Source organism: Gordonia sp. IEGM753 (assembly GCF_050321825.1).
Classification (GTDB): Bacteria; Pseudomonadota; Gammaproteobacteria; order Pseudomonadales; family Pseudomonadaceae; genus Aquipseudomonas.
Genome location: NZ_JBNQGB010000004.1, coordinates 307,207 through 364,877 on the forward strand (window position 1 = coordinate 307,207; position 57,671 = coordinate 364,877).

The following is a 57,671-nucleotide window of genomic DNA, read 5'->3' on the forward strand; positions in this document are numbered from 1 at the left end:
GCGTCACGCATGAAATCAAACGGCGGCGGCTGCAGGTGTTGCGCGTGGTTGACCTGCCACCGCGCATGCGCCGTATCACGCTCGGTGGCCCCGATCTGGCGGGTTTTATCAGCCTGGGGACCGATGATCACGTCAAGCTGCTGTTCCCGCAGAACGCGGCGCAACAGGCAGCGCTGGAGACCCTGGTACTCGGCGCCGGCAAGGACAACGGCCCGATGCCGGCGATGCGCGATTACACGCCACGTCGCTATGACCTGAATGCGCTGGAACTGGACATCGACTTCGTGCTGCACGGCGATGGTCCTGCCTCAACCTGGGCCGAACACGCTGAACCTGGCCAGTACCTGCACATTGGCGGGCCACGTGGTTCGATGATCGTGCCGGACATCTTCGACAGCTACCTGCTGATCGGTGACGAGACCGCCATCCCCGCCATTGCCCGACGCCTGGAAGGCCTGGCCGCCACTCGCCGCGCGCTGGTGATCATCGAAGTGGAGAACGGCGCCGAACAGCAGAAGCTCGAGAGTGATGCGCAGGTCAACGTGATTTGGGTATTGCGCGACGGTGGCAAAGACAACTTGCTGCAGGCCGTGAAACAGCTAGAAGTGCCCAGCGGCAATCTGTATGCCTGGGTGGCTACCGAGAGCAAAGTGTCACGGCAGATTCGTCGGGTTTTGCTCGATGAACACGGGCTGAATGATCAGTTTGTCAAAGCGGCCGGCTACTGGCGGCTGGATGACAGCGACGAAGAGTGACTGCCTTAAAGTCCTCATCGCGAGCACGCTCGCTCCCACAGTTCGATCGGCGAAGTCCACCCTTTCAGTGTTCACAGCCAATCCCCGTGGGAGCGAGCTGCTCGCGATGGCGATGCTAAAAACACTGAAAATTCAAACCGTGCCTGTTCGCCCTCGCCACCGATCCAGGGCGATCACCACCCACCCAATCACGATAAAACCTGCCAGCAATCCGCACGCGTTCACAAACACCTGTGGATAACCCAGCGTGTCGACATCAATGAACGGGTAGGGATAAACCGCCAGCAAATGGCCTCGCAGCAGTAAATAGGCGAAGTACAGCAGCGGATAGATGACCCACAGCGCCAGGTGTTTCAGGCGCAATGTGCCCTTCGGTACGCAAAGCCACCACCACGCCAAAAACAGCAACGGCACGATGTCGTGCAACAACTCGTCAGCGACAAACTGCCAACCTTCGGGATGCCACAGGTGGCGCAACAAAACGTTGTACGCCAGGCTGACCACGGCAATGCTCACCGCGACGCCACTGCTGACCCCAGGCTGCAAAAACCAGCGTCGAGCCACCGACTCGCGATGGCTCAGCTCACAGGTCAGCACCGTTGCCACCAGCGTATTGCCGAGCACCGTGAAGTAGCTGAAGAAACTCACCAGACCGCCGATCAGGCTGGCGCCGAGTGTCCAGCGCGAATAAAAAATCAGGTACAGCTGAATGCTCAGTCCGGCCCAGCCCAAAAACGCCGCCAAGGCTACCAAACGGGTTCGCACGCCAGACGTTGGAGCGGCCTGGGTGTTCATGTTCAGAGCGGTCGCTTGGTGCGCATCAACTTGACGTACAAGTGCTCGACCTTCTCCCGCGCCCAAGGTGTTTTACGCAAAAACGTCAGGCTCGACTTGATGCTCGGATCGCTCTTGAAACAACGGATATCGATGCGCTCGGCGAGCCCCGACCATTGGTAATGCTCAACCAGAGCATTAAGGATTTGCTCGAGCGTTACGCCGTGCAGCGGGTTGTTGTTGTGTTCGGTCATGCCGGGCCTTCGAGCGGTGAAAAGTTGGGAAGGCGCGCACCTTAGCCGAGCGCTTCGCTGGGGGAAAGCAATCTGTGTGCTGTGCGGTAAATGTAGGCCAACCGGACACGTTTGCCGCCCGGCACTGTTACCGAATCAACAAAAATTCATGTCAGTAAAAGCACTTTTTCTATTTGTAACAGAACATTATCCTTACGCAACCCAAGCTGAAACGTTTCCGCCAACAGCTTCGATGCCGCTTCAGCCCGCGCCACCCGATTACACCCTCGTTTCAGGTCTTCATGAAAAACCCGTGGCGGCGAGCCTGTTCGCGATGGCGATCTATCAGTCAATTCCGAGCCTGAATGTTGAGCAGCCATCGCAAGCGGGTTCGCGCCCACAACACCGCTCTGACAACTTTCACTTTTCTTACTGAACCATGCCTGTGCCAGATCGTCATCTACAGTGAACTTGCGCGGGACTACTTAAAACGTCACGGAGAACCACACTATGAGCACTGATGGTGCTTTGAGTCGAAGCCGTCTACTGCCGAACCTGCTCGGCATTCTGCTTCTGCTAATGGGCCTGGCCATGCTGGCCGGCGGGATCAAGCTGAGTATGCTTGGCGGCTCGCTGTATTACTTGCTGGCCGGTATCGGCTTGGCGCTGACGGGCGTGCTGTTGATCGCCGCTCGCCGAGCAGCGCTCGGCCTATATGCATTGGTGCTGTTTGCCAGTACGGTCTGGGCCCTGTGGGAAGTAGGCCTGGATTGGTGGCAACTGGTGCCGCGTCTGGCGCTATTGTTCGCGCTGGGCATCGTGATGTTGCTGCCGTGGTTCCGCCGTCCGCTGTTGCTCACCGGCGCTGCGCCGATGGGCACCGGCGCGTTGAGCGTGGCGGTGGTGTTGGCTGGTGCCGCGGCATTGGCCAGCCAGTTCACCAACCCCGGTGAGATCAAGGGTCAACTGGACCGCGACAGCGTTCCGGGCATGACCAACACCGCGCCAGCGATGGCTGACGGTGACTGGAACTCCTACGGGCGCAGCGCGCATGGCGACCGTTACTCGCCACTGGCGCAGATCACCCCAGAAAACGCGCACAAACTGGTTCCGGCCTGGACCTATCGCACTGGCGACATTCCTGGGCCTAACGACCCGGGTGAAACCACTGCCGAGAACACCCCGTTGAAGGTCAACGGCATGCTTTATGTGTGCACGCCGCACAGCCAGGTGATTGCGCTCGACCCAGACACCGGCAAGGAAATCTGGCGCTTCGACCCGAAAATCAGCACCCAGAACGCCGCCAACTTCAAAGGTTGGGCGCACATGACGTGCCGTGGCGTGTCGTATCACGATGACGCTGTTTACGCCTCCGAGCAGAGCCCTACCGGTAGCGCCAGCGCTGCCGTTGAAAGCAACGCCTGCCCGCGTCGCCTGTTCCTGCCGACTGCCGACACGCGTCTGATTGCGCTGAACGCCGACACCGGCAAGATGTGCGAAGACTTCGGTGACAAAGGTCAAGTCGACCTGCGCGCCAATATCGGCACGTTCGCACCGGGCGGTTACTACTCCACTTCGCCGCCAGCGGTGACTAAAAACCTGGTAGTGATTGGTGGCCACGTCACCGATAACGTCTCCACCGATGAGCCTAGCGGCGTGATCCGCGCGTTCGACGTGCACACCGGCAAACTGGTGTGGAACTGGGACAGTGGCAACCCGGACGACACCACGCCGATTGCCGAAGGCAAGACCTACACCCGCAACTCGCCGAACATGTGGTCGATGTTTGCGGTCGACGAAAAACTCGGCATGTTGTACCTGCCGATGGGTAACCAGATGCCCGACCAGTACGGCGGCGACCGTACTGCGGACTCTGAAAAATACAGCGCAGGCCTGACGGCGCTGGACATCGACAGCGGTCACGTGAAGTGGACTTTCCAGTTTACTCACCATGACTTGTGGGACATGGACGTGGGTGGTCAGCCAACCCTCATGGACATGAAAACCAGCGAAGGCGTGAAACCTGCCGTGCTGGCGTCGACCAAGCAAGGCAGCATCTACGTGCTGGATCGCAGCACTGGCAAGCCGATTGTGCCGATCAACGAAGTGCCGGTTCCGCAAGGTGCTGTCGCGGGTGATCACACGTCGCCGACCCAACCCAAGTCCGACCTGAACTTCATGCCGCCGCCGCTCAAAGAGCGCGACATGTGGGGCGTGACGCCGTTCGATCAACTGATCTGCCGCATCGATTTCAAATCCTTGCGCTACGACGGTCCGTTCACGCCGCCATCGCTGCAAGGTTCGATTGTTTATCCGGGTAACTTCGGTGTATTCGACTGGGGCGGTATCTCGGTTGATCCGGTACGCCAGATTGCTTTCGTCAACCCAAGCTACATGGCGTTCAGATCGAAACTGATCCCGGCCGCCGAAATCGCCAAGCAAGGGCCGCGCGTCAGTGAAACCGAAGGTGTGCAGCCAAACAAAGGCGCGCCTTATGGCGTGATCCTCGAAGCACTGCTGTCGCCAATGGGCCTGCCGTGCCAAGCGCCAGCGTGGGGTTATGTGGCCGCGGTTGACCTGACCACTCACAAAACCATCTGGATGCACAAAAACGGTACCGTGCGCGATAGCTCGCCGGTTCCGATTCCGCTGACCATGGGCGTTCCGAGCCTGGGCGGTACGTTCACCACGGCCAGTGGCGTTGCGTTCCTGAGCGCCACCCTGGACCAGTATCTGCGCGCCTATGACGTCAAGAACGGCAAGCAGCTGTGGGAAGGTCGCCTGCCAGCAGGCGCACAAACCACACCGATGACCTACACCGGCAAGGACGGCAAGCAATACGTGCTCGTCATGGCCGGCGGTCACGGCTCGCTGGGCACCAAGCAAGGTGACTATGTGCTGGCGTACAAACTGTCCGAGTAAGCATTAGCGGCGGTTGAACGAAAGGCGACTCCTGTGAGGGAGTCGCCTTTTTTTGTGCCTGCTGACGCCAAGTGTGGGAGCGCGATCGCGGTGCGTCAGACGACGTTAATACTGAAAGCCGAGCAGCCCTTGCAAGCAGGCTCGCTGCCACCGATGAGTGTGTTCAGCGCACAATTTACTGCTCGATGACCTCGGGGCGCATTGGCGCCAGCCGGGCGATCAAGCGGTTCTGCACCTGCACACTGATGCCTTGCTCATCCATCGCCGCAATCAGGTCCTCAACCAACGCATTGAAGTCGCTGCGGCTGACGTTTTGGCCTTTGTGACTTTCGGCCATGGTGTCGCCGGTATACACACAAGGACCACCCGCCTCGACGCAGAACTGTTCGATCAGTTTGTCGCGCAAGCGCTGAATATCAATGTTGCGAAAGCGCTCGACAATCCGTTCGTCCCGGGCAATTTTCAGCAGCATGCCTTCGACAATCCGGGTGATTCCCGCACGTTCGCCGAGGTCTCGATACAGGCTGTCGTTCTTCGGCGGCTGCTGCGCACAAGCGCTCAACAACAGCAGCAGAATCAGCGGCAAAAATCGCATCAGAAACTCCCCTGCACAGAAAGATAAGTGCCGTTTTGATTGGCCAGCGTGGCGATCTCACCCAGCCGCGCGTAGGCCAATACCACCGACACATGCTTGTTCGGGAAATAGCCGACAAACACGTCTGCCCAATCACTTTCCCCGGCGAACGACAGGTTGTCCGGCTTCTCGCGGTACTCCACACCCACCGCCCAACGCGGATTGAACAACACCGCCACCGAGCCTTCTTTCAACACACTGCGTGTGTCACGACGATCGCCACCAAACCCCAACAACCCCAACTCATTTGCTCTGCTGTAACGCAGGCTGCCGTTAACCAGCAGGTTGTAACCCAACGCCGCGCCCATGAACAAACGGCTGGCTGCCAGGTAGCCTTCGGTGTCGCTGTCACGCTTGGCGCCCACCAGACTCGGGATCAGAAAATCACGCTGATGCTTGTACTCCAGCCCCAGGGAAACCTGCGGCAGATCGTCGTAGATCACATCGCCAAACAGCCGCACCTTTACCCCGAGCACGTCCTGGCCGAGGCTGTCTTCGGGCAGGTTCAACTTATGCACCAGCGAGCCGAGGTCGAAACGCTGGCGGGCAAAAGACAACTCGATGCGGTTGTCATAAGCGACCGCTAATCCGGCCACATCCAGCCGATAATCCGGCAGGTTGACGGTGGTCGCGAAGGCGCTGGCGCCCCACTCGTTTTTCTCACCGTAACCGGCGAGCATTGCCCACGGCGTGATGCCACCGCCCGCCGCACCCTCAAGGCTGCTGGCACCGCCGGTGGCGATCAGGCGACCGTTGTCGGCCAAGGCAGTTTGCAGGGGCAAGCTTAAGAGGCAACCGAGCAACACCGTAAAACGTGACGTCATGAATCAATGAACCCTGCAAGTTTGAGCGCTCAGGGGCAATGCCACCCAAGCTTCGAAGGCCGCCGCACTCAGCGGACGACTGATGAGGTAGCCCTGCGCCGTGTCGCACTGCCAGCGCTCCAGCAGACGCAGGCTGTGGGCGTATTCGACGCCTTCTGCCACAACCTTGAGCCCCAGGTTGTGGCTCATCTCGATGGTCGAGCGAACGATCACCGCGTCTTCGCTGGTCTCGTCCAGATCGCGCACGAAGGATTGATCGATTTTCAGCTCCTGCACCGGCAATCGCTTGAGGTGCGCCAGCGATGAGTAACCCGTGCCGAAGTCATCCACCGATAAACTGATGCCGCAGTCACGCAACTGATGCAGCACCTTCAATGCCTGCGCAGGCTCGCGCATGACCGCGCTTTCGGTGATTTCGAAAATCAGTTGTTCAGCCGGCAAGCGGTAAGCCCGCAAGAGCGCCGAGACCCGTTTTGCCAACTCATCACTGAGCAGGTCATCGGCAGAAATGTTCAGTGACAGCTGTAACCACAGGCCTCTTCGATTCCATTCCGAGAGCTGACGCATGCCCTCCTCGATCACCCAATGAGTGAGGGTTTGAATGCTGCCGGTACGCTCGGCCAAGGGAATGAATTCTGCTGGCGAGACCATGCCGAATTGCGGGTGTTGCCAACGCAACAAGGCTTCTGCCTGACGCACGTGACCGTGGCGAATGTCGAGTTTGGGTTGGTAATGCAGAAGGAATTCACCATTGCCCGCCGCGTGACGCAAATCGCGAATCAGGGTGATCTGGCGGCGGTGGGCGAGGTCACGACCCTGCTCATACATTTGCAGCCGGCCGGGCATTTGCGCCGCGTCTTTCATCGCAATGGCGGCACGTTCCAGCAAGGTCTGTGCGCCAAGGCCATCCGCTGGATAGGCGGCAATGCCCATGCGACAGTCCAGTGCCACGTCATGACCGTTGATGCGTTGGGGCTTGAGCAACAGTTGCTGCAGCTGATCGGCCACCGCCACGGCCGCGTCGCCGTCCATACCATCAAGCAACAACAGGAATTCGTCAGCAATCAGATGCGCCACGGTATCGCCGGGTCGCAACGCACCTTGCAGACGCTGGCCGATCTGGCGCAGCAATTGATCGACCGCCTCCGGCCCGGTCGTTTCGTTGACCGCCCGCAAGTTATCGATGCCCATGTACACCAGGGCCATGGGCCGCTGCGCGGAAATCGTGCTGCCCAGTCGTTCCATGGCCAGCGAGCGATTCGGCAAACCGGTGAGCGGGTCGTGCAAGGCGTTGTGCGCCAATTGCAGTTCGCGCTCGGCGATTCCACTTTGCATATCGTTAACGGCATTCGCCAGCCGCCCGAGTTCGTCACTGCGCTTGAGACTGACCGGGGTGTGATAGTCGCCCTGACCGATACGCTCGGCGGCCTCGGCCAACACCCGTACCGGTTGCGAAACGCTGCGGGCCAGCAACAGTGCGCCGGCCAGCGAACCCAACAGCGCAACCAAAGCAATACCGAGAATTTTTTCATCCAGCGGGGCGAACGCCTGCAGCGCGGCGTCCAATGGACTTTGCAACAGTGCAATAACCTGGTTGTCACTGCCCTCAGTCACACTGGCCAACAGCAACGACTGGCTCAGAAAACGCTGGTCCTCAAACTCACTCAACTGCACCTGACTGCCTTGACGACTGTCGAGCATCAGGCTCACCAGGCTATCGTGCAGGGCGCCGGGCTGAGTGCTGACCAGTTCGCCAACCTGCTGGCGATCGACGGTCAGGAACGACACTTGAAGATTGGTCAGCGATTGCAATTCACTGGCCCAACTCCCGTCCATGCTGAACCCCATCACCACGCGGGCAATCGGCAGAGGCGCCAGCACCGTGGCTTCGACCAACAAATGCGGTTTACCCTGTAATGGCACGATGACCATGGTTTGCTGCAGCCGCTTGGCGTCACGCAGGGCCTGGTCGAAGCGAAATGGCGTGCCTTCAACGACATCGTCCAAGGTACTGGCCAACACTTTGCCATCCATGCCCAGCAGGATCATGTCGCTGGCATTGATACGTTTGCCGTGGTTAAGCAGCACGGAGGCCATGGTCGCCGAGTCGCCGCTGGCCACGGCGTCGCGAAAGCCGAAATCTGCCGCGAGCAATTGCGCACCATCGGCCAGCCGCCGGCCGCGCACTTCCAGCAACCGCTCGAACACCCGCGCACCCACTTCCAGTTGCGCGCTGGCCTGGCCGCGCACGGCGGAATTGGTTGCCATCTTGACGCTGAAATACAGCGCACCGACCACCACCAGCAACAGCAGGATCAGGACGAACGCAACCCGGGCCTGAAAGCTATTGCGCAGTTTCATGGGCGGCTCGCTTGAAGGCGTCACCAAAGGCACTGGGTGCCGGCGCGGTGGGGGTTTGCGCGGTTTGAGGCTCAACCGTCAGTACAAAAGATTGCGTAAGACCGGCGGCGGCAATCTTGACGTCACCACCGTCGACCGGTTGCATGCCCGGCGCCTGCGGATGCCAGAGGGTGGCGTGATAACCCCCGGGCGGTGCGTCGAGCGTCAATTGACCGCTGGCATCGGTTACACCGAAGCGCGGGTCATCGGTGACGTAGACATAACCCAGCATCCAGTCGTGAATATTGCAGCCAAGCACCACTACGCCGGGTTTATCGAACAACACCGGATCCGACGGCGTGCCTTCATACAGCCGTAATTCGAAGCGCTTGGCCGGCGAAAAGGAATAAACCTGATGGCGAATATTGTCGCTGTTGGGAAATTTGATTGGCGTACCGGTATGCACCGCCAACACATGCGGCGCGAACTGCTGCGCACGCTGGTCCATGTCGGCCTTGAGGGTACCTACGGGCAAGCCGGCCGGGCCTTGTAACGTGACCACCGCGTCGGCCAGCGGCTTGCCATGCTGATCGTTCACCTGAATGTTCAGTGGCGCAGCGTTGGCGAAATAACTGATGCACAGGGTTGTGGCAGCAAGAAGCAAGGAGTGAAATCGGGCCATACAGGCTTCCAAAAATTCAGGGAGTCAAAATGGCCAACCTTGGCGCCAGTGGTGCTGATGTGTCGTATCAGAGAAACAATGCCAGAAACAAGGCAAAATGCCATCACTCAATATGACGCGACACGCGGCCGCTCGTCCAGCAAAAACCTATGCAACAGATCAGCTTCTGTACAGGCTATCGACCATGAATAAAAAAGCTGAAGACAAAATGTCAGTCCGCCCGGCAAGGATTCACGGTGGTCGCGGCAAAACTGTCAAAACCTTGAACGCAGCGCTTCAAATAGTCGCTGCCATTGAAACCACCCCGCACCTGCCCCATCTAAGAGCCATACTCCATTGCGCAGGTGCCCCATGAGCGACCAGCAAGAATTCCCCGACGATCCGAACGACTACGCTGACCCCGAGAACGCCGAACACCACTCCGCTAGCAAAGGCCTCGCCCTGCCAGGCCAGAACCTGCCGGACAAGGTCTACATCATCCCGATCCACAACCGCCCGTTCTTCCCGGCCCAAGTGTTGCCGGTCATCGTCAATGAAGAGCCGTGGGCAGAAACACTGGACCTGGTCAGCAAATCCGATCACCACTCCCTCGCCCTGTTCTATATGGACACGCCGCAGGAAGACCCACGTCATTTCGACACCTCGGCCCTGCCGCTCTACGGCACCCTGGTCAAGGTGCACCACGCCAGCCGCGAAAACGGCAAATTGCAATTCGTTGCCCAGGGCCTGACCCGCGTACGAATCAAAACCTGGCTCAAGCACCACCGTCCGCCGTACCTGGTAGAAGTGGAATACCCGCATCAGCCCACCGAGCCGACCGACGAGGTCAAGGCCTACGGCATGGCGCTGATCAACGCGATCAAGGAATTGCTGCCGCTGAACCCGCTGTACAGCGAAGAACTGAAAAATTACCTCAACCGCTTCAGCCCCAACGATCCTTCGCCACTGACCGACTTCGCTGCGGCGCTGACGTCGGCGACCGGCAATGAACTGCAAGAAGTGCTCGACTGCGTGCCGATGCTCAAGCGCATGGAAAAAGTCCTGCCGATGTTGCGCAAAGAAGTCGAAGTGGCGCGCCTGCAGAAAGAAATTTCCGCCGAAGTTAACCGCAAGATCGGTGAGCATCAGCGTGAATTCTTCCTCAAGGAACAACTGAAGGTCATCCAGCAGGAACTGGGGCTGACCAAGGACGACCGCAGCGCGGACATCGAGCAGTTCGAGCAACGCCTCACCGATAAGGTTTTGCCGCCACAAGCGCAGAAACGCATCGAAGAGGAAATGAACAAGCTGTCGATCCTCGAAACCGGCTCGCCGGAATATGCGGTGACCCGTAATTACCTCGACTGGGCAACGTCGGTGCCGTGGGGCGTGTATGGCGAGGACAAACTCGACCTCAAGCACGCGCGCAAAGTGCTCGACAAACACCATGCCGGCCTCGACGACATCAAGGACCGCATCCTCGAATTTCTCGCGGTCGGTGCTTATAAAGGCGAAATCAGCGGCTCTATCGTGTTGCTGGTCGGCCCGCCGGGCGTGGGTAAAACCAGCGTCGGCAAGTCCATCGCCGAATCACTGGGTCGCCCGTTCTATCGCTTCAGCGTCGGCGGCATGCGCGACGAAGCCGAGATCAAGGGCCACCGTCGCACCTACATCGGTGCGCAGCCGGGCAAACTGGTGCAGGCGTTGAAAGACGTTGAAGTGATGAACCCGGTGATCATGCTCGACGAGATCGACAAAATGGGCCAAAGCTACCAGGGCGATCCGGCCTCGGCACTGCTGGAAACCCTAGACCCGGAGCAGAACGTCGAATTCCTCGACCACTATCTGGACCTGCGTCTGGACCTGTCGAAAGTGCTGTTTGTATGCACCGCCAACACACTCGATTCGATTCCCGGCCCGTTGCTGGACCGTATGGAAGTCATTCGCCTGTCGGGTTACATCACCGAAGAAAAAATCGCCATCGCCAAACGTCACTTGTGGCCCAAGCAACTGGAAAAGGCTGGCGTGTCGAAAGGCAGCCTGTCCATCAGCGACACGGCGCTTAAAGCCCTGATCGACGGCTATGCGCGTGAGGCCGGCGTGCGGCAGTTGGAAAAACAACTGGGCAAACTGGTGCGCAAAGCGGTGGTGAAGTTGATCGACGAGCCGAAAGCCGTGATCAAAATCGGCCCGAAAGATCTGGAAGCGTCGCTCGGTCATCCGGTGTTCCGCAATGAACAAGTGCTGTCGGGCACGGGGGTGATTACCGGTTTGGCCTGGACCAGCATGGGCGGTGCCACATTGCCGATCGAGGCAACGCGTATTCACACCTTGAACCGTGGTTTCAAACTCACCGGACAGTTGGGTGATGTGATGAAAGAGTCGGCAGAAATTGCCTACAGCTACGTCAGTTCGAACCTCAAGTCATTCGGCGGTGATCCGAAGTTTTTTGACGAGGCCTTCGTCCACCTGCACGTGCCGGAAGGTGCCACGCCGAAGGACGGCCCGAGCGCTGGCGTGACCATGGCCAGCGCCCTGCTTTCGCTTGCACGTAACCAGCCGCCTAAAAAGGGAGTGGCCATGACCGGCGAACTGACGCTGACCGGGCACGTACTGCCGATTGGCGGAGTGCGTGAGAAAGTAATCGCGGCGCGCCGGCAGAAGATTTTCGAGCTGATATTGCCGGAGCCCAACCGCGGGAGTTTTGAAGAATTGCCGGATTATCTGAAGGAAGGGATTACCGTGCATTTCGCCAAACGCTTTGCGGACGTGGCGAAAATCTTGTTCTGATAGTCATGTAGTGCCTGCACCACCGCTTTCGCGAGCAAGCCCGCTCCCGCAGTTGGAATGCGTTCCGCTGCGGGAGCAGGCTTGCTCGCGAAGGCGCCTGCACTCACAACATCAAACTCCCTCCAGCCCTTGCCGCGACTGTCACACTTTGTCTTAACTCGGTTATGCTCGCCGTTCGTCGTGAATGCCGGAGCTGCTGATCTTATGTCCCCCACCCGCCTGTTTATCCCCCTCGCCCTCTCTTTACTGGCCGCCTGCGCCACGCAGCCGAAACAGAACGTGACCGTGGAAAAACAAAGCGAATGCCCGGTGAAACTGAGCAACGGGCAAAACCTGATCCTGACGCTGCCCAGCAATCCGACCACAGGTTATCGCTGGGCTATCCAGGATTCGGCCGGTGGCGTGCTGCGCGCCCTAAGCCCAGAGGTTTACAGCAACCCGGAAGATGCCGGAATTGTCGGCAGCGCCGGTATATCGACCTGGCGTTTTCAGGCCTTTGGGTCAGGGCAAGGCCGTTTACGCCTGACGTCACAGCAGCCGTGGGCGCCGGAGGTGTTGCCGGTTGAAACCTTCGACTGCGCGATTTCGGTCAACTGATCATGGGCTGGATGATTCTGGCGCTGATGGGTGCGGCGACTTACCTGTATGGCCTGAGCATGCACGCTGCACTGCTGTGTTTGCTGGTCAAACCACTGCCCGTGCTGGCGTTGCTCGGTTGGTTGCACGATGCGCCGCCCACCGACTACCGGCGCTGGATCAGCCTGGGGTTGATTTTCTCGTTGATCGGCGACGTGTTGCTGGCATGGCCTGGGGACTTGTTCGTGTTTGGCCTCGGGGCATTTCTGGTCGCCCACCTGGCTTACCTGAAAGCCTATTTGAGTGATTGCCGGCGACTGGCAGTGTTGCCACTGGTGATCGCGCTGGGTGTCGGTGCGGTGCTGTTGGGGGTTCTGATCGCTCACGGCCTGGGGCCTTTGCTGGTGCCGGTGATTGTCTATGGCCTGGCGATCAGCGCAATGCTCTGGCGCGCATTGGCCCGACTCGGCAGCGATGTGCCCAAGCGTTCGGCGCTACTGGCAGCGGGGGGTGCCGTGGCGTTTGTATTTTCCGACAGCGTGATTGGCATTGATCGTTTTGTGACTTCATTCCACGCCGCTGCTTACGTGATCATCCTCAGCTACTGGCTGGGGCAATGGGCTATCACCGCGTCGGCATTCACCCAAAAACAACACTAACTGCGGTTACAACACCAAGCCCTGTGACCCCACTAACCCTGTGGTGAGGGGATTTATCCCCGTTGCGCTGCAAAGCAAACGTCAAACCTGTGAATGCGGCCTATTGAAAGCCGACGTTCAAAAGTTCAAGGACCGCTTCGCGCTCCAACGGGGATAAATCCCCTCACCACATCAGACAACCCGCGCATCTGCGTAACAACTTGGCTAAAATACCGGCCTTTCCCTCTACGCCGCCGGAACCGCCGTGAGCAAAGAACCCGATCGCCTTTTCGCCCAGCCTTTGGCCCAGGTGCCTGACTTCGCCTTTAACGAGGACGTGGTGCGGGTATTCCCGGACATGATCAAACGCTCGGTGCCCGGCTATCCGACCATCGTTGAAAACCTCGGCGTACTCGCCGCGCAATTTGCTCAGCCCAACAGCGTGCTCTACGACCTTGGCTCGTCCTTGGGCGCCGTGACACAAGCATTGCGCCGTCACGTACGCACCGACGGGTGCCGGGTGATTGCTGTGGATAACTCCGCCGCGATGGTGGAACGCTGCCGCGAGTACCTGAACGGCCAGGATTCGATGTTCCAGGAGTTGCTGCCGGTCGAAGTTATAGAAGGTGACATTCTCGCCCTGCGCTTCGAACCAGCCTCGGTCGTGGCGCTTAACTTCACCCTGCAATTCATCGCCCCGGACCAGCGCACACCCTTGCTCTCGCGCATTCGCCAATCATTGCTGCCCGGTGGCGCGTTAATCCTGTCGGAGAAGCTGCGCTTCAACGACCTGCAAGAGCACGCGTTGCTCACCGACCTGCACGTCGCGTTCAAACGCGCCAATGGCTACAGCGAACTGGAAATTGCCCAGAAGCGCAGCGCCATCGAAAATGTCATGAAGCCCGACAGTCTCGAAGAACATCGCGAACGCCTGCTGGCCGCCGGGTTCTCCAAAGTCGTGCCGTGGTTCCAGTGTCTTAACTTTGCCTCGTTGATTGCCTTGCCATGATTGATTTGTCGCCTCTCGCCCGCCGTCTGGCTGGCACCCCGCTGGCCGAATGGGCCAACACCCTGCAAGCGCAACTCGACAAGAAAATGGAAAAGGGCCACGGCGACCTCGAGCGCTGGCAGAGTGCGCTGGACGCGCTGCCAAAGATCCAGCCCAGCGACGTCGATTTGCTCAATGGCCTGAGCCTGAACACGGATTGCGACGACGAAACGCGTGCGCAAATGCGCACCGCGCTGATGGGATTGTCGCCTTGGCGTAAAGGCCCCTTTGATTTGTTTGGTGTGCATGTCGACACCGAATGGCGTTCGGACTGGAAATGGTCACGCGTGGCGCCGCATCTGGACCTCAAAGGCAAACGCATCCTCGATGTCGGCTGCGGCAACGGTTATTACATGTGGCGCATGCTCGGCGCCGGTGCCGACAGCGTGATCGGTGTTGACCCCAATTGGCTGTTCTTCTGTCAGTTCCAGGCAGTGCAGCGTTATCTGTCCGAGCCCAATGCCTGGCACTTGCCGTTCCCTTTTGAAGACCTGCCGCCGAACATGGAAGGTTTCGACACAGTGTTTTCGATGGGCGTGTTTTATCACCGTCGTTCGCCGATCGAGCATTTGCTGGCACTGAAGGACTGCCTGGTAAAAGGTGGCGAACTGGTGCTCGAAACGTTAGTGATCGAAGGCGATCAACAGCAGGTGCTGGTGCCGGAAGACCGCTACGCGCAGATGCGCAATGTATGGTTTTTACCGTCGGTGCCGGCGCTGGAATTGTGGCTACGTCGGGCAGGATTCAGCGATGTGAAGTGTGTTGACGTCAGCACGACCAGCGTCGAGGAACAGCGCGCAACTGAATGGATGAAGTTTCAATCGCTGAGCGATTACCTTGACCCCAACGATCACAGCAAAACGGTTGAAGGTTTGCCCGCACCGATGCGCGCGGTGATCGTGGCCCGCAAATAACCCACCGATTTCCTGTTCGCCGAGATTCCCTGTTGGAGTGGGTTTGCTCGCTTATGCGGATGAACATTCAACAGAGATGTTGACTGAAACACCGCTTTCGCGAGCAAGCCCACACACATTGGTTTCGTGCTCAGTCTGTGGGTTTGGCACGTCGGGCCTTGAAGAATTCGCTGAGTACTGTCCCACATTCCTCGGCCAACACCCCGCCCTCGAACAGCACCCGGTGATTCAAAAAGCCCTGGGTAAAAAACTGCCCCTGGCTTTGCACGATTCCGGCCTTCGGCTCCAGCGCGCCATACACCACCCGCGCAATTCGTGAATGCACGATCAAGCCTGCGCACATGCTGCACGGCTCCAGCGTCACGTAAAGCGTGCTGCCGGGCAGACGGTAATTGCTGGCAGCCAATGCCGCAGCGCGAATCGCGACCATCTCAGCGTGGGCACTGGGATCGTTGCCACTGATCGGGCAGTTGAATCCGCGTCCAATAATCTCGCCATCCTGCACCAGCACCGCACCCACCGGCACTTCGCCCAACGCCGCACCTTCGGCGGCCAGCGTCAGCGCTTCACGCATGAACTCTCGATCACGGCTGCGATCGATGATCGCAACGGGACGTATCTGACGCATCACGCCACCTCGATGGCGGCCATCAGGCCGGTTTCCATGTGGTCGATCACATGGCAATGGAACATCCAGACGCCAGGGTTATCGGCTACCAACGCCACTTGCGCACGCTCGTTCTTGCCCAATAAATAGGTGTCGGTGAAGTACGGAATAACCTTGTGCCGGTTCGAGGCAATGACCTTGAAGCTCATGCCATGCAAGTGAATCGGGTGCTGATACTGAGTCATGTTTTTCAATTCGAAGATGTAGCTTTTGCCCTTCACAAGCTTGGCAATCGGGCGGTCGGAGCAGGTTTTATCGGTGATGTCCCAGGCCTGGCCGTTGATCTGCCACAAGCTCGGCGGCTTACCGTTGTCGACGTTCACCGACACCGAGCCTACCCACTCGAAATTGAAGTTGAGTTTCTCGGCATTGGCCAGGTCTGGCTCGGCGACCGGATTAGCGGGTAGCGCGGGTGGCCATTCGGTCGGTGCATCGGTGTTTGCCACCGAACGTAAAGTACCCAGGCGCACCGGCCCGTTACGCAACGACAACTCTTCACCGGCGGGCGGTGCCTTGATTGCCAGGCAAATACGCATGCCGGGGCCCAGCCAATACTCCTTGCCCAGCGGACGCGGCTCGACGGGGTTGCCGTCCAGCGCATAGATCTGCGCTTCGACCCCCGGAATATTGATGCGATACGTCAGCGTGTTATCGAGGTTCAACAACCGCACGCGACTGATCTGCCCAGCCGGCAAGTCGATCACCGCCTGCGATACACCATTGATGGTCGACAGCCGCCCCGCCGTGCCGCCACGCGCTGCCTCGCGAGGAATGCTGAAGGCAACAAACGCGCCCTCTTCATCAACGTGCCAGCTCTTCAGGCTCAAGGTTTTTTCGTACTTGAAACCGGTGGGGTCGCGCTCCTCGATGATCAACGGGCCGACCAGGCCACGACCCAACTCTTCACTGCTGTTCACATGCGGGTGGTACCAATAGCTGCCTGCGTCGGGCACGCGGAATTTGTAGTCGAAGTATTCACCGGGTAATACCGGAAGCTGCGAGACATACGGTACGCCGTCCATCTCTAGCGGCAGGCGGATGCCGTGCCAGTGAATGGTGGTTGCTACCGGCAGATGATTGATGAACCGCACCCGCAGCCATTCACCTTGGCGCACACGCAACTCGGTGCCGGGTGCCGATGGCCCGAATGCCCAGGCCTCGGTTTTGTGCCCGGCCACCAACTCGACATCCAGCGGCGCCGCAATCAGCTCATAGTCATGACCTGCCTCGGCATCGGCCATTTTTCCCAGCCAGTAACGCGACGCGCCTCCGGCCCCCACGCCAACCACTACAAGACCGGCCAGACCACCGAGTATTTGTCGACGGGTAAAGGACATGAACTCAACTACCTCACGTATCAGCAGCAGGCTCGGGGGCCCGCAAAAGGCGAATACGATACACCTGCGATTGAGAAACAGTAAGACCAGCGCGGCGGATGGCCGCAATCAACCAGCATGCGACAACTATGTAGTGCACTTTCTTTGAGCGAATGGGCAAACATCGGCACTCCATTCTCAAGGAACGAGAACATGCCCCGCCATCAAGACACTGCAGCAATACCGATGACCGATCAGGAACAATTGCGGATTGTCGCGCCAGTAATCGTCACAGCCTGCCCGGGCATACAGGAGGAGGCGCATGCAGTTGCCAGCGAGATTTTACAAAAGCACGGCATTACCGGACTCGATCCTGATCAGGTCTGGTGGCACCGGTTCAATACTATTTCCGCAAGCAGCCAAAAGGCTTTCCTTGGCTGGGAGCACGCTCCAACACCCAGCGAATCCTTGACCCTGACACAACTGGTAATACACCGCTACCGCGTCACCGACCAGGACAATGCTGACTTGCTGGACGGCGACGGTGGTTTTTACACCGCAGACGCGAGCGCCAACGTTTACAACGAAACAAATGAAGTGCGGATGTACCCCAGCGAAGTGCTCAAAGATTTGTGGGAAATGGACTTCAGTGATCGGTACCTGACCAAGCTGAATAATTTCTGGCGCACTCATTTCGATGATTTCCGCACCTTGGCCAAATGCAATTACCTCAATCAAGCCGTACAAGCCCGGCAAAACCTGCAGCTTGAAGAAGCCGACTTTCAAACTGTCGTCAGGGCGGTGATCGATGACCAGGCGTGGCCGATCACCCGCGTAACATTGGCATCAGAAAACCCGGTGCCCGCAGGTACTCGAATCTGTGTGCTGGACGTGGCTGGACATGTCGCGAGTGACATTTTGCGCATCGTTGGCCATGACGGGCGGCAAATCACCTACGTTCCGGGTGCCACGCAAGCTTTTCAGGTGCATCCGACACCAACAGACCTGCACTGGTGGGTGTTGATGCAGATGAACGACGACGCACTGCTTGCCGCGTTCCTGATGCATTTCCCCCCGGCAGAACGCCAAGCCATCAACGATGGCATCACCCCGTTGATGAACCAACTGGTCAGCACTTGGGGGGCAAGTGACCACCATCTGATCAATCAAAAAAATGTCTTCATCCACGGTGATGCGTTCACCTGGCTGAGCCACTCCGTAAAAACCACGATGCTGACGGAAGCCGATTTGACCTTGGTAACCAACGGCCATATGCGCCAACAGCTTTGGCTGGGTTACCTGACCGTTGGCCTGCACGTCTTCGGACCGTTGGCGCTGCTTGGCTGGCCAATCGCATTGACCGTGATTGGAGCAAGCGTTGCCGCCATGGGCTTGAACATCGACAAAGCAGTGCACGGCAAGACAGCCGCTGAACGCAAGGCCGGTGTCATAGGCGCGGTGCTGGACAGCATCAATATTGTGTTCAACATTCCGCTGCTCAAAGAGGTCAACGTGTTGGAGGAAGTGGAGGCTTCGGTCGACGCTGCCGAGGCCACAGAAATGGCCAGCCTGCAAATCACCGACGAACCTGGCGCGGTACAGGTTTCTGGAGCACCCGAGGCGCCGGTCATTGCACCCCTTCAGGCATTTAAACCCCTGGAGCGCGAGGCTGGCCAGCCCCTCTCAGTTCCTGAGCATTGGCAAAGCAATGAAATTCTGGAGAGCGACGCCGTTATTGCCGACAGTGGCAAATTCCAGGCAATTTATTCGCTAAACAGAAATCCCTCGAACGCGATAATGCTCAACGATGACGCCTACTACGTGCGCTACGAAAGCGACGTCAACGGCGGCGGCACCTGGGCAATCATCGATCCGCAAAGCCCCAACGCGACATCGGGATCGATACCGGTCAACCTGACTGCCGAGGGCAAATGGGTAATTACTTCGAAAACCGGACTGAAGGGAGGTGGTAACGACCTTATCAAACCGTTGCGCAAACCGCCGCAAGCCGTCTCCGGATCACAAGCTCCAACAGCGATCCGCTTGGTTTCCAGCCCTTACGATACGCCCCCAGACAGTCAGCTGCGTTATCTGGCCCTGGGCATAAGACAGACCCATGTCAAAGTCTTCCTGACCCCTGGAGGTTTGAAGTCCATATCCACCTATCAAGACCTGGTCGCAACACGTCGCGCAGTGCTGATTGCCAACTCGCGCAAAACCCTGTTTAAAAACGATTTTTTTGCATCGTTACCTGCGCGCCCGGTGCAGCCGTCGATAACACCGTCGACCACCGTCACGCAGCTCCTGCAGAATGTTTTCGAGTCTGCTCCCGGGTTGGTTATTGGTGAGGCTCAGAATCGAATCGCCAGCATGAGATTTCTCATCGAGAACATGCAAACGTTCGCTCGCGAGGGGGTCAAGACCCTCTACATGCACCGTCTTCTCAATGATTTCAGTCAAGTCGATTTGAATGCTTTCGTCCGGACCGGGGAAATGTCCGAGGAACTGGAGGCATACCTGACCAAGCTTCAGGATGACCCATCAGGAATATACACGCCGCTTCAAGTCGTCCGGCTTGCGCGAAAAAATAACATCCGCATCCAGGCCATCGACTGTCTGGCGTCCTACAAATACGAAAGTGCATCGACGGGTTCGGTCTCGGAGCAGGCCATCAAAAACTTCTATTCCAACACCATTATCCATGCCAATGAGTCACTCAATGGAGCCGGAAAGTGGGTGGTCCTGACAGGCCAGGAAAACACCAACACCTTCAGGGGTCTCCCTGGTATCAGCGAAATGAATGGAGGAATAGGCCTGCGAATAGAAGAAGTACTGCCCGGCAGGGAGACGCTTTTTGAAATAGATCATGGGATAGAAATTGGCCATAACCTGACCCCGACGCAAACGCAAATGGCGGGAGGTGTCGAAACGTTATATGCGGACCTGCACCTGCAAATGCCAACACCCATGGTTATCCGAACGACAACGGCAATCGACGAGTTGCTGTTCCGGGAGGGAATGTTCGTCATTGATAAAACTATCCTGGATTTCACATTGATTCATCGCAGTCGGACCGGTCAGCTTATCCATACGCTGATCGAGCGAACCGTGGGTGGCGGCTTTCTGATCCAGCGTCCTGCCTGGGTCAGCGTTCACAACATCAGTTACTCAAGCCTTGAGCACCTCGCCCACGCGCTAAACCGCATGGGTTTGACACTTGAGGGACGACTGCCTGTTTAAGTGATCACGCAAACCCGCTCACCGCCGGCCTGGAGGAGCGGGCCTGAAACGACCACTTTCCACATTATTTCTCAAGGAGCGAGAGATGCAATTATCCGAAACAACCCATCATTTTTTACTGCCCAATCCAGCTGATGAGCAAACTCTCAAAGCGTTGGCTTTGCCCTTCACCGAAGCTTGCCCCGACCTGCACGCGATGGCGTATGAAGCCGCCCAAGGCATTCTCGAAAAACACGGGGTCAGCGGCATCGATCCCGATAAGGTCTGGTGGCACCGTTTCAACAACATTTCTGCCAGCAACAACAAGACATTCCTGGGCTGGGAGCACTCTCCCCACCCCAGCCAATCGTTGACCCTGCCGCAATTGGTGGTGCAGCGTTTCCGGGCACACGACCAGGACAGCGCCGACCTGCTGGATGGCGATGGCGGCTTTTACAGTGAAGGGGCGCACGCAAAAGTCTTCAACGAAACCAACGAAGTGAAGATGTACCCCAGCGACGTCTTGAGGGACCTGTGGAAAATCAATTTCAGCGGGCCCTATCGAGAGAAAATGGAGCAATTCTGGTCACAGCATTCGGATGATTTTCGAACACTCGCCAAGCTCAATTTCCTGGCGCGTGCACTGGACGAGCACAATGGCTCGCGGTTGAACAATGAAGACCTCAAGACCGTGATCAAAGCGGTCGCAGGCAATGTGAGATGGCCAATCAGCCTCGCAATGCTGCAAGCGCGAGCCTCACCCGTCGAGGGACTTGATGTCTGCGTCCTGGACATTGGCGGCTATAAAGCCACCGACATCCTTTGCATCACCGACCGCAACGGAGTGCGGATTCTTTACACCCCCGGTGAAACCAACAGCTTCCACATCTTCGCCACCGCATACGATCTGCATTGGTGGTTACTGATGCAAAATAACGAATCAGAGAACCGGGCGCGCTTCATGGCGCACTTTCCCTTGGCAGCCCAGCGACAGGATGATGGCAACATCGGCTTGAACGCGATGATCGACCTGCTCTACTCGACGTGGGGCGCACGCGATCACCATCTAATCAATCAGAAGCCAGAAGCAATCACGGGCGATGCTTTCACCTGGATTCGCGACGCCGTCAAAGATCGCATGCACAGCGATGCGGACCTGTCGTTGCATTCCAATGGCGAGTTGCGAAAAAAAATGTGGATCGGCTACTTGAACGCATTCGTACATGTGTTCGGCTCCATGGCGGGCCTTGGCTGGCCAGTCGCGCTCGCCGCCGTGGGCGCCGGCATTGCCGATATGGGCTTGAACATCGACCAAGCGATTAACGGTACTACCAAGGCTGATCGTAAGGCCGGGGTCGTCGGCGCCATCACCAGCGGTATCGAAACCCTCTTCAACCTGCCCTTCTTGCGCGGGGCATCAGAGCTTGCCGAAGTGGGAGAAGCCAGCGAAACCTTCACCCCTCGAGAAAGCGTTCCCGAGCGACCGGTTGATGAGGCACAGGTAGTTCCTTCGCAACTGCCGCCGATTGCCCGTTTTGCTCCTGGCCCTGCGTACGCGGAGAACGGCGCGGAACTGCTGTCATTGTTTGACACCAACGAGATTCTGGATGGTCTGTCGCCTATCGCCGAGCAGGGCAAATTCCATGGCATTTTTCAACCACCAAGTGGTGGAAGTTATGTGCTGATCAACGACAGCTATTACCTCGTGCGCTACGTTAACGAACTGAAAACCTGGGCCATCATCGATCCTGCCAACCCGTATTCCTTCTATCGCAGCCTGCCCATTCGGCTCGATGCCGCGGGAGAATGGCAACCCATCAATCGCCCCGGCCTGTTCGGTGGTGGCAAGTTCGACGGATTATGGCCATGGGGCAACGACAGCCACCCGCTACCAGACGTCGAGTCGCCCGCGACTCCGTACGATATGCCCCAGGCGCTGCGAGAAGACCTGAACGACATCGCCCAGGGCGGTGGCAGCAAGTACGATTTGAAAGACTACATGGCCAGTGTGCCCAAGGTTGAAGGCACCAACCCAAATGCGGAATTCAAGGCGATGAGGCAAACCCTTTATCGGGACGCCAACACGTTTTTCGAATCACCCACATTGCCACCCAAGCCGCAGATACCTGAGCTGCCAGCGAATCTGGACGGTAAGAACATTATCAAGAAGCTGTATCGCATTGCTTCCGGGCTAGTAATCGGCGAGAACCACTCCAGCGTGGGCAGCAAACAATTCCTGATCGACAACATGGAAGTGTTGAGCAAGCAGAAGGTCAAAACACTGTACATGGAGCATTTGCTTACCGACTTCCATCAGGCTGATCTCAACGTTTTCAACCGCACAGGCAAGCTATCGGCACAGCTGGAGACCTACCTGAAAGAACTGGACCGAGGACACAGAACCGACCCAACGGGTCGATTCAATTTCCTGGAGCTGGTCAAAGCGGCGCGTACCAACCATATACGGGTCCAGGCCATCGACTGCCTGGCCAGTTACAAAAGTACGGGCATGCGTAACGTTGACCTCAACTTCCGCCAGAAGATGATGAATTTCTTCGCGCACAAGGTCATCACCACCGACCAGACGCTGCGCGGTGCCCACCGCTGGGTGGCGTTGGTGGGTGACAGTCATGCTGGAGCATGGGAAGGCGTGCCGGGCATCAGTGAGCTGGAAGGCGGCATCAGCTTGCGTGTAGAAAACCCTCTAACAGGTCCCGCAAGGGGTATCGAGGTAGATCCGGGGCGTATTCCAACCGACAACTTCGGGCGCCCATTGGCAATGGTCAAAAGCGACCTGCGACTGCAGCTGGATTTGCCTTCCGAAGTGACCCAAATCAAATCTCTGGAGAAAGCCTTGTTGAGGCCCGGCGATTGCACGGTATTGAATATCGATGGCCAGGCAACACTTATTCACCGCAGCACAGACGGCTCGATTGTCCAGACTGTGATTCGGCGTGACGGCAGCTCGTATTACATCGAACGGCTCAAGTGGCCGACCATGAGCGGACGACGATTCCCGACCCTTGAGAGTCTTAAGTCAGGACTGATGCTGATAGGGCTAAAGCCTTTAAAGGTTGCAGGGGGCTGACAGGCAAACCAGTGGTGCGCCAAGGGAGCACCACCAGGTTCATTTATCCATGCGCTGGTTTGAATGCCATGAAACGTTCGACCAGCGCGGCCAATACCGGTTTTAGTGTTCGAACAAGTGCTTGATCCAGCGCGTAAGGCGCGACTTCCTGCATGTAGCAGCGTTGTGCAAGCTCCAGCTGAATGGCATGTACCTGTTGCGCTGGGTTGCCATAGGCGCGGGTGATGTAACCGCCCTTGAAACGCCCATTCAGTACTGCAGGCATATTCGCAGCGCCGGCCTGTACCTGCGCCAGCAGATCCTCTGCAATGCCAGGAGCGCAGGAGGCTCCTTGGGCCGTTCCAAAATTAAAAACCGGGAGTTCGCCATCAAACAAATGTGGAATGACTGAACGAATCGAATGCGCATCCCAGAGCAAGGCATAACCGTAGACGGACTTGATACGCGCCAACTCCGATTGAAGGGCGGCATGGTACGGCTGCCAGTAGAGGGCTAAGCGCCGGGCCTTTTCGGCCTCATCCGGCTCCTGCCCCTCTCGGTACAGCGCGACGCCATCAAACGTTGTGACAGGGCATAGCCCCGTGCTGTTCTGACCGGGGTACAAACTTTCGCCATCAGCCGGGCGATTCAGGTCGATCACATAACGCGAACAATGTGGCCGCAATACGGAGGCGCCCATTGCATTGGCAAAGTCGTAAAGCGATTCGATATGCCAGTCCGTGTCATCAACTGCCAAGCCAGTAGGGATGAGCCGCACCTTGATGTCTTCGGGTAGGTAAGTACCCACATGGGGCATGGAAATCAGCAGCGGGCCAGAGCCTTGATGCAAATCCAAAACAGCAGCGCTGGTCATACAGATTCCTCCAACAGTTGCGTCAATGCTGCACGGTAATCCGTTAGCGCCTGTGCTTGTAGAGCATGGTTACCGTCGTCGATGACTTTTTTGCCGCCGACGAAGACGTCTCGAATCGAGTTGCCGCCGTGTTCACAAAACACCATCGCCGACAGCAACTGCTTGTGATTTCGCTCATCGACGTTGGGGCCGTCCCGATCAACCACCACAAAGTCAGCGCGCTGTCCGACCACCAAGCCTGCAACCCGGCGCCCCGTCGCGGCGGCCCCGCCTGACACTGCCTGACTGAATAGGCGGTCGGCGACAACGGGTGCGCTCAACTCGGCCAGCACGTTACGCCGCTGGTGAATCAAACGCTGGCCATACTCCAGCAAGCGCAATTCGGACCAGGGGTTGACCGTGATGTTGCTGTCAGACCCAATACCCCACCGGCCACCGGCACGCAGATACCGTTCTGCATCAAACAACCCGTCGCCAAGGTTGGCCTCAGTCGTGGGACACAAGCCCGCAATCGCGCCGCTGAGCGCCAGACCCGCATACTCGGAATCGGTCATGTGTGTGGCGTGCACCAGACACCAACGGCTAGACAGCGGTTGCCGGTCCAACAGCCATTCAACCGGGCGCTGACCCAGGGTTGCGATGCAATCCTCAACCTCTCGGGTTTGCTCGGCGATATGAATGTGGATGGGCGCATCCTTATCGTCATCATTCATGCCACTGACCAATACCGACAGCGACGCTTCACTCACCGCCCGCAACGAATGCGGCGCTACGCCGTAACGCCGGTTACCGTTCTCGGGCATGGTTTGTTTCATGCGTTGGCGCAGGTCGAGAATCCATTCCGGAGAAGAAATGAAACGCCGTTGATGCTCAGACGGCAGCGCCTGGCCAAAACCGCTGTATTGATAAAGGACCGGCAGTAACGTCATGCCGATGCCCACGTCCTGCGCGGCGCCAACGATGCGTTCCGCAAGCTCCGCCGGGTTCGCATAAGGCTGCCCGTCTGCGCCGTGATGAACGTAGTGAAACTCACACACCGAGGTGTAACCGGCCTTCAGCATTTCGATGTAGAGATGCCGGCCGATGGCCTCCAGATGATGCGGCTGCAAACGCTGCGTGAAGCGATACATCAGCGCGCGCCAGCTCCAGAACGAATCTGACGGATTGCCCAGGGTTTCGGTCAGACCGGCCATTGCCCGCTGGAAAGTATGGGAGTGAAGATTGGCCATGCCGCTGATCACTGGACCCGCCGCGACAGGCATGTCCGGACTGCACGAAGCATCGACTTGTACTTCGCTCAAATCGCCCTGTTCATCCCAGCGAATAACCACATTGTGGTGCCAGCCGTCTGGCAGCAAAGCGCTTTTGGCGAACAGGCACCTGTTCGCCGATTCCGTGATTGAACCACGCTCAGCGCAAGCATTTAACTCGGTAGCGGACGTCAAAATAACCTCTGCGACAAATGACTGAAAACGGACCGCTTACACGGCATGCGATGCCTCTCGCGCCAATATGCTTTGCAAGAAACTGCGCGTTCGTTCTTCCTTCGGATCGGTGAATAGCTGCGCTGGCGGCCCCGCCTCTACGATCACGCCTTGGTCCATCACCACAACAACATCTGCCACTTCACGAGCGAAGCCCATTTCGTGGGTGACGATAATCATCGTCATGCCTTCGGCAGCCAGGTTCTGCATCACCTGCAGCACTTCGCCCACCAATTCGGGATCGAGGGCCGAGGTTGGCTCATCGAACAACATCACCTTGGGGTTCATCGCCAACGCGCGGGCGATCGCCACTCGCTGTTTTTGGCCGCCGGACAACGTGCCGGGGTACACGTCGCACTTGTGCTTTAGGCCCACCTTTTCAAGAAGACCGAGGGCTTGTTCACGCGCCTGGTCACGCGGCGTATTGCGCAGCGCCATCGGCGCCAGGGTGATGTTTTCCAGCACCGTGAGGTGCGGAAACAAATTGAAGGACTGAAAGACCATGCCCACTTCGCTGCGCAAGGCATCGAGTTTATCCTGGGACATCATTTGGCCTTTCTCGACCACGGTATGCCCACACGCGTGAATCGTTCCGCCTTCGGCAGTTTCAAGACCATTCATGCAACGCAGAAAGGTGCTTTTACCCGAACCGCTAGGGCCAATCACCACCACAACCTGGCTCGGCTGCACGACAAAATCAATGCCGCGCAACACTTGGTGCGAGCCGAAAGATTTGCTCAGGTTTTTGATATCAATAATCGATGTGGTCATCACACTCTCCCATCCGCACGAAGCACTTTTTCGGTCTTGCGCAGAATCAATGTCGTAGTACCGGTGAGCATCAAATAGATGAACGCAATAGCCAGATAAACTTCGAGCGAGCGGTAGGACACACTGATGATCTTCTCGCCTTCATGCATCACGTCTGCAATGGTCAACAGCGATACAAGGGCAGAGTTTTTGATCAACGCGATGAACTCGTTACCGAGGGCAGGAATCATGCGCACAAAAGCCTGCGGCAAGATGACCTTGCGCATTGCCATTTTGTAAGGCATCCCCAACGAACGCGCCGCTTCCATCTGTCCCTTTTCGACCGACTGAATAGAGCCACGGACGATTTCAGAGACATACGCGGCGCTGTAGATACCCAACCCGAAAATGCCGCAGACATAAGCCGGTAACTGAATACCGAAGTGCGGCAGCCCGAAGAACAGGATGAACAGTTGCACCAGCAACGGAGTACCGCGGACAAGCGTCAGGTAGGTGGTGCAAAAACCGTAGATGAGATGGCGCTTCGGGTTGAGTCGGCCAAGCCCGATCAACAGGCCCAGTACACATCCCAATACCAAGGCTGCAGCGGTGATTTCAATGGTGATAGCGGTGCCCGACGCGAGCGCGCGCCAGCCGTCCCACACCGGGGAAAAGTCGAGATCCATGGGTCACTCCGAAAATTGTTCTTGTAGTGAATATCCGGTGCTGGACACCGGATGTGCGATCAGGGCATGACTACTTCGTGCCAAGCCACTTGTTGGTCAGTGCCGCGTATTCGCCATTGGCACGTAACGTTTGCAGGGCCTTGTTCAATTGCGAGGCCAGTTCGGTGTCGTTTTTACGTACGGCGAAACCGTACAGCTCGGTGGTCAGACCCTCCTCAAGCACCCGCACTCTTGGCTCGGATTTGGCGTACTCAACGGCTGCCGGTCGACCGGTGACTGCTGCATTCACCCGACCAATTGTCAGCAAATCAAACATGGCCTGATTCTTTTCGACTTCGACAACGGTGACGGCCGGGTAGTGTTCTTTCAGGAAGGAGATGGACTTGGTCCCCACCTGCGCAGAGACTTTCTTGCCTTCAACCAGATCGGTCGGTGCATTGATGGTCTTATCGTCCTTAAGCACCAGCACAGCCAAACCGCCGCTGTAGTAAGAGTCCGTAAAACTGACAACTTTCTTGCGCTCATCAGTCATGTAAATGCCTGAGGCCGCAATGTCGAACCGGTTGGAAATCAATCCTGGAATCAGACCTTTGAAGCCGATATCGACCCACTCCACTTTTTTCCCCAGCTCCTTGCCGAGCGCTTCGATCAATTCAATATCGAAACCGGTGCGTTGACCGTCCTTGATAAATTCCATCGGCGGGAAAGTGGCATCGGTGCCCACGCGAAGCACATCGTCTGCTGCTTTAAGGGGCATGCAAACCAGTGTCATCAGCGCGAAGATCGCGGCAATCGGGCTTAACAGTTTGGCGGTGTTCATTAAGGTTCCTTCGGCGATGGTAAATCCTGAGGGGGTTGAAACATTGGGTAGCGGGCAGGCTAGAAACGGTTTGAAATACGCATTGCAGCTTTTTTAGTCAGGCTGATCAGTTCAGCTTCTCGCGAGCCGACACGCATCGAAGGCGCCATCAAGGTGATGGTTCCTTCCAAACGCTCGTTATCCGAAATCAAGGGAACGCTGACACCCCAAACGCCCAAATCGACCTCGCTGTCACTGGTTGCATACCGGTTCTTGCGAATCTGGGCGAGTTCTTCGTGAAGGGTCGGCAGGCATTCCTGCGTCTGGCTCATGTGCTCTTCTATCAAGCGCGTTTGCAACGCTTGCGGCAGAAATGCCAATAGGCTTTTTGCCGACGCGCCATACATCAATGAATGAGCACGGCCCTTGGTGAAGGAGCACCGTAACGATCGAGGGCTTTCCTCCATCGCGATGCAGACCATCTGCCCATTGGAATAAACCAACAAGCCGACGCTCTCACCCGTACGCTCCACCAGTGCGCTTATCTCATCTCGACTTTGACTGACCAGATTTGAATTCTGATCAAACCCCCAAGCCAATTGAACGCCGGTTGCTCCGGGTTCATACAGGCCGGTGGTCATGTGCTCTTGCAGCAACCCCCATTTTTTCAGGGAGGCGAGATGGCGATACACCGTGCTGAGCGGCATACCCACTTGCGCCGCGATCCATTTGGCACTAATGGGCTGTCCAGCCTTGGCCACACAGGCCAGGACTTGCAGAACACGGTCTACGATATTTTTTGTTCCGAAATCGTTCATGTCTGCACTATAAGCAAGAATTCTCGGTTTTGTGCCTACGGTTCCCACTGGCTGGGAAATCTACGAACACTATGTGACCGATGGGCTCTACCTTCCTTTGTATAAGGGCCAGAAAACAAAAAACCGTGTGAACGTTCGTACACACGGTTTGAGGTAGCAGCAGCGAAATGTTCGAGGGGCCGGGTCGATAACTTCATGGGTCTTTGCGCAGGCTGGCCGGGCCGCAGCTACTCATGAAATCCCTGCGCGGTCAGTTTGCGGCGGCATCTTTTTTTGGAACGCCGATGGTTTTGCGTTCACCGGTTGCGCCAACTTCATACACGGTCATGACCCAAGTATCGGCAATGACGGTTTCAACCAGGTAATTCTTCTTAGCTTGCGGCGTGAATTGCTGCGCAACAGGCTGCTCCTTGTCGAACGGCGTAGGCATGGGAATACCGTTAAGGGTGAACGGTTTGACCTTGACCACCCCTTGCACGTACACGCTTTTGTCGGCCTCGACCAGTTGACTGATGCTGTCAGTACCACCGGCAATTTTCTTCAGATAAGCCGGTATGCGCTTGAAGTAAGCCGAGTCATAAACCCGATCACCCGCGCTATCAAATCCAGCATTGGCATAGCCGTACGTGTAACTGACAGGATGATCTCCCTCGCCTCCGATGGTTCGGAAAGTCACGCTGGCTTGATGGTCATTCATGGCCAGTGGAATGACCGGTTCTGAAGAAAGATCACCCGCCTGACGGCTGCTGCAGCCAGTCATGATAAGCGCGAAAGTGATTGCTAATGGAAACGCCAAAAAAGTTTTCATTCGATCCCTGAACAGTCTAAAAGAAGGTCTGTATGGAGCCATCTGCAGAGCGAAAGTTCCCTGTACCCTGTCGGTGGCACCGTGGAATTGACATGTCTGCCGATGCCACACTGATCCTTTAACACTGACTCAAGATCCAATGCCGTCAGGAGTTCGCCGTAAATAGAGGAAGAACGTCATGTTTGGAAGGAACCTGTTGCTGAGTTTTTGCGCTGTGTTACTGGCTGGCTGTACGGGCAGGGGCTTTCAACCGCCGCCGCCAGACTTCACCAATTGGCAAAAGAGCGGGGTCTCTGTCGAGGGAGTCAAGAGTGCCATGCTCACGTGCGGGTACCCCAATGTCGCGGGCATAGGCAACGACTCAATCGATGCGGAATTGAAGCAATTCTATTGCATGAAAGACGCAGGCTTTAAACGTAAGGACAATTTGGATCTGTGCAAGCAAGGCCGCGTCGGCGAATCCCCGGTGTGCGAAGGCCGCCGGTAATTCATTACCAAAGAAACAGGGAATGAACGATCTACGCAACGGACTGTACGGTACCGCATTGGTGTTGGCAGCAGCTGCGCTGGGCGGCTGCGGCCAATTGGCAAACGTACGTTCGCTGTCCACTGGCTGCACAAAGCTGCCAGAATTTGCTAAACCCAAAAAGCCAAAAGCCCGCAATTACGCGGGCTTCAGGGTGTTTCTTGCTAGTGGGTGCCGGACAATGCCGGACGCCCAATCATTCCCACTCAATGGTCGCTGGCGGCTTGCTCGACACGTCGTAAGTCACGCGGGAGATGCCTTCGATTTCATTGATGATGCGGCCGCTGACGGTTTCCAGCAGTTCGTAAGGCAGGTGTGCCCAACGCGCGGTCATGAAGTCGATGGTTTCAACGGCGCGCAACGCAACGACCCAAGCGTAACGACGGCCATCGCCAACCACGCCAACCGATTTCACCGGTTGGAACACTACGAATGCCTGGCTGACTTTGTGGTACCAGTCGGCTTTGCGCAGTTCTTCGATGAAGATGTGGTCGGCGCGACGCAGCAGGTCGGCGTATTCCTTCTTCACTTCACCGAGGATCCGCACGCCCAGGCCCGGGCCCGGGAATGGGTGACGGTAGACCATGTCGTACGGCAGGCCGAGTTCCAGGCCCAGACGACGGACTTCGTCCTTGAACAGTTCGCGCAGCGGCTCGACCAGTTTCAGGTTCATCTCTTCCGGCAAGCCACCCACGTTGTGGTGCGACTTGATCACGTGAGCCTTGCCGCTTTTGGCGCCAGCCGACTCGATCACGTCCGGGTAGATGGTGCCCTGGGCGAGGTATTTGATGTTGTCCAGGCTGTTGGACTGGGCATCAAACACGTCGATGAAGGTACGGCCGATGATCTTGCGCTTCTTCTCTGGGTCGCTTTCGCCAGCCAGGTTGTTGAGGAACTGGTCTTCGGCGTTGGCGCGGATCACTTTGACGCCCATGTTCTCGGCGAACATGGCCATCACTTGCTCGCCTTCATGCAGACGCAGCAGGCCGTTGTCGACGAAGACACAGGTCAACTGGTCGCCGATGGCTTTGTGCAACAGCGCAGCCACTACCGAGGAGTCGACACCGCCAGACAGGCCCAGCAGCACGTTGTCGGTACCGACCTGGGCGCGGATGTTGGCAATGGCGTCTTCAGCAATCTTCGACGGAGTCCACAGCGCTTCGCAGCCGCAGATGTCGAGAATGAAACGCGAGAGGATGCGACCGCCCTGTTTGGTGTGGGTCACTTCCGGGTGGAACTGCACGCCGTAGTAGCCACGAGCATCATCGAACATGCCGGCAATCGGGCAGCTCGGAGTGCTGGCCAGGATGTGGAAATCCTGCGGCATTTTGGTGACCTTGTCACCGTGGCTCATCCACACGTCGAGGCCGAACAGGCCGTCAGCGTCGATGTGATCTTCGATGCCATCCAGCAAGCGGCTCTTGCCGACCACGTCGACACGGGCGTAACCGAACTCACGCAGTTCGGAACCTTCAACCTTGCCGCCCAGTTGTTCAGCCATGGTCTGCATGCCGTAGCAGATACCGAAGACCGGTACGCCAAGGTCGAACACAGCTTGCGGGCAACGCGGACTGTCGGCTACGTGCACGGACTCGGGGCCGCCGGCGAGAATGACGCCTTTTGGAGCGAATTCGCGAATCGCCTCGTCGTCCATGTCGAACGGATGCAGTTCGCAGTACACGCCGATTTCACGCACGCGGCGGGCAATCAGCTGGGTGTACTGGGAACCGAAATCGAGGATCAGGATGCGGTGGGCGTGAATGTCGAGGGCCATGAGATCAGTCTCGTCTAATGAATCAGAAACAACTCGGGGCTGAATAAGACAGCCCCGGTTACTTAACTATGTGCTGGAAGCATCAACCTACGCGGTAGTTTGGCGCTTCCTTGGTGATCTGTACGTCGTGGACGTGCGACTCGGCCATGCCAGCACCGGTGATCCGCACGAACTCAGGCTTGGTGCGCATCTCTTCGATGTCGGCGCTGCCGGTGTAGCCCATCGAGGAACGCAGGCCGCCCATCAATTGATGAATGATGGCGCTCAGGGTGCCCTTGTAAGGAACACGCCCTTCGATGCCTTCCGGTACAAGCTTCTCGGCGCCTGCCGAAGAATCCTGGAAGTAACGGTCGGAAGAGCCTTGAGCCTGGGACATGGCGCCCAGCGAACCCATGCCACGGTAAGCCTTGTACGAACGACCCTGGAACAGTTCGATCTCGCCTGGAGCTTCTTCAGTACCGGCGAACATCGAGCCCATCATCACGCAGGAAGCACCGGCTACGATGGCCTTGGACAGGTCACCGGAGAAACGGATACCACCGTCGGCGATCAACGGCACGCCGGTGCCTTCAAGGGCAGCAGCGACGTTGGCGATGGCACTGATTTGCGGAACGCCAACACCGGCGACGATGCGGGTGGTGCAGATCGAGCCAGGACCGATACCGACCTTGACGGCGTCGGCGCCGGCTTCGGCCAGGGCTTTGGCGGCAGCGCCGGTGGCGATGTTGCCGCCGATGACCTGCACGTCAGGGAAGTTCTGTTTGACCCAGCGAACGCGGTCGATCACACCTTTGGAATGGCCGTGTGCGGTGTCGACTACCACCACGTCCACGCCGGCATTGACCAAAGCAGCGACGCGATCGCCGGTGTCTTTACCGGTACCGACCGCAGCACCAACGCGCAAACGACCTTGATCGTCCTTGCTGGCCAGCGGGTATGCCTTGGCTTTTTCGATGTCGTTGACGGTCATCATGCCTTTGAGGGCGAATTTGTCGTCGACGATCAGTACGCGTTCGATGCGGTTCTTGTGCAGCAACTCGCGAACGTCGTTCTTGTCGGCGCCTTCCTTGACAGTGACCAAACGCTCTTTAGGCGTCATCACTTCGCGGACAGTCGCTTCAAGACGATTTTCGAAACGTACGTCACGGGAAGTGACGATGCCGACCAGGTCGCCATCGTGCAGTACCGGAACGCCGGAAATGTTGTGCAGACGAGTCAGTTCGAACAGCTCACGAACCGTGGCATCAGCCTCGATGGTGATCGGGTCCTTGACCACGCCGGCTTCGTAACGCTTGACCTTACGCACTTCGGCAGCTTGCTGCTCGATGGTCATGTTCTTGTGAATGATGCCGATGCCACCTTCCTGAGCCATGGCGATTGCCAAACGGGCTTCAGTGACGGTGTCCATGGCAGCAGAAACCAGAGGAATATTCAGCTCGATGCCACGGGTTAGGCGGGTCTTGAGACTGACTTCGTTAGGAAGCACCTCGGAATAACCGGGCACTAGGAGAATGTCGTCGAATGTCAGAGCTTCTTGGCTGATACGCAGCATCGCGGGGGCTCCCGAGCGGGAAAATGGAAGCGCGCCATTATAGTCAGACACCCCCTCGGGTTCAATGTAAAACTCTGTCTATTATCGACGCAGTGATCGGCGGGGTATTTGAAAGGCATCGCTGCAAGCCAGCTCCGACCGATCCGCGGTGGTTCTGTAGGAGCTGGCTTGCCAGCGATGAACGATAACGTGGTCTTACAGTTCGACTTTGACCCAGCTCACCGGTTGATCCAGCCAATCGGCAAACTCGTCGATGAAGCTTTGCTTGAACCCGGCCTCGGCCCAGTTGTTGAAAATAAACCCCAAGTTGGAAAAACCGCATTCCTGCAGAAACAAGAACCCGTTGATGTCGTCTTCGTGTCCACATTCCGGGCAGGTGAAGTTATCGGTGCGCCCCGGCATCCACTCCTCCAGGCTCTCGAACAGGGCTTCGCCCACTTCCTTACGGCATTCGGCACAGCCAGCCTCTTCCAGAAAACCCTTGGCCGGCGTGTAGATGCAGCGCTTGGTGATGATTTCCAGGCCATTCACCGGCTCGCCGAACGGCAGCGCTTCGGGGTGCAACACCACCGCACGAGCACCGTCAGCCAGCGCATAACCCATGCGATTGCCAGTACGCCCGCAGGTTGTGAGTTCTTCCTTGACGATGTTCTTGCGCACCAGCCATCGCACGATCGCCCGGGCGCGGGGCTCGTGAACCGGTAGCGTAGAAATTTTCGGGACAATGATGCTTTGCGAATTCATGGAGCAAGCCTGCTGCGTCAAAGAGATATTCGGCGGTGTGGCAGATGTTGAAGCGGCCGGCAGCTTAATCCCTGACGCAATCAGGTCAAGTACTCAAATAGCGCGCTATCAAGGCAATCCCGCTGGCCAACACCAACCAGGTCACCAATCGTACAAACGCCTCGCGGGATAATCTCATGGCTAACTGCCGCCCTATCCACAGCCCCAGCGCCATCGCCGGTAACAAACACAGGGCCAGTACCAATAAGGGTAGCTCGGCATACACACCTGCGATGGCAAACAGACTCAAACGCACCACGGTACTGCAACTGATGAGTGCACTTTGGGTTGCCCTGGCCGCGTCCTTGGGCAAGCGACTGTTCAGATAGATGGCATATAAAAAGCCGCCACTGCCAAATAACGCTCCGAACATTCCTCCCACGATGCCCATCGGCACGGCCCAACGAGTGGACAACTGCGCGGGCCGGGCTTTGACCCACAGGCTGTAAATCGCATAAGCGCTGATAAAAAGCCCCATCAACAACAGCAATAAATCAGATTTGAGGTTCAGCAGAAAAATCACCCCGAGCGTGCAACCCAGCGCCATGCAGGGCAGCAACCGCAACAATTCAGGCTTTGCCACATCCTTGCGCGAAGGCACCAGGTTGCCGAACGCGGCGATGAAATCCAGCAGCACCAGCAACGGTACGATCTTCGACAGCGGCATGAACAGAATCAGGATCGGCCCGGCGACCAATGCCGTGCCAAACCCGGCGATGCCAAACACGATATAAGCCAAGGCAATGCCCATACCGATGACCAGCCAATCGGTCGTAACAAAATGCCATTGGCTCAATAACTCAATCAGGTTCATGTCGCGTTCTTTCCTCGATGACGTGCGATGACTTTAGCCAGCACCCAGCGTTGCGACTAATATCTTCCAGGTCGCCCACTCATCTCGAAAAGGCATGCCTCGTGCTTTCAACCCGTCAATTGCGTTACTTCGTGGAAATAGCCGAATGCGGCAGTTTTAGCGCAGCGGCTGAGCGCCTGTTTGTTGCGCAGTCGGCGTTGAGCCGACAGATCAAAGACATGGAAGTCCGCCTGCAAACGCCCCTGTTCGAACGCACCGCGCGCCAGCCTCGGCTTACCGCGGCCGGCGAAGCCTTTTTACCGCGTGCCAAAAACGTGCTGATCGAACTGTCCAAGGCCAGCGAAATGGCCACGCAGGTAGGCAGCGGGGAACTGGGCACCTTGCGCCTGAGCCATTCCAGCACCGTGCCCATGAGTGGCCGCTTGCTGCGCTGCATCAGCAGCTATCTGGAGCAACATTCAGGTGTTTTCATGGACATCGCCAAACTGTCGTCTGAAGCGCAGCTTGAAGAATTGGCGGCTGGTCGACTGGACGTCGGGCTGCTGCGCCTGCCGGTATTGCGCCAACGCGAGGGCGTACAGACAGTGCCGTTGTACAGCGAACGATTGCTGCTGGCGGTGCCACCGAATCACCGGTTGGCGACGGCCGAGTCCACCGACGGCATCGACTTGGCAGACTTGAAGGATGAGGCGTTTATCTCCATCCCTCATCCGCAACGTGGCGGGTTGAGCTACTTGTCCGCCGAGTTGTGCATGCGCCAGGGCTTTTTCCCCAAGGCTGCGCGGGTGGTATCGCGCAAAACCACGCAACTGCAGTTGATTCAGGCCGGTTTCGGCATTGCGCTACTTCCGGCGTCAATGCAGGACATCGCACCGCCCGACATTCATTTCCTGCCGTTGGCCGACCCGGATTGCCACACGACCGTTGCCCTCGCCCACCGCCAGAATCCCACGGCATTGGTTCAACATTTCATCAATACCTGCACAATCGACTGTGGGAACGGACCTGCTCCGGGTGGCGCTCCGACGAACACGGCGTGTCGTACAAAAAATGACAGTGACTGACATAACCTCTTCGCGAACAAGCCCGCTCGCCACAGTGGATTTGCGTTGATTCATGGAGATTGAACGCCAAATGCCTTTAAACTGCCGCCCATGATTAAAGATCCCTTTGCAAGACTCGGCCTGGACCGTGAAGTACTGACTGTCAGCCAGCTGAACGGCCGCGCGCGGGTGTTGCTCGAAGACGTGTTCAGCAACATTTGGGTCGAAGGCGAAATCTCCAACCTCGCCCGCCCTGCCTCTGGCCACGTGTATTTCACGCTCAAGGACAGTGGCGCCCAAGTGCGATGTGCGCTGTTTCGGCAGAATGCGGCTCGGGTTCGCCAAGCGCTGAAGGACGGTTTGGCGGTCAAGGTACGCGGCAAGGTTTCGTTGTTTGAGGGCCGTGGCGACTATCAGCTGATTCTCGACACCGTTGAGCCTGCCGGCGACGGTGCACTGCGCCTGGCGTTCGATGCCCTGAAAGAGAAGCTCAGCGCGGAAGGTCTGTTCAGTGCCGAACGCAAAGTGCCGTTGCCTGCACATCCGCAGCGTATCGGTATTATCAGCTCGCCGACCGGCGCGGTCATCCGCGACATCATCAGCGTATTTCGACGCCGCGCACCTCAAGTGCAACTAACGTTGATTCCCACCGCCGTACAGGGTCGCGAAGCCACCGCGCAGATTGTTCGTGCATTGAAACTGGCGGACGCTCGCGGCTTTGATGCGTTGATCCTGGCGCGTGGCGGCGGCTCGCTGGAAGACCTCTGGTGTTTCAACGAAGAAGCCGTGGCCCGCGCCGTGGACGCCTGCGTTACGCCGATTGTCAGCGCGGTAGGCCATGAAACCGACGTCTCGATCAGTGATTTCGTGGCCGATGTCCGCGCCCCCACGCCGTCGGCGGCGGCTGAATTGCTCGCCCCGGATTCCAGTGATCTGGTGCGCCGCGTCGACAGCCTGCATCGCCGCCTGGTCATGCGTATCCGCGATCGCTTGATGCGCGACCGATTGCGCCTGGAAGGCATGTCGCGCCGTTTGCGCCATCCCGGTGAACGCCTGCGCCAGCAAGCGCAGCGCCTGGATGATTTGGACATGCGCATGCGTCGCGCATTCGAACGTAGCCTCAATACCCGCCGCGAACGCCTGATCCGTCTGGAAACCCGCCTCGCCGGCCAGCACCCGGGCCGGCAACTGGCAATGCTTCGCCAGCGTCTCGCAAACCTCGCCGAACGCTTGCCACGCTCTATGCGCGAGGGGCTGAAGTCGCGTCGCCTGCAACTGCAAAGCCAGGCGCAAACGCTGCATGTAGTCAGCCCGCTGGCAACGCTTGGCCGTGGCTACAGCATTTTGCTCGACGAGCGCGGCAACGCCATTCGCAGTGCCGAGCAAACCCACACCGGTCAGCGCCTGAAAGCCAGACTCGGCGAAGGTGAGCTGCAAGTACGCGTCGAAGACAATCACCTGACGCCTGTCACCCTTTCTTTACTGGATTAATCCATGCCGCGTTTTTTAGCCCCATTGCTTTTGTTGTGCCTGACCTTCAACGCCCATGCCGACAGCTACATCACCCGCCTGCTGAACAAACCGGTGCCGGGCGGCGTGGCGGTGGTGGATCTGGGCTCATCCGCTCAAGCACCGAAAGCCAGCTACCAGGGCAAACCGGTATTGGTGGTCAAGGAGCAGAACAACTGGCTGGCCATCGTCGGCGTGCCGTTAACGGTCAAACCGGGCACGCAACAGGTCAGCAGCGGCGGCCGCAATCTGCCCTTCATCGTTGGCAACAAGAAGTATCCGGAACAGCACATCACGCTGAAGAATACGCAGCAGGTCAATCCGAACCCGGCAAACCTGAAACGCATCGAAGGCGAACTGGCCGAGCAAATCCAGGCCTACCGCAGCTTCAGCCCGAACACCCCGAGCAACCTGCTGCTGGATAAACCGGTGAACGGCCCATTGTCGAGCAAGTTCGGCGTGCGCCGCTTCTTTAATGGCGAGGAGCGCAACCCACACGCAGGCCTCGATTTCGCAGTGCCCGCTGGCACCCCGATCAAAACCCCGGCCGCCGGTAAAGTGATCCTGATCGGTAACTACTTCTTCAACGGCAACACGGTTTTTGTCGACCACGGCCAAGGCTTCATCAGCATGTTCTGCCACATGTCGAAAATCGACGTCAAAGTCGGCCAGCAACTGGCCCGTGGTGGCGTGGTCGGCAAAGTTGGCGCAACTGGCCGGGCAACTGGCCCGCACATGCACTGGAACATCAGCCTGAACGATGCGCGGGTGGATCCGGCGATTTTTATTGGGGCGTTTCAGCCTTAACTTAAATTCGGCACACACCCTAAGTGGCCGCTACTGCACCAATGGATATGTACATCAGCAGAGAAGGGTCGGCTGTCAGGCCGCCATCGTGAGCACGCTCAGCTCCCACAGGTGAAAGATCCAGCAACTCGTCAAACTCCGGACAAAAAAAAACCCGCTGAATAGCTCTCAGCGGGTTTCTCATTTCAGCGGTCCGAAAGATCAAAAATCCTCCAGCCGCCACACCTCATAAGCCGGCGTTTCATAGGGGTGGCTGAGTTTCAATGCGGCCACTGCGGCCACGATCAACTCATCCGCCACCACCAGCTCAACCTTCCATTCCTCGACCTGCTCGACCTGACCATCCTGCCCAATGAACGGCTGACTGCCCTCCAATGGGCGAAACTGACCGCGGCCCAACACCTGCCAAGAACAGTGATCGTAAGCCCCGATTCGCCCACCACCGGCAGCGAATACGGCGCTTTTGACCACATCGACATGGCTGTCAGGAACAAAAAAGCTGAGCTTGTACACAGCGCTTAGTTAACCCACACGCGAGCGTTACGGAACATGCGCATCCACGGAGCATCTTCGTTCCAGTCTTCCGAACGCCACGAGTTCTGCACGGCGCGGAACACACGCTCCGGGTGCGGCATCATGATGGTCACACGACCGTCACGGCTGGTCAGCCCGGTGATCCCGCGCGGCGAGCCGTTCGGGTTGGCCGGGTAGTTTTCAGTGACCTTGCCATGGTTGTCGACGAAGCGCATCGCCACGCAGCCCGACAAGTCGGCTTCGAGCAATGCTTCTTCGCTTTCGAATTCGGCATGACCTTCACCGTGAGCGATGGCGATTGGCATGCGCGAACCGGCCATACCCTGCAGGAATATCGAGTTCGACTCCTGAACCTGAACCATGGCCACGCGCGCCTCGAACTGCTCGGAGCGGTTACGCACGAAGTGCGGCCAGAACTCGCTGCCCGGGATCAACTCGTGCAGGTTAGACATCATCTGGCAACCGTTGCACACACCAAGGGTGAAGCTGTCGTTACGTTCGAAGAAGCCTTGGAACGCATCGCGGGCACGGCTGTTGAACAGCGCGGATTTAGCCCATCCTTCACCGGCACCTAGCACGTCGCCGTAGGAGAAACCGCCGCAGGCAACCAGGCCTTTGAACTCATTGAGGTCAACGCGCCCCGCCAGAATGTCGCTCATGTGCACGTCGATCGCGTTGAAACCGGCGCGGTCGAACGCTGCTGCCATTTCTACCTGACCGTTGACGCCTTGCTCGCGCAGTACGGCAACTTGTGGGCGAATGTTTTTCTTGATGTAAGGCGCGGCGATGTCCTGATTGACATCGAAGCTCAGCTTGACGCTCAGGCCCGGATTGTCTTCCTCCAACAACACGTCGAACTCTTGTTCGGCGCAATCGGCGTTATCACGCAGGCGCTGGATCTGGTAGCTGGTTTCAGCCCAGGTCCGTTGCAGCAAACGACGCTGACCTTCGAACACGGTTTCGCCGTTGAAGGTGATGTTGATCTGGCCGTTGTTCATTGGCTGGCCAATCACCGACACGCAATCACCCAAGCCAGCAGCGCTGAACTGCGCGAGGATGTCTGGAGTGGCGTCCTGGCGAACCTGGATCACCGCGCCTAGTTCTTCGTTGAACAGGATGGCGGCGATGTCAGCGGACGTTTCCGCCAGGCCATCAAGGTTGAGGCTCAGGCCGCAGTGACCGGCGAAGGCCATTTCTACGGTGCTGGTCAGCAGACCACCATCGGAACGGTCGTGGTAAGCCAGCAAATGACCGTCGGCATTGAGGCCCTGGATCACCGCGAAGAAGGCTTTCAGGTCTTCGGCATCATCAACGTCCGGCGCTTGCGAGCCGAGCTTGCCGTGAACCTGGGCCAGGATCGAGGCGCCCATACGGTTCTGGCCACGGCCCAAATCGATCAGGATCAGGTCGGTGGTGCCCTTGTCCATCCGCAGTTCAGGGGTCAGGGTCTGACGGATGTCAGCCACCGGCGCGAACCCGGTGACGATCAGCGACATCGGCGACGTTACGGTCTTGTCGACGCCTTCGTCGTTCCAGCGGGTGGCCATGGACATCGAGTCCTTGCCGACCGGAATGGTGATGCCAAGCTCTGGGCACAATTCCATGCCGACCGCTTTCACGGTGTCATACAGACGCGCGTCTTCACCCGGGTGTCCCGCGGCGGACATCCAGTTTGCCGACAGTTTGATGTCGGAAATCTTGTTGATGCGCGACGCACAGATGTTGGTCAACGTTTCGCCAATGGCCATGCGGCCCGACGCCGGAGCGTCCAGCAGAGCCAGCGGAGTGCGCTCGCCCATGGCCATGGCTTCACCGGTATACACGTCGAAACTGGTTGCGGTCACGGCAACGTCGGCCACCGGAACTTGCCATGGGCCAACCATCTGGTCACGCGCCACGAGGCCCGTGATGGTGCGGTCGCCGATGGTGATCAGGAAGCTTTTGCTGGCCACGGCCGGGTGATGCAGAACGCGTTCGACGCAGTCGGCAATTTCAAGCGTCGACGGATCGAAATCGTCGCCCAATTCGCTTTCACGAACGGCCGAACGGTGCATGCGCGGAGCTTTGCCCAGCAACACTTCAAGCGGCATGTCTACCGGACTGTCGCCGAAGTGGCTGTCGGTCACGGTCAAGTGTGGCTCGGCAGTGGCTTCACCGACGACTGCGAACGGGCAGCGTTCACGTTCGCAGATCGCCTGGAAGCGCTCGAAGTCTGCCGGGCCGACGGCCAGAACATAACGCTCCTGGGATTCGTTACTCCAGATTTCGTGCGGGGCCATGCCCGGCTCGTCGTTTGGAATGTTGCGCAGCTCGAAACGACCACCACGGTTGCCATCGTTGACCAGTTCCGGGAAGGCGTTGGACAAACCGCCCGCGCCCACGTCATGGATGAAGCTGATCGGGTTTTTGTCGCCCAGTTGCCAGCAGCGGTCGATGACTTCCTGGCAGCGACGCTCCATTTCAGGGTTTTCACGCTGTACGGAGGCAAAATCGAGGTCTGCCGAGCTGGTGCCGGTGGCCATCGACGAGGCCGCGCCGCCGCCCAGACCGATCAGCATCGCCGGGCCGCCGAGCACGATCAGCTTCGAGCCAACGGTAATTTCGGCTTTCTGTACGTGTTCGGCACGAATGTTACCCATGCCGCCCGCCAGCATGATCGGCTTGTGATAACCACGAACTTCGTCGCCACGCGGGGTGGTGATCGACTGTTCGAAGGTACGGAAGTAACCGGTCAGGGCTGGACGGCCGAATTCGTTGTTGAAGGCGGCACCACCCAGTGGGCCTTCAATCATGATGTCCAGCGCGGTAACGATGCGCTCGGGCTTGCCGTACGGCACTTCCCAAGGCTGCTCGAAACCCGGAATTTGCAGGTTCGATACGGTAAAACCGGTCAGGCCGGCCTTCGGCTTGGCGCCACGACCGGTAGCGCCTTCGTCGCGAATCTCGCCGCCACTGCCGGTGGCTGCACCCGGGAACGGGGCAATCGCGGTCGGGTGGTTGTGAGTTTCGACTTTCATCAGGATGTGCACCGGTTCCTGCACCGCACCGTACTGGCGGGTTTCAGGGTCCGGGAAGAAACGACCGGCAACATTACCGACGATGACCGAAGCGTTGTCCTTATAAGCCGACAAAACGCCTTCGCTGTGCATCACGTAGGTGTTCTTGATCATGCCGAACAGGCTTTTTTCCTGGCTCTGGCCGTCAATATCCCAACTGGCGTTGAAGATCTTGTGACGGCAGTGCTCGGAGTTCGCCTGGGCAAACATCATCAGTTCGATGTCGTGCGGGTTGCGCTTCAAGCCGACGAAGGCGTTGACCAGGTAGTCGATCTCGTCTTCAGCCAGGGCCAGGCCCAGCTCGGTGTTGGCTTTTTCCAGCGCGGCGCGGCCGCCACCCAATACATCGATTGCGGTCAGCGGCTTGGGCTCGGCGTGACTGAACAGGCCAGAGGCTTGTTCGAGGTTGCCAAGGACGATCTGGGTCATGCGGTCGTGCAGCACGTCTGCAATCAACTGGGCTTGCGCGTCGCTGAACTGGCCGGCCACGTAGAACGCAATGCCGCGCTCCAGACGCTGGATTTTCGCCAGGCCGCAGTTACGAGCGATGTCGCTGGCCTTGCTCGACCACGGCGAGATAGTGCCAAAACGCGGCAACACCAGAAACAGACGACCGGTCGGTTCTTGCACCGGGACACTTGGGCCGTACTTCAGAAGGCGCGCAAGCACCTGCTGTTCGTCGCCGGTCAGGACGCCGGTAACTTCGGCGAAGTGAGCGAATTCAGCATATAAGCCACTGACAGCCGGTACTTTCTGGCTCAGTTGCTCAAGGAGTTTGCTGTGGCGAAAGGCAGAAAGGGCAGGAGCGCCGCGCAGGATCAACATCTTCGGGACAGCCTCGGGAAGGGGTGTGCTTTGAGGCCGTGCATTCTAGCCTAAACCGCCCGCGACATCACCCGAAACGGTACGGGCGGCAGCACCGGGGCATCGGATGGGGTATTTGGCCCCTGAACAGTGGTCCCACCGGGGTTATTTTTACCCGTCCACTTGGCATGTGGAGCCCATTCCTGCGGGCTGCAGCCGGGTTTTGCGCTCTCTAGCAGACAAGCCCTTCGCTGTCGAGATATGGCGCTGGTGGTCCTTTGCGTATACTGCGCAGATGTTTTCCCCAACGGCTTTGCGTCCGCGGTACGCCAAATGGCTGATCGCAACCGGACTCTTCCTGGTGCTCGGTGGCTGTGTTGATAAACCCAACACGCTGGAGCGCGTAAAGGAGGATGGCGTGCTGCGGGTGGTTACCCGAAACAGCCCTGCCACCTACTTTCAGGATCGCAACGGTGAAACCGGCTTCGAATACGAGCTGGTGAAGCGTTTCGCCGACGATCTGGGGGTAGAACTCAAAATTGAAACAGCTGACAATCTTGACGACCTCTTCAACCAGATAGGTAAACCGAACGGCCCGGTGTTGGCTGCTGCCGGTCTGGTCAGCAGCGAGCAACGTAAAAAGCAGGTGCGGTTTTCCCATTCTTATCTTGAAGTCACCCCGCAAGTCATCTATCGCAATGGCCAGTCACGGCCAACCGATGCAGGGGACCTGGTCGGCAAGAAGATCATGGTGCTCAAGGGCAGCACCCACGCCGAACAGTTGGCGGAACTGAAAAAGAAATTTCCCGGCATTGAATACGAAGAATCCGACGCGGTTGAAGTCGTCGATTTGCTGCGCATGGTCGATGAAGGCCAGATTGACCTGACGCTGGTCGACTCCAACGAAGTGGCCATGAATCAGGTGTACTTCACCAACATCCGGGTTGCCTTCGATCTCGGCGATGCCAGCAACCAGAGCTGGGCCGTAGCGGCGGGTGAAGACAACAGCCTGCTCAACGAGATCAACGCCTACCTCGACAAAGTGAAAAAGAACGGCACCCTGCAGCGCCTAAAAGACCGTTATTACGGGCATGTCGATGTGCTTGGCTATATGGGCGCCACGACTTTCGCCCAGCATTTACAGCAACGTTTGCCCAAGTACGAGCAGCACTTCAAGGCTTACGCGAAGAAAGAGAAAGTCGACTGGCGCCTGCTCGCGGCAGTCGGTTATCAAGAATCCCTGTGGCAAGCCGCAGTCACCTCAAAAACCGGTGTGCGCGGCTTGATGATGCTGACTCAGAACACGGCGCAAGCCATGGGTGTGTCCAATCGACTGGACCCGAAACAGAGCATCATGGGCGGCGCCAAGTACCTGGCCTATATGAAGGATCAGCTGGACGACTCGATTCAGGAGCCGGACCGTACGTGGTTTGCGCTGGCGGCCTACAACGTCGGCAGCGGTCATCTGGATGACGCGCGCAAGCTGACCGCCAAAGAAGGGCTGAACCCGAACAAGTGGCTGGACGTGAAGAAGATCCTGCCGCGCCTGTCGCAAAAGCAGTGGTACAGCAAAACCCGCTATGGCTACGCACGCGGCGGTGAGCCAGTGCATTTCGTGGCGAACATCCGTCGTTACTACGACATTCTGACGTGGGTCACGCAACCGCAGCTTGAAGGCGACCAGGTCGCTGAAGGCAACCTGCACGTGCCGGGCATCGACAAGTCCAAGCCAAGTCAGGAAACCCCGCCGCTCTGACGGTTACCACAAACCAATGTGGGAGCGAGCCTGTCGCGATGAGGTCCTTTCAGTCAGCATGCACGTGACTGTCAGTCCGCTATCGCGAGCAGGCTTGCTCCCACAGTGTGTGTTTGACTCTTAAGCTTTTGCAGCGGCCAGAATCAATGCCTTCATCTCCGACACCGCCGACTTGAAGCCGACAAACAACGCATGCGCCACCAGCGCGTGGCCGATGTTCAGTTCGTTGATGCCCTTGATCGCCGCGACCGCTTCCACGTTGTGATAGTGCAAACCGTGGCCCGCGTTGACGATCAGGCCCTGAGCGAGGCCAAACGCCACACCATCCGCCACGCGCTTCAGCTCTTCAGCCACGGCTGTTGGGGTTTGCGCATCGGCATAACGGCCGGTATGCAGCTCGATGGCGGGTGCACCGACGCGCTTGGATGCAGCGATCTGACGCTCGTCAGCATCAATGAACAGCGAGACTTCACAACCGATTTGCGACAGGCGATCTACCGCTGCCTTGATCCGCGCCTCTTGCCCCGCTACGTCCAGGCCGCCCTCAGTGGTCAATTCCTGACGAGTTTCCGGTACCAGACAGACGTGCGCCGGACGGATGCGCTCCGCGAACACCATCATTTCTTCGGTGACGCCCATTTCGAAGTTCATGCGGGTTTGCAGAACGTCCTTGAGCAGCAGTACGTCGCGCTCCTGGATGTGCCGACGGTCTTCACGCAAATGCACGGTGATGCCGTCAGCGCCCGCCTCTTCCGCATCCAGTGCAGCCTTGACCGGGTCCGGATAGCGAGTGCCCCGGGCCTGACGCAGGGTGGCAACGTGGTCGATGTTCACGCCAAGAAGAATGCGATTGCTGGTGGTCACGGAAGCGCTCCTGAATTTAAAGATTCGGCGCACAGCATACGGGGAGACTACGGCTTGCGAAATAGCTCACGACTGACCAGGGGACGACCGCCCAAGTGCACAGCCAATGCCTGACGCATCAGACGCTTGGCCGCAGACAGAGCACCGGGAGCAGTCCAGTCCGCATCGGCCATCGCCAGCAGCTCGGTGCCATTGAACAGGCCGGGCTGTAGCAGGTAGACCTGCTCCAGGCCAGCGTCCACCTGCAGTCGGTAGAGACCATCCGGCGCAATCGGCTCGCCGTGAATGTCAGTATTCAATGCAAAGCCATACCCCAGATCATCCAGCAGCCGCCATTCAAAGGAACGCAGTAACGGCTCCAGTGGCCGACCTTCGGCCAACGCGAGCAAAGTGGCAGCGTAGTGATCGAACACGCCGGGGTGCGGGTCTTCGGAAGGCAGCAGGCGAATCAGCAATTCATTGAGGTAAAGGCCGCTGAACAGCGCTTCGCCGACAAGCCATGTGGAAGTCCCGGCGCTTTCCATACGGCCGACATTCTTCAACTCGCCGCGCCCACGAAACTCGACTTCCAACGGCACGAACGGTCGCGCCAACGTCCCGGCCTTGCCCCGCGCACTGCGTAATACCGCCCGCAACCGACCTTGCGGCGTCAGGAAATCCACCAACGCACTGCTTTCGCGGTAGGCGCGGGAGTGGAGCACGTAGGCGGGCTGGGCGGTGGGCGGGGTTTGGGACATGGAAGTCGCAGTTCTCAATGAGCAAACACAGTTTTACGGACCACCACAAACCACTGTGGGAGCAAGCCTGCTCGCGATCAGGCCTTCACATTCAGCATTGATGTTGAATGTTAGACCGCTATCGCGAGCAGGCTCGCTCCCACAGGGGGAATCATGCGCTTGGGATCAAGTCTTACAAGTCGCCGTAACCCAGCGAACGCAAGGCGCGTTCGTCGTCGGACCAGCCACCCTTAACCTTCACCCAGAGATTGAGCATGATCTTGGAGTCGAACAGCAGCTCCATGTCCTTGCGCGCCTCGGTGCCGATACGCTTGATGCGCTCACCCTTGTCGCCAATGATGATTTTTTTCTGGCCGTCACGTTCAACGAGAATCAAGGCATGGATATGCAGGGTTTTGCCCTGCTGCTTGAATTCTTCGATTTCAACGGTGATCTGGTAAGGCAGCTCGGCGCCCATCTGGCGCATGATTTTCTCACGCACCAATTCAGCGGCAAGGAAACGGCTGCTGCGGTCAGTGATCTGGTCTTCCGGGAAGAAGTGATCGTTTTCCGGCAGGTAACCGGCAATTACACGTTCAAGCGCTTCGAGGTTGTGCCCGTGCTGAGCGGAGATCGGCATGATCTGCGCGTTCGGCAGTTGTTCCTGCAACCAGCTCAGGTGCGGCATCAGCTCGGCTTTGTCTTCGATGCGATCAGTCTTGTTCAACGCAACGATCAAAGGGCCGGTCACGTACTGGACGCGCTCCAGAACCATCTGGTCTTCATCGGTCCACTTGGTGCGATCAACCACGAAGATCACCACGTCGACGTCTTTCAACGCAGCCGACGCAGTCTTGTTCATGTAGCGGTTCAGGGCCTTTTCGCCACCCTTGTGCATGCCCGGGGTGTCGACGTAGATCGCCTGCACGGCGCCTTCAGTCTTGATGCCCAGCATGTTATGGCGGGTTGTCTGAGGCTTGCGCGACGTGATCGCCAGCTTCTGGCCGAGGATGTGGTTCAGCAGTGTCGACTTGCCCACGTTTGGACGGCCAACGATGGCAACATAGCCACAGCGAGTTGCAGTTGAATCAGTCATGGCCATTCTCCACGCCCAGGGCAATCAGTGCTGCGGCGGCCGCTACCTGTTCGGCAATACGACGACTCACACCCTGACCTCGGCTTTTTTCATTCAGTAAGGTGATTTCACATTCGACGAAGAACGTCCGGCAATGCGGCTCACCCTGGATATCTACCACTTCGTAACGCGGCAGCTCACAACCACGCGATTGCAGGAATTCCTGCAGGCGGGTTTTCGGATCTTTGTTGGTATCGACCAGTGTCAGGCCTTCGAACTCACCTGCCAGCCAGGCCAGCACTCGCTCGCGGGCCATGTCCATGCCAGCGTCCAGATAGATCGCACCAATCAGCGCTTCCAGGGCATCGGCAAGGATCGACTCGCGACGAAAGCCGCCGCTCTTCAGTTCACCAGAACCCAGGCGCAGGTAATCACCGAGATCGAAACCGCGCGCCAATACGGCAAGGGTCTCACCTTTCACCAGGCGCGCGCGTAAACGCGATAACTGACCTTCGCGGGCCAGCGGGAAGCGATCAAACAACGCTTCGCCTGCAACGAAGTTGAGGATGGCATCACCGAGGAACTCCAGGCGTTCGTTGTTGCGCCCGGCGAAGCTGCGGTGCGTCAGGGCCAGAATCATTAATTCCTGGTCCTTGAAGGTGTAGCCGAGCTGACGCTCTAGACGGCTTAAGGAGACGCTCACGGTTTACCCACGCTGAGTTCGTGGCTGGTTTCCACCGCCATCGCCGTGATACGGCGCAGGCTTGGGACAATTAACGCTGTGTTCAAAAATAACGTCCTGAATATCATTGGCTTCATGCATTCGATGCCGATTGTGTCGACTCCAGAAATGCATTCGGCGCTGTGTTCAACAGCGCCGTGTGTGATTACTTGATCAGGCCAACCCGCGAGAAATTCGGCAGGTGACTGAGTTTGGGTTCCGGCCAGCTCATCCAGACTGCGAAGGCCTTGCCGACGATATTCTTGTCGGGAACCATGCCCAGCAGATCCTTGGGAATGTTCGGATCATCCCAATAGCGACTGTCGTTCGAGTTGTCGCGGTTGTCGCCCATCATGAAGTAGTGCCCGGCAGGCACGGTCCAGGTATGGTCCGGCGTTGCGCGATAGCGGCTCATTTCCTTGCGGATAAGGTGTTCGGCAGCGCCGAGTTTTTCCTTATAGAGCTCAGCGCTGCCCAACGTGCCTGGCTCGGAGCCGACCAGTTGCTCGGCAACCGATTCGCCGTTGACGAACAGACGCTTGTCTGCGGTGTAACGAATCTGATCACCCGGCAAGCCCACTACACGCTTGATGTAGTTGACGTTCGGATCGCTTGGGTAGCGGAACACCATCACATCGCCGCGTTGCGGATCACCAATCTCGATGACTTTCTTGTCGACCACCGGCAAGCGGATCCCGTAGGAAAACTTGCTCACCAGAATGAAGTCGCCGACGTCCAGAGTCGGTTTCATCGAGCCGGATGGAATCTGGAACGGTTCCACCAGGAACGAACGCAGCACCAACACGATGAACAACACCGGAAAGAACGACTTGCCGTATTCAACCAGCAGCGGCTCTTTGTTCAGTTTCTCGACCACCAGGCCATCAGGCTGGCTGACGCTGCCCTGATAGGAGGCAATGGCAGCACGCCGACGCGGTGCCAGGAAAACCAGATCGAGCAACGCCAACAGGCCGCAAACGAACACGGCGATGACCAGCAACAGCGGGAAATTTAGTGACATAGGACCTAACTATCCAACCTGAGCACTGCAAGGAAGGCTTCTTGTGGAATTTCCACGTTACCGACTTGCTTCATGCGTTTCTTACCGGCCTTTTGCTTTTCCAACAGCTTGCGCTTGCGGCTGACGTCACCGCCGTAGCATTTGGCCAATACGTTCTTTCTGAGAGCCTTGACGGAGGTTCGCGCGATGATCTGCCCGCCAATGGCGGCCTGGATCGCTACGTCGAACATCTGGCGCGGAATCAGTTCTTTCATCTTCTCGGTCAACTGGCGACCTTTGTAGTGCGCGTTATCCTTGTGCACGATCAGCGCCAGGGCGTCGACCTTGTCACCGTTGATCAGCACGTCCAGTTTCACCAGATTAGCTGATTGATAACGATCAAAATGGTAATCCAGCGAAGCATAGCCACGGCTGGTGGACTTGAGACGATCGAAGAAGTCGAGAACCACTTCGTTCATCGGCAAATCGTAAGTCACCTGGACCTGAGTACCCAGGAACAGCATGTCGTGCTGCACGCCACGCTTTTCGATACACAGTGTAATGACGTTGCCCAGGTGCTCTTGCGGCACAAGAATATTGGCCCGCACGATGGGTTCACGCATGTCTTCGATAGAGGACAGGTCTGGAAGCTTCGACGGGTTGTCGACGTAAATCGTTTCACCGGTTTTCAGCAACAACTCAAAAATAACCGTTGGCGCCGTGGTGATCAGGTCCAGGTCGTACTCGCGCTCCAGGCGCTCCTGGATGATTTCCATGTGCAACATGCCGAGGAACCCGCAACGGAAACCGAAGCCCAAGGCGTCGGAGCTTTCCGGGGTGTACTGCAGCGACGAGTCGTTCAGCGTGAGCTTTTGCAGGGCTTCACGGAAATCTTCGAAGTCATCGGAGCTGACCGGAAACAGACCGGCGTAAACCTGCGGCTGAATACGCTTGAAACCTGGCAGAACATCAACGTCAGGCGTTGAGCTCAAGGTCAGGGTGTCACCCACTGGCGCGCCATGGATGTCCTTGATGCCGGCGATGATGAAACCTACTTCGCCAGCTTTCAGGTCAACGGTAGCGGTGTGCTTGGGGTTGAATACACCGACGCTGTCCACCAGGTGGATCTTGCCGGTGGATTTGACCAGAATCTTGTCGCCTTTTCTCACACGGCCGTGGCGTACGCGAACCAGGGAAACAACGCCCAGGTAGTTGTCGAACCAGGAGTCGATGATCAACGCTTGCAGCGGATCTTCGTAGTTGCCGGTTGGCGCTGGAATGGTCTTGACCAGACGTTCGAGCACTTCGTCGACGCCCAGACCGGTCTTGGCGCTGCACTCGACAGCGTCAGTTGCGTCGATGCCGATGATTTTTTCGATTTCTTCTTTTACACGGTCCGGATCGGCCTGAGGCAGGTCGATCTTGTTCAGGACCGGCATCACTTCCAGGCCCTGCTCGATGGCGGTGTAGCAGTTTGCAACCGACTGCGCTTCAACACCCTGGCCAGCATCGACCACCAGCAACGCACCTTCACAAGCCGCCAGCGACCGGCTGACTTCGTAGGTGAAGTCAACGTGGCCTGGCGTATCAATGAAGTTCAGTTGGTACTTGATGCCATCGCGGGCAGTGTAATAAAGGGTGACGCTATGGGCCTTGATGGTGATCCCGCGTTCACGTTCCAGGTCCATGGAATCCAGAACCTGGGCTTCCATTTCGCGCTCGGCAAGGCCGCCGCACATCTGGATGAATCGATCGGCCAGCGTCGACTTGCCATGGTCAATGTGGGCGATGATGGAGAAATTGCGGATATGACTCAAATCACTCACGGATCAACACTCAAAAAGGCTGCAGGCATAGCCCGCCGAAAAATAGCCGGGAATTGTACCTGATCCACGGCGCAAGCGTCACGTTCGCAGGTCAGACGGCACCTACAAAAACGCCCCGGTCTTGCGACAGGGGCGTTTTTTACATACTGCATATTCGCGAATAACCCGTGATCAGCCTGCCCGGCGCAGCAGCCAGACACCGGCTAACGCACAGACGCCTGCCGGCACCAGCACCGCGAACAGCGGTGAGAACCCGAACACCAGGCTCGAAGGGCCCAACAAATCCTGAACAATACGGAAGGTGAAACCCACCAGCACACCGGTAAATACGCGCTGACCGAGGGTGACCGATCGCAGAGGACCGAAGATGAAGGAGATCGCCATCAATACCAGCGCCGCAGTCACCAACGGTTGCAATACCTTTACCCAAAACGCCAACCAGTAACGACCGTTGTTCAAACCCTGGTCAGCCAGATAATGAATATAGCCCCACAACCCGCTGATCGACAGAGACTCGGGCGCCATCACCACCGTGCTCAGCAGTTGCGGGCTCAGGGCGATTTCCCAGCGCTCGACAGGCGCGGTAACGATCTCGGTGCTGCGTTCGTGGAACAACGTGGTGGTAACGTCGCTTAATTGCCAGTGATCTTTCTCGAACTCCGCGCGCTTCGAGAAACTCGCCGACAACATGTGGCGCTCCTTGTCGAAGCGATAACGCGTCACCCCGTACAACAAACCGTTGGGCTGCACCGAGTTCACGTGAATGAACTCATCACCTTGGCGATGCCACAGACCATGCTTGGCGCTCTGTGCGTCGCCGCTGCCCTGGGCCAGGGAACGATTGGCCTGAGCAGTGCTTTCAGTGGCTGGCGCAATGTACTCGCCGATCAGCACACCGGCGATCATCAGCACCAGCATCGGCTTCATCACCGCCCACACGATGCGACCGATGGAAACACCGGCGGCGCGCATGATCGTCAATTCGCTATTACTGGCCAGGCTGCCCAGACCGATCAGGCAACCAATCAGCGCAGCCATTGGCAACATGTCGTACAAACGACGTGGTGCGGTCAGCAATACGTAACTGAGAACGTCAGTCAGGGTGTAGGTGTCGCTGACGTCGCTCATCTCATCGATGAAGGCAAACAGGGTGGCCAGACCGAGAATAATCCCCAGTACAGCCAGAATTGCGACGAAAACACTGCTACCGATGTAGCGATCGAGCTTAACCACGGGCCACCCCCAGCGCATCGCGGCGACTCGCCATCTTCAAACGCAACGGCTCCCAATAGAGCAAGCCCAGGCCGATGAACAGGAACATCGCGTGCACCCACCACAACCCCAGTGCAGGCGGGATCTTGCCCTTTTCAAGGGCGCCGCGAGCGGCAATCAGGATGGTCAGGTAAGCCATATAAAGAAGAATCGCCGGCAACAACTTGAGGAAACGGCCCTGACGAGGGTTGACTCGCGCCAGCGGCACCGCCATCAACGTAACGATGAAAACCAGCAGCGGCAGGGAAATACGCCATTGCAGCTCAGTACGGGAACGAATGTCGTCGCTGGCCAACAGGCTGCTGGTGGTCATCGCGTCGCGGTCAGTCACTTCGTCGCTGACATCAGGCTTGGGCAGCAGCACGCCATACTCGTCGTACTTGATCGAACGATAATCGGCCTGTCCCGGGTTACCGTCGTAGCGATAGCCATTATTGAGAATCAGGTAGCGATTACCGTCGGGGCGGATTTCCTGACGACCTTTTTCAGCCACCAGCACCGAAATCCCTCGGTCCTTCTCCTCGGACGTGGCGTTCTTTTGCGAAATAAACACACCCGCGAGGTTGATCCTGTCGTCCGACAGCTGTTCGGTGTAAGTCACCCGGGTTCCGTCACGCAGAGCCTGGAAACGACCGGGCTCCAGGGTATCGAACTCGGTCAGGGCATCTTGTTTGTTCAACAGCAATTGAAACTGATTGGCACCTTGTGGCGCCAGACTCAGGCTCAGCCACGCCACGATCAATGCGACCAGCGTCGCCGGGAACAATGTCATGACAAACAGGCGCTGCTGGCTCATCCCGGTGGCCGAAAGCACGGTCATTTCGCTTTCGAGGTACAGGCGTCCGTACGACAGCAGGATGCCCAGGAACAGTCCAAGCGGCAGGATCAATTGCAGGAAGCCCGGCAGGCGAAAGCCCATGATCAGGAACAATGAGCTGGGATCCAGTTGACCCGAAGCAGCCTGGGCGAGGTATTTGATGAAGCGACCGCTCATGATGATGACCAGCAGAACGGCGCTCACGGCACTCAAGGTCAACAGGACTTCGCGGGATAGATAACGGAAGACGATCAAACCAGACACTCCAGGGTTGTCAGGCTAAGGCGGCCGAACAAGCAAACGTATCAGGCGGCCCGCAATGCAGAGCTGCCGAAAAAGATGGCGCATTATCCTGTGATTGAGTGCGCCTGTCACTGCGCGTGTAGGGCCGAGGGTTGTCAGGCGCAGGCAGCGAGGTTCAAACTGCGGTCTTTGCCGCAGGCCACGTGTTGCGTCTGTCTATTTATAAGCAAGTTCAATTGCTTGCGTGCTGACCATTAATTCAGGGACCCGGACATGGAACTGGTTGTAAAAAGCGTTAGCCCAGAAACGTTGAAGACCGCCACTCTGGTGGTCGCCGTCGGCGAAGGCCGCAAGCTCGGCGCCGTTGCCAAACAACTCGACGAACTGAGCGGTGGCGCCATCAGCGCTGTGCTCAAGCGCGGCGATCTGGCCGGCAAAGTCGGCCAAAGTCTGCTGCTGCACAGCTTGCCGAACCTAAAAGCCGAGCGCGTGCTGTTGGTAGGCGTGGGCAAAGATGAAGAGCTGGGCGACCGTCCGTTCCGCAAAATCATTGCCGGCGTGCTTAACACCCTTAAAGGCCTGGGCGGCAGCGATGCAGTGCTGGCGCTGGACGAAGTCGTGGTGAAAGGCCGCGACAGCTACGGTAAAACCCGTCTGCTGGCGGAAACCCTGGTTGACGGCGAATACACCTTCGACCAGTACAAGAGCCAGAAAGCCGAACCTCGCGCCCTGAAGAAAGTCACCCTGGTGACCATCAAGGCTGCACAGGCTGAAGTCGAACGCGCCGTGGCCCACGCGACTGCCATCGCTAACGGCATGGCATTCACCCGCAACCTGGGTAACCTGCCACCGAACATTTGCCATCCGACGTTCCTCGGCGAACAAGCGAAAAACCTCGGTAAAGAATTCAAGGGCCTGAAAGTAGAAGTCCTCGACGAGAAAAAAATCAAAGACCTCGGCATGGGCTCGTTCTACGCCGTCGGCCAGGGCAGCGCCCAACCGCCACGCCTGATCGTGATGCAATACAACGGCGGCAAGAAATCCGAAAAGCCATACGCACTGGTCGGTAAAGGCATCACTTTTGACACCGGCGGCATCAGCCTGAAACCAGGTGCCGGCATGGACGAAATGAAATACGACATGGGCGGCGCTGCCAGCGTATTCGGCACGTTGCGCGCCGTGCTCGAGCTGAAACTGCCGATCAACCTGGTGTGCATCCTGGCATGCGCCGAGAACATGCCGAGCGGCAACGCGGCACGTCCTGGCGACATCGTCACCACCATGAGCGGCCAAACCGTGGAAATCCTCAACACCGACGCCGAAGGTCGTTTGGTGCTGTGCGACGCATTGACCTATTCCGAGCGCTTCAAGCCGCAAGCGGTGATCGACATCGCCACGCTGACCGGCGCTTGCGTAGTGGCACTGGGTGCTCACACGTCCGGCCTGCTGGGCAACAACGACGAACTGATCGGCCAATTGCTGAGCGCCGGCAAGTCCGCCGACGATCGCGCTTGGCAATTGCCGCTGTTTGACGAGTACCAGGAACAACTGGACAGCCCGTTCGCCGACATCGCCAACATAGGTGGGCCGAAGGCCGGCACCATTACGGCAGCCTGCTTCCTGTCGCGCTTCACCAAGAACCTGAACTGGGCGCATCTGGACATCGCTGGTACCGCATGGACCAGCGGCAAGGACAAGGGCGCCACGGGTCGTCCAGTGCCTCTGCTGACTCAATACCTGCTGGATCGCGCGAAAGCCTGAAACCGATGACCTTTGACGGCGTCGCTGCTTTCCAGCGACGCCGTCAAAGGCTCAGGAACTGTAATGACCAAAGTCGACTTCTATATCCTGCCCAGTGCCGATCCTTCGGCGCGGCTGGATTTCGCCTGCAAGCTCACCGAAAAGGCCTGGCGCATGGGCCATCGCATTTACCTGCATTGCAGCGATGCCGCTCAGCGTGAAGACCTTGATGCGCGATTGTGGGCATTCAAAGGTGAAAGCTTCGTGCCACACGGTCCTGCCGAAAGCGAACCGCACGGGCTGATCGTGCTGGGCCTGGGTGATGACTGCGGTCAGCACCAGGATCTGCTGGTCAACCTTGGCCTGAAAGTCCCGGTTTTTGCCAAACAGTTCGCCCGCGTGGCGGAAGTGGTGGTGGAAGATCCAACGATTCGTACAGCTGCGCGGGAGAGTTTTCGTTTCTATCGCGAACAGGGCTATCCTCTGCAAGATCACCGTTTACAGCGACTTTGAGCATTCCGATGGACACTCCAAAACCACAGCAAAAGTCCGCGCACCTGCTGGATGACCTTGAGTCGATCCGCCAATTGCTCGGCGATGACAACCTGCAACCACCGTTGCTGACCGACACGGTCGAGGACGGTGATCAGGAACAGATTCCGATGCTGTTCGAGGCCGTCGACAACCCGCCGCCCGCCACCGAACCGCCCCGCGCCCAGACGCCGGCGGCGCCTGCCACCGATAAAGGGCCTGATGCCTTGTTACACCTGGACGGCGAACTGCGTGCGGCCGCCATGTTGATCATGCAGGACGTGATCGACGACTTCGCCCCGCACATCGAAACCGAAATCAAACGCCGCCTCGCTGCGCGGATGGAACGGCTGCTCAGCCAGTACGAGTAACCCCTGTGCGAGCAAGCCTTTGTGGTGAGGGGATTTATCCCCGATCGGCTGCGCAGCAGTCGTCGATTCTGTAAATGCGTTTTGCAAATAAAATGCTGGGGCCGCTGCGCAGCCCAACGGGGATAAATCCCCTCGCCACAAAAGCCCCCAGCCACAAAATCCCCCTCACCACAAAAGTCCCTCGCTACAAAAGTTAGCGACCACATTCGCTCTGCGCCTGTCTGCACTTGCTCGCCCTATCCATGATGCCCCGCTATACTCGTCGGCTTTTCCTGAATTACTGCCAATAGGGTCCCGCCGCGCATGGATAAGACCTACCAGCCGCACGCCATTGAAGCTTCCTGGTACAACACCTGGGAGTCAGAGAATTACTTCGCCCCGCAAGGCGCGGGCGAGTCTTACACCATCATGATCCCGCCGCCGAACGTCACCGGCAGCCTGCACATGGGTCACGGCTTCAACAACGCGATCATGGATGCCCTGATCCGTTTCCGCCGCATGCAGGGTCGCAACACCCTGTGGCAACCGGGTACCGACCATGCCGGTATCGCCACGCAGATGCTGGTGGAGCGTCAGCTCGAAGCCCAAGGCCAGAACCGTCACGATTTGGGTCGCGAAAAATTCCTCGAGAAAATCTGGGAATGGAAGGATCAATCCGGCGGCAACATCAGCCGTCAGATCCGCCGCCTCGGCTCGTCCGTTGACTGGAGCCGCGAGCGCTTCACCATGGACGACGGCCTCTCGGAAGCCGTTAAAGAAGCGTTCGTGCGCCTGCATGAAGACGGCCTGATCTACCGCGGCAAGCGTCTGGTCAACTGGGACACCAAGCTGCACACGGCGATTTCCGACCTCGAAGTGGAAAACCACGACGAGAAAGGTTTCCTGTGGAACCTGAAATACCCGCTGGCTGACGGCGCCAAAACCGCCGATGGCAATGATTACCTGATCGTCGCGACCACTCGTCCGGAAACCATGCTCGGCGACGCTGCCGTTGCCGTTAACCCGAACGATGAACGCTACCAGGCCCTGATCGGCAAATTTGTCGAGTTGCCGCTGGTCGGCCGCCGCATTCCGATCATCGCTGACGATTACTGTGATCCTGAATTCGGCACCGGTTGCGTGAAAATCACCCCGGCCCACGATTTCAACGACTATGAAGTCGGTAAGCGCCACAACCTGCCACTGCTGAACATCTTCGACAAAAACGCGGCTGTACTGCCGGCGTGTCAGGTGTTCAACCTCGACGGCACGCTGAACGAAAGCATCGACGGCAAGATTCCGGCCGAATACGCCGGCCTCGACCGCTTCGAAGCCCGCAAGCAAATCGTTGCCGCGTTTGACGCCGCCGGCCTGCTGGTCAGCGTCGACGATCATGGCCTGAAAGTGCCGAAGGGCGACCGTTCCGGCACCATCATCGAGCCGTGGCTGACCGACCAGTGGTACGTGTCGACCAAACCATTGGCCGAGCCTGCGATTGCCGCTGTTGAAGATGGCCGCATTCAGTTCGTGCCTAAACAGTACGAAAACATGTACTTCTCGTGGATGCGCGACATCCAGGATTGGTGCATCAGCCGTCAGTTGTGGTGGGGCCACCGCATTCCGGCCTGGTACGACGAGTCGGGCAAAGTCTATGTCGGTCGCGACGAAGCCGAAGTGCGGGCCAAGAACAACCTGGGCCCGGACGTTGCGCTGCAACAGGACAATGACGTACTCGACACCTGGTTCAGCTCGGGCCTGTGGACGTTCTCCACGCTCGGCTGGCCTGAGCAGACTGAGTTCCTGAAGAAATTCCACTCCACCGACGTGCTGGTGACCGGTTTCGACATCATCTTCTTCTGGGTTGCCCGGATGATCATGCTCACCATGCACTTGGTGAAAGACGAAGACGGCACGCCACAAGTACCGTTCAAGACCGTTTATGTGCACGGTCTGGTGCGCGA

At 58.0% G+C, this 57,671-nt stretch carries 47 protein-coding genes (2 of these 47 only partly in view); 18 read left to right on the forward strand and 29 right to left on the reverse strand.

The genetic code is table 11. The annotated features are described in order from the left end of the window. Positions 1 to 755 carry the 3' portion of an SIP domain-containing protein gene (locus ACQR3R_RS21125; protein ID WP_428274972.1) on the forward strand. 31 nt of this gene lie to the left of the window's left edge, so only the last 755 of its 786 coding nucleotides appear in the window; its start codon lies beyond the left edge, outside the window; it ends in the stop codon at positions 753 to 755. Between the two features lie 132 nt (positions 756 to 887). Here ACQR3R_RS21125 and ACQR3R_RS21130 read toward each other — a convergent pair whose 3' ends face one another. Both ACQR3R_RS21130 and ACQR3R_RS21135 read right to left on the reverse strand, forming a co-directional pair. Beyond that, complete coding sequence (locus tag ACQR3R_RS21130) at positions 888 to 1,550, reverse strand: Pr6Pr family membrane protein (RefSeq protein WP_428274974.1); 663 nt, start codon at positions 1,548 to 1,550, stop codon at positions 888 to 890. A gap of 2 nt (positions 1,551 to 1,552) precedes the next feature. After that, the gene (locus ACQR3R_RS21135) at positions 1,553 to 1,783 is read right to left on the reverse strand and encodes a VF530 family DNA-binding protein (RefSeq protein WP_428274976.1); all 231 of its coding nucleotides are present in this window, start codon (positions 1,781 to 1,783) and stop codon (positions 1,553 to 1,555) included. 148 nt (positions 1,784 to 1,931) lie between these two features. On the opposite strand from ACQR3R_RS21135, the gene ACQR3R_RS21140 reads away from it, so the two are divergent. Both ACQR3R_RS21140 and ACQR3R_RS21145 read left to right on the forward strand, forming a co-directional pair. After that, a complete protein-coding gene (locus tag ACQR3R_RS21140; RefSeq protein ID WP_428274978.1) occupies positions 1,932 to 2,198 on the forward strand; it encodes a hypothetical protein in 267 nt (88 codons plus the stop codon). A gap of 74 nt (positions 2,199 to 2,272) precedes the next feature. Beyond that, positions 2,273 to 4,684, forward strand: coding sequence for a membrane-bound PQQ-dependent dehydrogenase, glucose/quinate/shikimate family (locus ACQR3R_RS21145; RefSeq protein ID WP_428274980.1), 2,412 nt, complete (start codon positions 2,273 to 2,275; stop codon positions 4,682 to 4,684). Between the two features lie 175 nt (positions 4,685 to 4,859). On the opposite strand, the gene ACQR3R_RS21150 is transcribed toward ACQR3R_RS21145, so the two are convergent. The 4 genes from ACQR3R_RS21150 to ACQR3R_RS21165 are packed head-to-tail and all read right to left on the reverse strand — an operon-like array spanning position 4,860 to position 9,164. Continuing rightward, the gene (locus ACQR3R_RS21150; protein ID WP_428274983.1) at positions 4,860 to 5,279 is read right to left on the reverse strand and encodes a globin domain-containing protein; all 420 of its coding nucleotides are present in this window, start codon (positions 5,277 to 5,279) and stop codon (positions 4,860 to 4,862) included. After that, complete coding sequence (locus ACQR3R_RS21155) at positions 5,279 to 6,142, reverse strand: DUF3034 family protein (protein ID WP_428274985.1); 864 nt, start codon at positions 6,140 to 6,142, stop codon at positions 5,279 to 5,281. Before ACQR3R_RS21155 ends, ACQR3R_RS21150 begins: the two co-directional genes overlap by 1 nt. Before the next feature lie 3 nt (positions 6,143 to 6,145). Then, the gene (locus ACQR3R_RS21160) at positions 6,146 to 8,503 is read right to left on the reverse strand and encodes an EAL domain-containing protein (protein WP_428274987.1); all 2,358 of its coding nucleotides are present in this window, start codon (positions 8,501 to 8,503) and stop codon (positions 6,146 to 6,148) included. Beyond that, positions 8,487 to 9,164 carry a methylamine utilization protein gene (locus ACQR3R_RS21165; protein ID WP_428274989.1) on the reverse strand — a complete coding sequence of 226 codons (678 nt, stop codon included), beginning with the start codon at positions 9,162 to 9,164 and terminating at the stop codon, positions 8,487 to 8,489. The genes ACQR3R_RS21160 and ACQR3R_RS21165 overlap by 17 nt, the downstream gene beginning before the upstream one ends. A 351-nt stretch (positions 9,165 to 9,515) precedes the next feature. Here ACQR3R_RS21165 and lon point away from each other — a divergent pair, with 351 nt between their 5' ends. The 5 genes from lon to cmoB all read left to right on the forward strand — a co-directional run bounded on the left by lon (position 9,516) and on the right by cmoB (position 15,109). Then, the gene (gene lon / locus ACQR3R_RS21170) at positions 9,516 to 11,933 is read left to right on the forward strand and encodes an endopeptidase La (RefSeq protein ID WP_428274991.1); all 2,418 of its coding nucleotides are present in this window, start codon (positions 9,516 to 9,518) and stop codon (positions 11,931 to 11,933) included. 204 nt (positions 11,934 to 12,137) lie between these two features. Next, positions 12,138 to 12,530, forward strand: a complete 393-nt coding sequence (locus ACQR3R_RS21175) for a protease inhibitor I42 family protein (protein ID WP_428274993.1) — start codon at positions 12,138 to 12,140, stop codon at positions 12,528 to 12,530. A gap of 2 nt (positions 12,531 to 12,532) precedes the next feature. Beyond that, positions 12,533 to 13,168: a lysoplasmalogenase family protein gene (locus tag ACQR3R_RS21180; protein WP_428274995.1), complete on the forward strand. Its 636-nt coding sequence runs from the start codon at positions 12,533 to 12,535 to the stop codon at positions 13,166 to 13,168. Positions 13,169 to 13,412: 244 nt separating this feature from the next. Continuing rightward, positions 13,413 to 14,156 (forward strand): carboxy-S-adenosyl-L-methionine synthase CmoA, encoded by a 744-nt coding sequence (gene cmoA / locus ACQR3R_RS21185; protein WP_428274997.1) that lies wholly within the window; start codon positions 13,413 to 13,415, stop codon positions 14,154 to 14,156. Then, positions 14,153 to 15,109 (forward strand): tRNA 5-methoxyuridine(34)/uridine 5-oxyacetic acid(34) synthase CmoB, encoded by a 957-nt coding sequence (gene cmoB / locus ACQR3R_RS21190; protein ID WP_428274999.1) that lies wholly within the window; start codon positions 14,153 to 14,155, stop codon positions 15,107 to 15,109. The genes cmoA and cmoB overlap by 4 nt, the downstream gene beginning before the upstream one ends. Before the next feature lie 130 nt (positions 15,110 to 15,239). On the opposite strand, the gene tadA is transcribed toward cmoB, so the two are convergent. Further along, positions 15,240 to 15,737, reverse strand: a complete 498-nt coding sequence (gene tadA / locus ACQR3R_RS21195) for a tRNA adenosine(34) deaminase TadA (RefSeq protein ID WP_428275000.1) — start codon at positions 15,735 to 15,737, stop codon at positions 15,240 to 15,242. Beyond that, entirely contained in the window at positions 15,737 to 17,113 is a 1,377-nt protein-coding gene (locus ACQR3R_RS21200; RefSeq protein WP_428275001.1) for a multicopper oxidase domain-containing protein, read from the reverse strand. The genes tadA and ACQR3R_RS21200 overlap by 1 nt, the downstream gene beginning before the upstream one ends. A gap of 192 nt (positions 17,114 to 17,305) precedes the next feature. On the opposite strand from ACQR3R_RS21200, the gene ACQR3R_RS21205 reads away from it, so the two are divergent. Beyond that, complete coding sequence (locus ACQR3R_RS21205) at positions 17,306 to 20,332, forward strand: dermonecrotic toxin domain-containing protein (RefSeq protein ID WP_428275002.1); 3,027 nt, start codon at positions 17,306 to 17,308, stop codon at positions 20,330 to 20,332. Positions 20,333 to 20,417: 85 nt separating this feature from the next. Continuing rightward, a complete protein-coding gene (locus ACQR3R_RS21210) occupies positions 20,418 to 23,399 on the forward strand; it encodes a dermonecrotic toxin domain-containing protein (protein ID WP_428275004.1) in 2,982 nt (993 codons plus the stop codon). Positions 23,400 to 23,442: 43 nt separating this feature from the next. Here ACQR3R_RS21210 and hutG read toward each other — a convergent pair whose 3' ends face one another. The 11 genes from hutG to ACQR3R_RS21265 form a co-directional block, all read right to left on the reverse strand. Next, positions 23,443 to 24,252 (reverse strand): N-formylglutamate deformylase, encoded by an 810-nt coding sequence (hutG, locus tag ACQR3R_RS21215; protein WP_428275006.1) that lies wholly within the window; start codon positions 24,250 to 24,252, stop codon positions 23,443 to 23,445. After that, positions 24,249 to 25,697 carry a formimidoylglutamate deiminase gene (locus tag ACQR3R_RS21220; RefSeq protein WP_428275008.1) on the reverse strand — a complete coding sequence of 483 codons (1,449 nt, stop codon included), beginning with the start codon at positions 25,695 to 25,697 and terminating at the stop codon, positions 24,249 to 24,251. Before ACQR3R_RS21220 ends, hutG begins: the two co-directional genes overlap by 4 nt. A gap of 36 nt (positions 25,698 to 25,733) precedes the next feature. Further along, positions 25,734 to 26,507: an ATP-binding cassette domain-containing protein gene (locus ACQR3R_RS21225; protein ID WP_428275010.1), complete on the reverse strand. Its 774-nt coding sequence runs from the start codon at positions 26,505 to 26,507 to the stop codon at positions 25,734 to 25,736. Then, entirely contained in the window at positions 26,507 to 27,172 is a 666-nt protein-coding gene (locus ACQR3R_RS21230; protein WP_428275012.1) for an ABC transporter permease subunit, read from the reverse strand. The genes ACQR3R_RS21225 and ACQR3R_RS21230 overlap by 1 nt, the downstream gene beginning before the upstream one ends. A 70-nt stretch (positions 27,173 to 27,242) precedes the next feature. Then, positions 27,243 to 27,992, reverse strand: coding sequence for a transporter substrate-binding domain-containing protein (locus tag ACQR3R_RS21235; protein ID WP_428275014.1), 750 nt, complete (start codon positions 27,990 to 27,992; stop codon positions 27,243 to 27,245). A gap of 59 nt (positions 27,993 to 28,051) precedes the next feature. Beyond that, positions 28,052 to 28,789, reverse strand: coding sequence for an IclR family transcriptional regulator domain-containing protein (locus ACQR3R_RS21240; RefSeq protein WP_428275016.1), 738 nt, complete (start codon positions 28,787 to 28,789; stop codon positions 28,052 to 28,054). A gap of 250 nt (positions 28,790 to 29,039) precedes the next feature. Then, positions 29,040 to 29,549, reverse strand: a complete 510-nt coding sequence (locus ACQR3R_RS21245) for a hypothetical protein (protein ID WP_428275018.1) — start codon at positions 29,547 to 29,549, stop codon at positions 29,040 to 29,042. A 770-nt stretch (positions 29,550 to 30,319) separates the two neighbouring features. Continuing rightward, the gene (guaA, locus tag ACQR3R_RS21250) at positions 30,320 to 31,897 is read right to left on the reverse strand and encodes a glutamine-hydrolyzing GMP synthase (protein ID WP_428275020.1); all 1,578 of its coding nucleotides are present in this window, start codon (positions 31,895 to 31,897) and stop codon (positions 30,320 to 30,322) included. 82 nt (positions 31,898 to 31,979) lie between these two features. After that, complete coding sequence (gene guaB, locus ACQR3R_RS21255; RefSeq protein WP_159813956.1) at positions 31,980 to 33,449, reverse strand: IMP dehydrogenase; 1,470 nt, start codon at positions 33,447 to 33,449, stop codon at positions 31,980 to 31,982. Between the two features lie 195 nt (positions 33,450 to 33,644). Next, positions 33,645 to 34,193 (reverse strand): hypothetical protein, encoded by a 549-nt coding sequence (locus tag ACQR3R_RS21260; RefSeq protein WP_428275022.1) that lies wholly within the window; start codon positions 34,191 to 34,193, stop codon positions 33,645 to 33,647. A gap of 85 nt (positions 34,194 to 34,278) precedes the next feature. Next, on the reverse strand, positions 34,279 to 35,046 hold the full coding sequence (locus ACQR3R_RS21265) for a TSUP family transporter (RefSeq protein WP_428275024.1): 768 nt from the start codon (positions 35,044 to 35,046) through the stop codon (positions 34,279 to 34,281). Positions 35,047 to 35,147: 101 nt separating this feature from the next. On the opposite strand from ACQR3R_RS21265, the gene ACQR3R_RS21270 reads away from it, so the two are divergent. The 3 genes from ACQR3R_RS21270 (at position 35,148) to ACQR3R_RS21280 (ending at position 38,405) form a co-directional block, all read left to right on the forward strand. After that, positions 35,148 to 36,110, forward strand: a complete 963-nt coding sequence (locus tag ACQR3R_RS21270) for a LysR substrate-binding domain-containing protein (protein WP_428275026.1) — start codon at positions 35,148 to 35,150, stop codon at positions 36,108 to 36,110. A 90-nt stretch (positions 36,111 to 36,200) separates the two neighbouring features. After that, positions 36,201 to 37,580: an exodeoxyribonuclease VII large subunit gene (xseA, locus tag ACQR3R_RS21275; protein WP_428275028.1), complete on the forward strand. Its 1,380-nt coding sequence runs from the start codon at positions 36,201 to 36,203 to the stop codon at positions 37,578 to 37,580. 3 nt (positions 37,581 to 37,583) lie between these two features. Further along, positions 37,584 to 38,405, forward strand: a complete 822-nt coding sequence (locus ACQR3R_RS21280) for a peptidoglycan DD-metalloendopeptidase family protein (protein ID WP_428275030.1) — start codon at positions 37,584 to 37,586, stop codon at positions 38,403 to 38,405. Positions 38,406 to 38,606: 201 nt separating this feature from the next. Here ACQR3R_RS21280 and ACQR3R_RS21285 read toward each other — a convergent pair whose 3' ends face one another. Beyond that, positions 38,607 to 38,918: a hypothetical protein gene (locus tag ACQR3R_RS21285; RefSeq protein WP_428275032.1), complete on the reverse strand. Its 312-nt coding sequence runs from the start codon at positions 38,916 to 38,918 to the stop codon at positions 38,607 to 38,609. Between the two features lie 5 nt (positions 38,919 to 38,923). Then, positions 38,924 to 42,820 carry a phosphoribosylformylglycinamidine synthase gene (purL, locus tag ACQR3R_RS21290; RefSeq protein WP_428275034.1) on the reverse strand — a complete coding sequence of 1,299 codons (3,897 nt, stop codon included), beginning with the start codon at positions 42,818 to 42,820 and terminating at the stop codon, positions 38,924 to 38,926. 274 nt (positions 42,821 to 43,094) lie between these two features. On the opposite strand from purL, the gene mltF reads away from it, so the two are divergent. Then, a complete protein-coding gene (mltF, locus tag ACQR3R_RS21295) occupies positions 43,095 to 44,555 on the forward strand; it encodes a membrane-bound lytic murein transglycosylase MltF (RefSeq protein WP_428275036.1) in 1,461 nt (486 codons plus the stop codon). Positions 44,556 to 44,675: 120 nt separating this feature from the next. Here the strand turns inward: mltF and pdxJ are convergent, their stop codons facing one another. The 8 genes from pdxJ to lptF form a co-directional block, all read right to left on the reverse strand. Then, positions 44,676 to 45,419, reverse strand: coding sequence for a pyridoxine 5'-phosphate synthase (gene pdxJ, locus ACQR3R_RS21300; RefSeq protein ID WP_428275038.1), 744 nt, complete (start codon positions 45,417 to 45,419; stop codon positions 44,676 to 44,678). A gap of 47 nt (positions 45,420 to 45,466) precedes the next feature. Further along, positions 45,467 to 46,156: a DNA repair protein RecO gene (gene recO / locus ACQR3R_RS21305; RefSeq protein ID WP_428275040.1), complete on the reverse strand. Its 690-nt coding sequence runs from the start codon at positions 46,154 to 46,156 to the stop codon at positions 45,467 to 45,469. 172 nt (positions 46,157 to 46,328) lie between these two features. Then, entirely contained in the window at positions 46,329 to 47,231 is a 903-nt protein-coding gene (era, locus tag ACQR3R_RS21310) for a GTPase Era (RefSeq protein ID WP_059403406.1), read from the reverse strand. After that, positions 47,224 to 47,913 carry a ribonuclease III gene (gene rnc, locus ACQR3R_RS21315; RefSeq protein ID WP_428275042.1) on the reverse strand — a complete coding sequence of 230 codons (690 nt, stop codon included), beginning with the start codon at positions 47,911 to 47,913 and terminating at the stop codon, positions 47,224 to 47,226. The genes era and rnc overlap by 8 nt, the downstream gene beginning before the upstream one ends. Positions 47,914 to 48,097: 184 nt before the next feature. Beyond that, the gene (gene lepB, locus ACQR3R_RS21320) at positions 48,098 to 48,952 is read right to left on the reverse strand and encodes a signal peptidase I (protein WP_428275044.1); all 855 of its coding nucleotides are present in this window, start codon (positions 48,950 to 48,952) and stop codon (positions 48,098 to 48,100) included. Between the two features lie 5 nt (positions 48,953 to 48,957). Further along, positions 48,958 to 50,757 (reverse strand): translation elongation factor 4, encoded by a 1,800-nt coding sequence (gene lepA / locus ACQR3R_RS21325; protein ID WP_428275046.1) that lies wholly within the window; start codon positions 50,755 to 50,757, stop codon positions 48,958 to 48,960. Between the two features lie 171 nt (positions 50,758 to 50,928). Next, positions 50,929 to 51,990, reverse strand: a complete 1,062-nt coding sequence (gene lptG, locus ACQR3R_RS21330; RefSeq protein ID WP_428275048.1) for an LPS export ABC transporter permease LptG — start codon at positions 51,988 to 51,990, stop codon at positions 50,929 to 50,931. After that, on the reverse strand, positions 51,983 to 53,101 hold the full coding sequence (lptF, locus tag ACQR3R_RS21335) for an LPS export ABC transporter permease LptF (RefSeq protein WP_428275050.1): 1,119 nt from the start codon (positions 53,099 to 53,101) through the stop codon (positions 51,983 to 51,985). The genes lptG and lptF overlap by 8 nt, the downstream gene beginning before the upstream one ends. Before the next feature lie 261 nt (positions 53,102 to 53,362). On the opposite strand from lptF, the gene ACQR3R_RS21340 reads away from it, so the two are divergent. The 4 genes from ACQR3R_RS21340 to ACQR3R_RS21355 form a co-directional block, all read left to right on the forward strand. Beyond that, positions 53,363 to 54,850, forward strand: coding sequence for a leucyl aminopeptidase (locus tag ACQR3R_RS21340; protein ID WP_428275052.1), 1,488 nt, complete (start codon positions 53,363 to 53,365; stop codon positions 54,848 to 54,850). A gap of 63 nt (positions 54,851 to 54,913) precedes the next feature. Continuing rightward, complete coding sequence (locus tag ACQR3R_RS21345) at positions 54,914 to 55,342, forward strand: DNA polymerase III subunit chi (RefSeq protein WP_428275054.1); 429 nt, start codon at positions 54,914 to 54,916, stop codon at positions 55,340 to 55,342. An 8-nt stretch (positions 55,343 to 55,350) separates the two neighbouring features. Beyond that, positions 55,351 to 55,731 (forward strand): hypothetical protein, encoded by a 381-nt coding sequence (locus ACQR3R_RS21350; protein ID WP_428275056.1) that lies wholly within the window; start codon positions 55,351 to 55,353, stop codon positions 55,729 to 55,731. Positions 55,732 to 56,034: 303 nt separating this feature from the next. Continuing rightward, positions 56,035 to 57,671 carry the 5' portion of a valine--tRNA ligase gene (locus ACQR3R_RS21355; RefSeq protein WP_428275058.1) on the forward strand. Its footprint extends 1,210 nt past the window's final position, so only the first 1,637 of its 2,847 coding nucleotides appear in the window; the start codon lies at positions 56,035 to 56,037; its stop codon lies beyond the right edge, outside the window.

Excerpts from the sequence above, each read along its gene's own strand:
- ACQR3R_RS21130 (WP_428274974.1), bottom strand. The coding sequence starts at position 1,550 with ATGAACACCCAGGCCGCTCCAACGTCTGGCGTGCGAACCCGTTTGGTA.
- ACQR3R_RS21135 (WP_428274976.1), bottom strand. The coding sequence starts at position 1,783 with ATGACCGAACACAACAACAACCCGCTGCACGGCGTAACGCTCGAGCAA.
- ACQR3R_RS21140 (WP_428274978.1), top strand. The coding sequence starts at position 1,932 with ATGTCAGTAAAAGCACTTTTTCTATTTGTAACAGAACATTATCCTTAC.
- ACQR3R_RS21145 (WP_428274980.1), top strand. The coding sequence starts at position 2,273 with ATGAGCACTGATGGTGCTTTGAGTCGAAGCCGTCTACTGCCGAACCTG.
- ACQR3R_RS21150 (WP_428274983.1), bottom strand. The coding sequence starts at position 5,279 with ATGCGATTTTTGCCGCTGATTCTGCTGCTGTTGTTGAGCGCTTGTGCG.
- ACQR3R_RS21155 (WP_428274985.1), bottom strand. The coding sequence starts at position 6,142 with ATGACGTCACGTTTTACGGTGTTGCTCGGTTGCCTCTTAAGCTTGCCC.
- ACQR3R_RS21160 (WP_428274987.1), bottom strand. The coding sequence starts at position 8,503 with ATGAAACTGCGCAATAGCTTTCAGGCCCGGGTTGCGTTCGTCCTGATC.
- ACQR3R_RS21165 (WP_428274989.1), bottom strand. The coding sequence starts at position 9,164 with ATGGCCCGATTTCACTCCTTGCTTCTTGCTGCCACAACCCTGTGCATC.
- lon (WP_428274991.1), top strand. The coding sequence starts at position 9,516 with ATGAGCGACCAGCAAGAATTCCCCGACGATCCGAACGACTACGCTGAC.
- ACQR3R_RS21175 (WP_428274993.1), top strand. The coding sequence starts at position 12,138 with ATGTCCCCCACCCGCCTGTTTATCCCCCTCGCCCTCTCTTTACTGGCC.
- ACQR3R_RS21180 (WP_428274995.1), top strand. The coding sequence starts at position 12,533 with ATGGGCTGGATGATTCTGGCGCTGATGGGTGCGGCGACTTACCTGTAT.
- cmoB (WP_428274999.1), top strand. The coding sequence starts at position 14,153 with ATGATTGATTTGTCGCCTCTCGCCCGCCGTCTGGCTGGCACCCCGCTG.
- tadA (WP_428275000.1), bottom strand. The coding sequence starts at position 15,737 with ATGCGTCAGATACGTCCCGTTGCGATCATCGATCGCAGCCGTGATCGA.
- ACQR3R_RS21200 (WP_428275001.1), bottom strand. The coding sequence starts at position 17,113 with ATGTCCTTTACCCGTCGACAAATACTCGGTGGTCTGGCCGGTCTTGTA.
- ACQR3R_RS21205 (WP_428275002.1), top strand. The coding sequence starts at position 17,306 with ATGCCCCGCCATCAAGACACTGCAGCAATACCGATGACCGATCAGGAA.
- ACQR3R_RS21210 (WP_428275004.1), top strand. The coding sequence starts at position 20,418 with ATGCAATTATCCGAAACAACCCATCATTTTTTACTGCCCAATCCAGCT.
- hutG (WP_428275006.1), bottom strand. The coding sequence starts at position 24,252 with ATGACCAGCGCTGCTGTTTTGGATTTGCATCAAGGCTCTGGCCCGCTG.
- ACQR3R_RS21225 (WP_428275010.1), bottom strand. The coding sequence starts at position 26,507 with ATGACCACATCGATTATTGATATCAAAAACCTGAGCAAATCTTTCGGC.
- ACQR3R_RS21230 (WP_428275012.1), bottom strand. The coding sequence starts at position 27,172 with ATGGATCTCGACTTTTCCCCGGTGTGGGACGGCTGGCGCGCGCTCGCG.
- ACQR3R_RS21235 (WP_428275014.1), bottom strand. The coding sequence starts at position 27,992 with ATGAACACCGCCAAACTGTTAAGCCCGATTGCCGCGATCTTCGCGCTG.
- ACQR3R_RS21240 (WP_428275016.1), bottom strand. The coding sequence starts at position 28,789 with ATGAACGATTTCGGAACAAAAAATATCGTAGACCGTGTTCTGCAAGTC.
- ACQR3R_RS21245 (WP_428275018.1), bottom strand. The coding sequence starts at position 29,549 with ATGACTGGCTGCAGCAGCCGTCAGGCGGGTGATCTTTCTTCAGAACCG.
- guaA (WP_428275020.1), bottom strand. The coding sequence starts at position 31,897 with ATGGCCCTCGACATTCACGCCCACCGCATCCTGATCCTCGATTTCGGT.
- guaB (WP_159813956.1), bottom strand. The coding sequence starts at position 33,449 with ATGCTGCGTATCAGCCAAGAAGCTCTGACATTCGACGACATTCTCCTA.
- ACQR3R_RS21260 (WP_428275022.1), bottom strand. The coding sequence starts at position 34,193 with ATGAATTCGCAAAGCATCATTGTCCCGAAAATTTCTACGCTACCGGTT.
- ACQR3R_RS21265 (WP_428275024.1), bottom strand. The coding sequence starts at position 35,046 with ATGAACCTGATTGAGTTATTGAGCCAATGGCATTTTGTTACGACCGAT.
- xseA (WP_428275028.1), top strand. The coding sequence starts at position 36,201 with ATGATTAAAGATCCCTTTGCAAGACTCGGCCTGGACCGTGAAGTACTG.
- ACQR3R_RS21280 (WP_428275030.1), top strand. The coding sequence starts at position 37,584 with ATGCCGCGTTTTTTAGCCCCATTGCTTTTGTTGTGCCTGACCTTCAAC.
- purL (WP_428275034.1), bottom strand. The coding sequence starts at position 42,820 with ATGTTGATCCTGCGCGGCGCTCCTGCCCTTTCTGCCTTTCGCCACAGC.
- mltF (WP_428275036.1), top strand. The coding sequence starts at position 43,095 with ATGTTTTCCCCAACGGCTTTGCGTCCGCGGTACGCCAAATGGCTGATC.
- recO (WP_428275040.1), bottom strand. The coding sequence starts at position 46,156 with ATGTCCCAAACCCCGCCCACCGCCCAGCCCGCCTACGTGCTCCACTCC.
- era (WP_059403406.1), bottom strand. The coding sequence starts at position 47,231 with ATGACTGATTCAACTGCAACTCGCTGTGGCTATGTTGCCATCGTTGGC.
- lepB (WP_428275044.1), bottom strand. The coding sequence starts at position 48,952 with ATGTCACTAAATTTCCCGCTGTTGCTGGTCATCGCCGTGTTCGTTTGC.
- ACQR3R_RS21340 (WP_428275052.1), top strand. The coding sequence starts at position 53,363 with ATGGAACTGGTTGTAAAAAGCGTTAGCCCAGAAACGTTGAAGACCGCC.
- ACQR3R_RS21345 (WP_428275054.1), top strand. The coding sequence starts at position 54,914 with ATGACCAAAGTCGACTTCTATATCCTGCCCAGTGCCGATCCTTCGGCG.
- ACQR3R_RS21350 (WP_428275056.1), top strand. The coding sequence starts at position 55,351 with ATGGACACTCCAAAACCACAGCAAAAGTCCGCGCACCTGCTGGATGAC.